This window comes from Rhizobium sp. SRDI943 (assembly GCF_057653695.1).
In genome coordinates this window covers 343,731-391,209 of the sequence record NZ_JBYGKN010000003.1, presented here as the reverse complement: position 1 = coordinate 391,209, position 47,479 = coordinate 343,731, and the positions used below count along the sequence as shown (strand labels likewise).

Genomic DNA, 47,479 nt, shown 5'->3' with positions numbered 1-47,479 from the left:
TGTGCCGTGGGACCATTCTGTCGATAAAATCACCAAAACCGGAGATATGTCGTCATTATCTCCGATTCTCTGAGTCTCACAAGGGAAATAGCGTTAACAGGAAGTTAACGCACAGCAGAACTGCAGGTCATAGCGATTCTCTCTTAAAGGGAAGGTCGTGATCTCCTTATTCACAGATCATGTTGACTGCCGTCAAAACGGTGGATTTTGATAACAAACGCAATAGCTTAAGAGTTCAATCCCTTGAGGTCCCAGTTGGCGACGTCCAATTTCGTGTCGCGACGGCAATTTCGGAGAGGACGCCGACAACCGCCCGATCGCCTGGCGCCAAGTCGGAGACCTGGCGGATCGGGAGGGCTCGCATAACTTCTCGCAAGCGGAAGAACTCTTAGTCCATCTGAAGCACCATAACCGCGTCTGGCCGTACTGATGGACATCGACCACACCGCGGAAAGGAATGCCGACGGGTTGCTTGAGAAGCGACGAGGCGAGCGTCCGACATCTATAATGGTGGTTTCTCCGGCTCGCGTTCGAAGGGCTGGGCGGATGGACTGGGCAAGCACGCCATCAATCCACAGCAACGGTTGCCTATACGACGGGAAAGAACGCCTCCGATATCGCGCTGGTGATCGATGCGATGGACCTGTTGCACAATGCCCCTTTTGACGGTTTCTGCCCGATCTCGTCGGAGATCGATTTCACCCGACTACCCGCCCGGGCCCGAGAGTAGGGCGTCGATGTTTTCACCTGCAACGAGCAGAAGACCGGCCGAAAGGCCCGCCTAGCCTGCCAGTGGTTCATCTACACCGAGAACGGGCGAAACGATAGACGAGCAGAGCCCCGCTCCTGCCGACAAGCCGGGAGCGGCCGAGGCGGAAGGTGGGGCAGGACAGGAGAGCGATGCGGTCCGAGCACTCTCAAAGATCCGTCCGGCGGAGTTCAGCTTCAACGGACCGCCATGCCCGTGCCTGGGATCCTCTTGGCGCTTGATCGGATCCCAAAGGTGATGAGCCCCGAATTTTGGGGAGTAACGGCTCCGGCACCTGGCAGGGGAGGGGAGGGGGAGAGCGCTTGAAAAAGGGGGCACGAGGCTTCAGGTAGGCGAGATCGGAGGCGAGTGCCTTTAGTTGGCCGGCGAGATGCTTGTGCCTTGCGACCTGCGACGGATGTGCCGAGCTCAATCTGTTTGGAAGGCCGTGTTCGTCGTAGAGATCGTCATGGACGGAGGTCGGCCTGGACGGCGCCATGCGCCGGTCGGGTCGCGGGATCCCCGATCGTGTCGATCGGATGGCGGTCCTTCCGCTGCCCTAGTTCGATGCCATAACCCTCAAGCGCTTGCTCAAGGAGCTTTTCAACCAGCCTCTTGGTGCGCCGTGGGGCGAATGAGCCAGTTCCTTGGCCCTGGCGCAGAGGACGGAGAGCCGTTCGGAGATCGGTTTGCGCTCAGCGCTACAGGTCGAAGATTTACATCTGAGCGTAAGTGGCTCATTACCGATGCTTGCCCTATGGGTGGAAGAAGTAATAAGCCATATCGCTTCTAGTTAACGCGGGATTTACCATACTTTCAATGTGTTATGATGTTGATATGTAACCAAACGAGGCTATGGCGCCCGATTTCCGACGCCGGCGCGGCATTGCCGATCCGCGGCATTCGCTGGTTCGCATCGTCGAGACCGAGAGCTTGAAGGAAGTTCGTGCGATCCTAGTCGAAGGCAAGCCCTTTGGCGCCTCGCATTGACGCTATGGCCTTGGTCCGGAAGCATTTGTTAGCTCCGGACCGAGCTCGTTCCATGGGGAGACGGCGATGCAGCATACCCTCGCTGACGACCTGATGCTCGCAAAAGCCAGAGCCTGGTGCTCTCGATTCACGCCGGAAACAAAAGTTCAACGACGGTTCCCTTGCCCGGCAGCGAGGCAATGCGAGCGTCTCCACCGCTTTGGCGTACGAAGCCATAGACCACTGCAAGGCCAAGACCCGCGCCTCCTTCCGCGTCGCGCGTGGTGAAATAGGGCTCGAACGCCTTGTCGACGGCCTCGGGCGACATGCCGATGCCGTCATCCGTCACGCTGACGCTGACGCCAGCCTCGCTGCGGGAGCAACGAATAAGGATTGTTCCACCCGCTGGCATGGCCGCAGCGGCGTTGAGACAAAGATTGAGGATCGATTGCTCGAAGAGCGCCGTGTCGATGAAGACGATAGGCAGGTCGACGGCAATTTCGAAGGCAAGCCGGCAATTTTCGCCGATCGCGATTTCCAGCACGTCGGCCATGCCGCGCAGCACGGCGCCAATCTCCACCGCGCCGGGATGGATCGGCTGCTGGCTGCCGATGGAAAGCATGCTCCCGGCCAGCGACCTGCCACGGTCGGCAGCTTTACGGATGCGGGCGAGGTGCCGTTTTTGCCGGTCATTGAAGCCGGTTTCGCGCTCCAGCAGGCCGAGGCTACCGGTGATGATGCCGATCATGTTGCCTACTTCGTGGCTCACCTGGTGGGTCATGCGCATGATGCCGTCGAGGCGTTGGATCTTTGCTGCCTCCGCCTCCTGCCGGTCTATGTCGGTAATATCGCGCGCCAGCAGCACGATTCCGCCATCGGGCTGGCGCGACAGCGACACTTCCGTCACCCGCCCCATGTCGGAGCGGTGGCGCAGCACCGACCGGTCGGAGAGCAGACCGGCATCGTTTTCGGCCGGCAGGAGGGTCGGCTCGATCTCCGTTAGCGGCGCCACGAAACTGCGGAGCGGCAGTTTCCTGGCCGAACCAGACCAGCCGACCAGCTCGATGACACGCCGGTTCATGGTGATCGGCCGGCCGCGCGGATCAAACAACGCAATGCCCTCGTTCATGCTGCGGAAGGTGGAGCGGATGGTGCGTGCGGCGGCCTCTGCCGTGCGCCGCAGCTGCGTCACGCGCTCGACGCTCTCCCGGAACGCGCGGAAGGCTTCGAGCAGACGCACGAGCTCGGTTTCCGTGCCGTCATAGCGCGGCGTATCAACATCCTTGCGACCTTCTGCCAGCGCGTTCATGCCGTTCGAAAGGGAGACGATGCCGCGTGAGACGCGCATGACCGATCGGATCGAGACGACGGCCATTGCCAGCACCAGCAGCGAGGCGACGGCGACGATGACGAGGATGCGGCTCAAGGCATCGGAGGTCGAGACGAGGTCATCACTGAGGCTGCGGGCGACGGCCTCGCTTTGGGTTTCAGTCGCATGCGACAGATCGCGTGAGACGTTGTGCAGGCGCGAGACGGCGGCGCGGATGGCGAACATTTCGAGGAGATATCGCGTCTGTGCCTCGAAGACCCGTTCGTAAGGCGCAAGCTCGGCGGCGGCAATCCGGGTGTCAGGCGCAGCGCGTTCGAGGCGCGGCGCGGTTTCCGACACGTAGCGCCGGCGCAATTCGCCGAGCTGAAAGAGGCTGTCCGAGTTGGAGGCGGATTGCACGATGGCATTCAACCGACTGCGGAAACCGGCATCTGCAATGCCGCTGCCGGTCGCGATCTCGCCGAGCGCTGCCGCAGCCTCCGCCTTGTGCTGCTGGGCCGATTCCGCGTCGCCCGCAAGCGTCGTCGTTTGCGTGCGGATCGTTTCCAGCAGCTCGATGATGCGGCTACTTGCAAAACCCTGCACGACAGCCCCGTCGTTTTCAGGTTGCATGGCGCGCAAAAGCGCGTCGACCTGCACGACGACCGAGCGGCTTTCGCTGGAGACCCGGTAGGGTGAGGTCGCATTCATCAGGAAGGGCGCACTGGAGACGAGATCGGAAACCTGCCGCGAGACCAGCGAGGCCTTGGCGAGACTTGAAAACGCCTGCAGGCCATAGGAGGCCATCTCTTGGCGCGCCCGCTGCAGGCCGTAGACGGCAATGGTCGAAAGGCTGAAGACGAGCACGCAGATGAAGGCGATGGCGAAGGGCAGGCGAAAGGCGATGGAGGAGAGGAAGGGGCGGCTGATCACGGTGCGATCTCGCCATCGTCTGTGTCGAGAACATAGCCCTTGCCGCGGCGCGTCTTGATATGGCGCGGCAGGTCCGGATTGCGCTCGATCTTGCGACGCAGACGCAGCACGAGCACGTCGACATTGCGGTCGATATAGCGCTCGCTTTCCGCGCCCAATCGATCGAGGATATGCGCGCGGCTAACGGGTGTGTTGGGTGTTTCGGCGAGGATTTCGAGCAGCGCGAATTCGGCGCTCGTGAGCGACTTGGCGGGGTCGGTGCGGCAGATGGCGCGGCGGCCTTTGAGATCCACCGACCATTCGCCGAGCTTCAGGGATGTGGGTTCATGCTCCCGCTCACTTTCCCGCTCCGGCTTCAGCGAGGGGATCGTCCGGCGCAGCACGGCCTTGATACGGGCAGTCAACTCGATGGGCTCGAAGGGTTTGACGACATAGTCGTCTGCCGCGGTTTCGAGACCGAGCACCCGGTCCACGGCGCTACCGGCAGCCGTCACCATGACAATGCCGATATTGGCCTGTGCGCGCAGGCGCTGCGCGAAGGTGCGGCCGGAGGTGCCGGGCAGGTTATGGTCGACGAGCACGAGATGCACGGTTTCGCGCGAAAGCACGATCGTGGCCTCTTCCGCCGACGGCGCGGTGAGCGCTGTCCATCCTTCCGCCTCAACCAGGTCGGAGATAAGCTCCGCCATGTCCGGATCGTCCTCGACGATCAGAATGGTTATCCTCTCATTCAACACATGCACGTCCTCCCGCGCCTATTATAGGCAGAGCCGTCACGATCTTCAAAGCGAGCTCTTGTTATGCGGTTTGTCACATTTGTAACCTTTGTCATGTTTTCGACGATGAAGCCGCTCCCGCTGTAAGAACCGTAACCATTCTTCGATTGCGCAGGGAAACAGATGTGACATCCTGACTGCGGAGATTGGGACGCAAGGTCCAATGGGAGGAAAATTGTGAGAGGCATCACCGCTTTCAGCGCGGTAGCAGCTTTGTGGCTGGCGAGCGCCAGCACCGGCATGGCAGCCCCGTCGCTCACCGTTCTGTGCGGTGTGGACGAGATGTGGTGTGCCGCGATGAAGACGGCCTATGAGGCAAAGACCGGGCTTGAAATTTCGGTGACGCGCAAGAGCACCGGCGATATCCTCAATCAGATCCGCGCGGAGAAAGCGGCGCCTACCGTCGATGTCTGGTGGGGCGGCACCGGCGATACCCATCTGCAGGCCGGTTCTGAAAATCTTCTCGAACCGTACCAGCCTGCCCATGAGCGCGACATGCTGCCGTGGGCGCAGAACTTCTTTGCCATGTCCGGCGGCCGCTCAGCCGGCATTTATGCGGGCGCGCTCGGCTTTGCCTACAATGCCGATCTGCTGCGCGAGCTGAAGCTGCCCGCGCCGACCTGCTGGAAGGACCTCACGGACGTCGCCTATCGCGGCCGCATCCAGAGCGGCAATCCGAATTCGTCCGGCACCGCCTTCACGGCGCTTGCGACGTTGGTGCAGCTCTTCGGCGAGGACGAGGCTTTCCGTTATCTGGCTGCGCTCAACCGAAATATCGAGCGTTACACCCCCTCGGGGGCTGCGCCCGTCAAGGCGGCGGCGCGCGGAGAAACGCTCATCGGCATTTCCTTCATGCATGACGCCGTCACGCAGAAGCAAGTCGGCTTTCCCCTCGTCATCGTCGCACCCTGCGAGGGCACCGGCTACGAGATCGGCGCCGTGAGCATCGTCAAAGGCGCAAGAAATATCGAAGAAGCAAAGCGCTTCGTCGATTTCGCGCTGAGCCCGGAAGGGCAGGGTACGGGCGCGGCGTCCGGCCAAAACCAAGTGCCATCCAACGCGAAGTCCAGCCTGCCGCTTGCAGCCCCGGATATCTCGATGATCAAGATGGTGGACTATGACTTTGCCACCTTCGGCTCGCCGGGTGAACGAAGTCGACTGCTCCGCAGATTCGATGCGGAAATCGCCGTGACAAACTGATCAAGGTCTTTCGACAAACCACAATCCGAAAACATGCACACGCCGCCGCGGGCAGGCCGATGGCTCCGCTGTGTCTTGTTCGTGCGAGAATCAACCCAGGCAACAGGAGGATGCCCCAATGAAAATGAAGACCCTTTCCCTCATGCTCTTCGCCGGCACGGCGCTCGGTGCGCTACCGGCGCAGGCGGCCGGCGAACTCAACCTCATCTGCTCGGCGGACGTCGTGATCTGCGAGCAGATGAAGGGCGATTTCGAGAAGTCGCATAGCGACATCAAGGTGAACATGGTTCGCCTCTCGTCGGGCGAGACCTATGCTAAGGTGCGCGCCGAGTCTCGTAACCCGAAGACCGACATCTGGTGGGCTGGCACAGGCGATCCGCATCTCCAGGCGGCATCGGAAAATTTGACGCTGGAATACAAGTCGTCGAAACTCGACGAACTCAACGACTGGGCGAAGAAGCAGGCAGAAAGCTCCGGTTACAAGACCGTCGGCGTTTATGCCGGCGCGCTCGGCTGGGGCTACAACACGGAAATCTTCAAGACCAAGGGCTACAAGGAGCCAGTCTGCTGGGCCGACCTTTTGGCACCGGAACTGAAGGGTGAAATTCAAATCGCGAACCCGAATTCGTCCGGCACCGCTTACACGGCGCTCGCCTCTCTCGTGCAGATCATGGGCGAGGACCAGGCTTTCGACTACCTGAAGAAGCTGAACGGCAACATATCGCAATATACCAAGTCCGGATCGGCACCCGTCAAGGCCGCAGCACGCGGCGAGACGGCGCTCGGCATCGTCTTCGTGCACGATGCGGTGGCGCAGACGGCTGAAGGCTTCCCGGTCAAGTCGATCACGCCTTGCGAAGGTACCGGCTACGAGATCGGCTCCATGTCGATCATCAAGGGCGCCCGCAACCTCGAAAATGCGAAGGTCTGGTACGACTGGGCGCTGACGGCGGAAGTCCAGTCGCGCATGAAGGATGCCAAGTCTTTCCAGCTGCCTTCCAACAAGAGCGCCGTAATCCCGAAGGAGGCGCCGCGCTTCGAGGACATCAAGCTGATCGACTACGACTTCAAGACCTATGGCGACCCAGCAAAGCGCAAGGCACTGCTGGAACGCTGGGATCGGGAAATCGGCGCCGCCGCCAACTGATGCCCTGACCGGCGGCGCCCGTCTCCCCGGGCGCCGCCTCCTCACACTCAAAGACAGCGAGGTCAGCCATGAGACATGGCAATCGTAGGCTGGACATCGTCCTTGTCCTCGGCGCGGTCGCATTGACCCTATTGCCCTGGTATCGGATCGAGAACGGCTTCTTCGGACTCGGTTGGCTGGCCGCTTTCCCCCTTTCTCCGGAGGCGGCCCCCGGTATCGTGCAGATTTTCGCGCATGGCCGGCTGTGGCTTGCCGGGGCGCTCGTGCTCTTTCTTCTGGCGATCGTGGCCCGCGGCATGGCAGACCCGATGCGCCGCGGCGCCGCGCTCGCCTGGACCGGCGCGATCGGTGTTCTCTTCCTGTCGCTCCAGGGCCTCGCCATCGGCTTGTCCGGCTGGACCTGGACGGTGAGCGAAACGCTCTTCGGCACACTCTCGAACGGCCAGGCTTCCATGGGGGCGGGTGCGGTGCTCTCTGCTATCACCTTCATGCTGCTCTTCGCCTTCGGCCTTGCCGAGCGCGGTGTCATGAAGGGCGACGCCTTTGTCGTCAGCGCGATTGCGCTGCTCGTCTTCCTCGTCGCAGTCTTCGTCTTCTACCCGATCGGCAGCATGTTCGTCGGCTCTGTGCAGGATTTCGATGGGTCTTTCAATGCGGATAACTTCATCCGCAACGTGCAGGATCCAAGCATCTGGAGCCTCAATTGCCTGATCGGCGCCGGTCGCTGCGGCGTCGCCTGGCGTACGCTCTGGCTCGCCATCATGAGCGGCCTCGGCTCGACCCTGCTCGGCCTCGCCTTCGCGCTCGTCGCCACCCGCACGCGCTTTCCCTTCAAGAAGGGCCTTCGGCTGCTGACGATCCTGCCGATCATCACTCCACCCTTCGTCATCGGTCTGGCGCTCACCCTGCTCTTCGGTCGCGCCGGTGTCGTCACGCAGGGGCTGTCGCAACTGTTCGGCTTCGAGCCCGGGCGCTGGCTCTACGGCCTCACCGGCATCTGGATCGCGCAGGTGCTGTCCTTCACGCCGATCTCCTTCCTCGTGCTGATCGGGGTCGTCGAGGGCGTCAGCCCGTCGATGGAGGAGGCGTCCACGACGCTGCGCGCCGACCGTTGGCGCACGTTCTGGCGGGTCTCGCTGCCGCTGATGAAGCCCGGTCTCGCCAACGCCTTCCTCATCGGCTTCATCGAAAGCATGGCCGACTTCGGCAATCCGCTGGTGCTCGGCGGCAGCAATGGCGTGCTCTCGACGGAAATCTTCTTTGCCGTGGTCGGGTCGCAGAACGATCCGTCGCGCGCCGCCGTGCTCGCCACGGTGCTGTTGCTCTTCACGCTCTCCGCCTTCCTCGCCCAGCGCGTCTGGCTGTCGGGCAAGAACTACGCCACCGTCACCGGCAAGGGCGATAGCGGATCGCATATTGCTCTGCCGCGCGGGCTGTCGATCGGCGTTCACGCCGTCGTCATCCCGTGGATTCTCTTCACGCTCGTCATCTACGGCATGATCCTGATCGGCGGTTTCGTGAAGACCTGGGGTCTCGACAACTCGTTGACGCTCGACCACTACGCCAAAGCCTTCTCGATCAGCTTCGAAAATGGGATTGCCTGGACGGGCGTCGCCTGGAACTCGTTCTGGACAACGATAGAAATCGCGTTGGTGTCTGCCCCGCTGACCGCCGCCGTCGGCCTGCTGACGGCTTATATTATCGTGCGTCAAAAATTCGTCGGCAAGAATGCCTTCGAGTTCGCCCTGATGATGAGCTTTGCCATTCCAGGCACAGTCATCGGCGTCAGCTACATCATGGCCTTCAATCTGCCGCCCTTGGAAATGACCGGCTCGGCCCTCATCTTGATCGCCTGCTTCGTCTTCCGCAACATGCCGGTCGGCGTGCGCGGCGGCATCGCGGCGATGAGCCAGCTCGACAAGAGCCTGGATGAGGCCTCCCTGACGCTCCGGGCCAACAGCTTCCGTACGATCCGTAAGGTCATCCTGCCGCTCTTACGCCCGGCCATCACCGCCGCGCTCGTCTATTCCTTCGTGCGCGCGATCACCTCCATCAGCGCCGTCATCTTCCTCGTCAGCGCCGAGTACAACATGGCGACCTCCTACATCGTCGGCCTCGTCGAGAACGGGGAATACGGTGTGGCCATCGCCTATTCCACCATGCTGATCGTCGTGATGATCACCGTCATCGCCGGCTTCCAGCTCATCGTCGGCGAACGGCGCCTGCGCCGTGAAAACCGCGTCGCCGGCCTCGCCACATCCGCTTCCTCTCGCCAGGAGAAAATCGCATGATCAACCCCAAAGCCGGTTCCGTCGTCTTCCAGAACGTGCGCAAAACGTTTGGAGCCTTCACCGCCATTCCGGACCTCTCGCTCACCATCGAGCGCGGCACGCTCGTCACCCTGCTTGGCCCTTCCGGCTGCGGCAAGACGACGACGCTGCGCATGCTTGCAGGCCTCGAACATCCTTCGGCCGGAAAAGTCCTGATCGGCGGCAAGGACGTCACCATGCTGCCGGCCAATGAGCGCGATGTTTCGATGGTCTTCCAGTCCTATGCGCTCTTTCCGCACATGAATGCGCGCGACAACGTCGCCTATGGCCTGGAATCCTCCGGCTTCAACCGCAAGGAAGCGCGCGAGAAGGCAGAGGAGGGGCTGGCGCTGGTCGGCCTTGCCGGCATGGGCCATCGCCTGCCCGCCGAACTCTCCGGCGGCCAGCAGCAGCGCGTCGCCGTCGCCCGCGCGCTGGTGCTGGAGCCGCAGGTGCTGCTGCTCGACGAGCCGCTTTCCAACCTCGATGCGCGCCTGCGCCGCAAGGTACGCACAGATATCCGCGAACTCCAGCAGCGTCTCGGCTTCACCGCCGTCTATGTCACGCACGATCAGGACGAGGCGCTTGCCGTGTCCGACCGCATCATTATCATGAAGGATGGCGAAGTTGCCCAGTCCGGCGCCCCGCGCGACCTCTATGAATCGCCGGCTTCCGCCTTCATCGCTGATTTCATGGGAGAGGCGAATGTCATCCCATGCGAGGTGGTTGGCATCGATGGCGCAGATGCTGACATCCGCATTGGCGGTTTCAAACATCGTGTGCCGGCGGGTAGGGCGACGCCGGGCGCGGCGAGCCTTGCCGTTCGTCCCGGCGCGATCGCGCTCTCCGAGGGAGGGGGGCACGGGCTTGCCGGCCGCATCCTCCATTCGGCCTATCTCGGAGATCATGTCGAGTACGAGGTCGAAACCGACGTCGGCACGCTCTTCATCGTCGACCACGCCGTCGACCGTATCCTACCGGTCGCCTCCGACGCCACGCTCGGCTTCCGAAGTCGCGGCATCGCCCTTATCAGCACGTGAGAGCCTCTGACACGAGGCCCTGGGCCGAGCCGCGTTCGATGCCCGTCGACCAGGACGATTACGCCTGAATGGAGCCTCGCGTCAAACCGATGTTCGCCCGCCGGAAGGATGAGGTATGATTGATATTCTATCGCTGGAAAATGATTTCGAGGCCGTGATTTTTGATTGCGACGGCACACTTGTTCACACGCCCCCTGTCTATGCGGACGCATGGGCGGCCGGCTTTGCCCTTTCCGGCAAACCGATGAGTGAGGCTTGGTATTTGATGCGGGCCGGAATGTCTGAAGTGGTTCTTATGGACGCCTTTGAGCGAGAATTCGACGTTGTGCTCGATCGCGCATCCGTCATCGCCACCATGCGATCGCACTTTCTCCAGAATGTCCACAATGTGCGCGAAGTTCGCGCGGTTGCTGCAACCGTTCGCCGGTTGGCCGGCTTGCGTCCCATGGCTGTTGCATCCGGCGGTTCGCGAGAAATTGTCACAGCGACCCTACAAGGAACGGGCCTGCGGGAGTATTTCGACCAGGTGGTCACGATCGATGACGTGCCAAATCCAAAGCCGGCGCCGGACCTGTTTCTGCAGGCGGCCGCTTTGTTGGGAATAGAACCAGCCCGGTGTGTCGTGTTTGAAGATAGCGAACAAGGTCTTGAAGCAGCTCGACGGGCGGGTATGAGCGCCATTGATGTGAATCGACTTGATCTCCATGAGCAGCAACAGCTTGCAGATGAATGCCTGAGCATTCGGTCGGTGCAGGCGCATTAATCCTGCGGCAGGTTTTGTCCTAAAGAACCGCCGGGGCCGGCTCTTGCACGCAATTGCAATTTGTGCACAGTCCGGGCAAAGGGAGTTGCCGGTGGTCATGAAGGATTTTGTCAGCGCGCAGGAGGTTGCTGAGAAAGCGGGCGTTTCGCGCTCGGCGGTATCGCGTGCCTTTACCCCGGGTGCCAGTGTATCGGCGAAGACGCGCAGACGCGTGATGGATGCGGCCGAGGCGCTTGGCTACCACGTCAATCATCTGGCCCGGGGGCTGATGACGAATGAAAGCGGCATCGTTTGTCTTATCGTGTCGGAACTCGGAACGCCCTTTCGCTCATCTCTGATCCGGGCGATCACGCAGCAGCTTCAGAATAGTGGAAAGATTGCCATGCTCATTAACACCGACCGTTCCGACGGCAGTGTGGATCGGGCGCTGCGCCAGGCAATTCACTACCGGGCCGATGCGTCGATCATCCTATCCGGACTGCCGGACAAGTCGATCACACAGCTCTGCCTGAGGAATGGTCAACGCCTTGTCCTCATCAACCGTGATGACGACCAGCCGGGGCCGCTGCGCATCAACATCGACGACCAGGAGGCCGCTAGCCGCATCCTCACCGCCTTCATGCGTGCAGGCTGCCAACAACTGGCATTCGCCAATTCCGAGGTCGGCACACCGAGCCTGATGGCGCGCGAGCGCGGTTTCGTTGCGGCGGCTGCGGCCCTCGGCATCGAGGTTGCGGTCGAGCGTCATGGCTCGACTGGCTACGAGGCTGGAAAGGTGGTTGCCCAGAGGCTGCTGACGCGCACGAAACGGCCCGACGCGATCTTCTGCGCCAACGATCTGCTCGCCTGCGGCGTCATGGATGCCGCGCGCCATCAGTTCAAGATCTCTGTTCCTGACCAGCTTTGCATTGCAGGTTTCGACGATATCGAGCAGGCGTCTTGGTCTTCCTACGATCTGACGACCTTCGCACAGCCGGTTGAGATGGTGGCGCGCGAAGCGGTCGCGTTTCTAGCTGCTCCTACCCTTCCGGAAGATGCCGGTGAGGTTAGGTCTCTGAAACTTCATGCCGAACTGGTCTGGCGCGGCTCGATCCGCGGCGGGTAACATATTCTCCCGCCAAACCCTCGCGCGAGTAACCTGGAAAGGCTTCATATCCGTCCTCGGGAAACACATGAAGAACGACGATAAACGCCAGAAAAACAAGGCCGCGGGTTTGCTGCAACAACTGGCGCTCGCGCCCGAGACCTTGTTCAAGGGAGCCTTTCTGCAGCAATATGGCGCGGTCTGCTTTCGCTATCTCGGCGACGAGGACAAGGTCGAGATCCTGTTGGTCACGTCGCGTCAAAGTCGTCGATGGGTCATCCCCAAGGGCTGGCCGATCAGGAGAAAGAAGCCATTCGAAACGGCTGCCACCGAAGCCTGGGAGGAAGCAGGTGTTCAAGGGAGCGTGCGCAAGAAGCCGATTGGCCGATACACCTATCTCAAGGAACTTGGTCCTGACGTGGTTTCGCCATGCATGGTCGATCTGTTTCAGATCGAGGTCAAACGCCTGACGGACGACTTCAAGGAGCGTGGCGAGCGGGTTCTCGTCTGGGTCTCTCCCGATGAGGCAGCCCGGCGCGTGCGTGAACTTGAACTCAAATCGCTCCTCGTGTCGTTTCGACCACATCGACCGAGAGCAAAGATCAAAAACAGGTAGTGAGGGCCGTCCTCGGGCCTTCTGACTGTTCAGACATCCCTTTTCCCAGCACGAAGCAGGCGCCGACATTCAAACAGTCTTTCGAAACAGATAGAGCTTGGCTTCATATATTTGGCCCGGCATTTCCAGCCATGAACAGGAACCGATACGGCCATGGATCCATCTTCAATCATGAAAACGTCAGAGCAAGGCGCGGGACCGGACATCATCACAGTCGATTCGCGGGAGGTCTATGCCAACCGGTGGATGACGGTCCGCGAGGACAAGATCCTGCGCCGTGACGGGTCGCCTGGGCACTACGGCTATGTCGACAAACCCGACTTCGTGATGATCCTGCCCTTCGACCAGGGTCTCGTTCACGTCGTTCAACAATTCCGATATCCGATCAAGTCGCGCCAATGGGAATTTCCTCAGGGAAGCTGGGAGGAGAAACCGGACGCCGATCCCGGCGAACTCGCCCGCGGCGAATTGCAGGAGGAAACCGGGTTGATTGCGGGCTCATTGATCAGGATCGGCACTATCTACCCCCTTTATGGAACGGTGACCCAGAGATGCCATGTCTTCTTCGCGACGGATCTCACGCCAGGGGAAAACAAGCTCGAGCATGAAGAACAGGACCTCGTTCGCGCCACCGTTTCGGTTGATGAGCTGCAACGGATGATCCTCGACGGCGATCTCCAGGATGCGGGCACGATTGCCGCTTTCGGGCTTGCCAGGCTGCGGAAGCTTCTGTGACAGCCTCGTCACGATATGTGACGACGGGAGAGCTTTTGCACGTAATCCGCGCAGGCTATGCATGTGCTTCTAAAGATCGCGAGCGGGTATGAAACGGATTGTATTATTCTCGGGCGGCAGCGCCTGTCGATCGATCAATGTGGCGCTGTGCCAACGTGGAGCCGACGTTACCCGCGTCGTGCCTGCTTGGGATAGCGGCGGCAGCTCGAAAGTTATTCGCGAGCGGCTCTCCATCCTCTCAGTGGGAGACATCCGCCAGGCTCTGATGACGATGGCACATGGAGAAGGCTGCGCCGGTGACGTAGTCAAGATCTGCAACGCCCGGGTATCGGCCAATCTTGGCTTTGACGATGCCCGCAAGGAATTCCTCTTCTACGCCGAAGGCCGTCATCCGTTGCTCGAGAGAATGGAGCCGGGCCTGCGCGGTGCAATCCTGAATTATCTGAACACATTCGCCACTTCTGTCGGTCGAGATTTCGACTTCAGGCACGGCAGCGTCGGGAACTTCATTCTGACGGGCGCCTGCGTGGCGCATAATGGAGACGTCAACACGGCGATCTTCGTGTTCAGAAAGCTGTGCGGCATCGTCGGAAACGTATGGCCTTCGTCCTGTGACAACGACTTGGTTCTCTCCGCAACTCTGAGGGATGGTCGGAGGCTTGCGCCGCAGGACGTCATCACATCGATGGGGGCAGGGGATGCAAAGGTTGGGATCGCAGAGGTCGAGCTGGCTGGCGCCGATCAGGCCCTGCCGGTTGCCAACTCGGCTGTGCTGGACGCCGTTGCCCGGGCGGACCTGATTGCCATCGGTCCGGGCAGTCTCTACACAAGTATCCTTCCTCATCTTCTGGTGACGGGCCTCGTTTCAGCTATCGAGAAGGCCAACTGCCCGAAAGTCTTCATCGGCAACATCCTGCAATGCCGGGAGACCATGGGACTAACGCTCGAAGACGTCCTGGCGGCCGCGGATCTGCATGCGCGCAAGGGCGGCGGAACCTCGAATCTGTTCACCTTCGTTCTCGCAAACAGGATGCTGTTTCCCTTCGAGAAGACGGTCGGAACGTTTCCCTATCTCAGAGAGAAACCGCAGGAAAAGAACGGGCGTCACATCATCAAGGGCGAATTCGAAGATGCCTGGAGCCGCGGTCAGCATGACGGTGATGCAACCGCTGCAGCCTTGCTGAAAATCGCATCCGGAGACGCTTCAGATGCATGAGATAATAAGTAGGGTCGACGAGGTCAGGCGCCTCAAGGGTTTCCTGACCATTGCGCAAACGCTGCAGCTTGCAGATTTGGGCGTCACGGTCATCGATCCGTTTTCGACCTTGATTTCCTCTCGCGCCAGCCTGGGGTCTGGCGTCTTCCTCTGGCCTAATGTGACAATCGAGGTCGGCCCGGAGGGATCGGTCAGCATTGGCGCGTCGACCGTGCTTCACAGCGGCGTGCGGATCGAGGCCGGCGCCGGTTCGATTGCCATAGGCGCAAACGGCGATCTCGGTCGGGAGGGGGGCTTTACCCTTGTGGTTGGCGCACAGAGTGACAAAATCGATGTCGGAAACGATGTCCGGTTGAATGGCGGCGGTTCGATTACCCAGAGCGCAACGCTTGGCAACGGCGCGCAGGTTCTTGGTCCGATCCGCATCCAGAATTGCCAGCTTGGCGGCGGCGGCTCCTTTCGCGAGCGTGATCCGGACAAGCGAGGAGCAGTCCTGAAAGGCAGCGGGGTTGCCAGAAACATCGATCTCCCGGCGGGCATGGTCATTCAGGCATTTGGGCTGTTTTCCGAGGCGCCGAAGCGGTGGCAGAGCTATTTTCATCCCCAGAAAGACGAGCGATCCTAAGCCGCTGTGGAAGAGGGGCGACATCGATTGGGCTTCAACATTCCAGAGGCCGGCAGATGGTCGGGCGCGCTTGCAACCATCAAGGAAAACGGACGAACAGAACCAAGTGATCACCAGCGATCGCAGGACTTGACCCGATTGCACGCGCGTGCAAATATGAGCGCGCGTGCAAAACACCTGAGGGGAATCATATGCATTCAGTATCCGATGCAGCCTTGGCCGAAACCCGCGCGGATTATTGCCGCGCCGTCATCCGCACTGCCGGGGATCTGGTTCTCAAAGGCTTTCATGCCGGAGTGGCAACCGGTCTGTCGATGAAGGGGCCACAAGATTACCTGACGGAAACGGATGCCGCGTCCGAGGCCTTGATCCGCGACAGCATCCTGGCTCGCTTTCCGGGCGACAGCTTCTTTGGAGAAGAAGGCGGCGGCGCAATCGGTGAGCGCGTTTGGGTCGTCGACCCGGTCGACGGTACAGCCAATTTCGCGCGCGGTATTCCGCATTTCTGCATCTCGATCGCCTACGTAGAAAAGGGTGTGACGGAATTTGGCGCCATCTATAACCCCGCGCTCGATGAGTTGTATTTCGCAGAACGCGGCCGCGGCGCCAGTTTGAACGGCAAGACGATTCGGGTCGCTGCGACACACCGTTACGATGCCACTACCATCGAAATGGGGTGGTCGACGCGCGTTGCGAACGAGACCTACCTCGAGGTCGTGAAAGGATTGCTTGATCTCGGCACAAACGTCCGAAGGGCGGGCTCGGGTGCATTGGCTCTGGCCTATGTGGCCGACGGCCGCTCCGACGGATATGTCGAACTGCACATGAATTCCTGGGACTGCCTGGCCGGCCTTCTCCTCGTCAGCGAGGCGGGGGGCGATGTCTGCCCCTTCCTCGATATCGGCAGCCTGGAAAAGGGTGGTCCCGTCCTTGCCGCCGCTCCAGCCATTGCCGCAGGGATCAGCAAGGTCGCCAAAATCCCGCTTTCGACGGCAGGCAATTCGCCTGAGAAAGCACACTTGGGTGGCCCCGGGGCTCTCGCAGGAGCTTGAGAACAAGCTCAATCCGCCGGTAGCGGCGACAGGCGCACGCGGCGCGAAGGAGGACTTGACATGGACGGACCCGTTTACGCTCGCCCGGCGATCAGCCTGATCGCGGAAGGGCTAGGCCCTTTCGGGGCGGCTCTTTTCATTGGCGGGAGCACCGGTGCAAGCGACATTGGTCTCCTGCGCCAGCACCAGATCACGACTGTGGTGAACTGCGCCGTCAATCTCGATATCAACTACGTGCAGGCAGACCAGGGAACGGCTGACCTGCGGGCGTCAGGCTACGGAGATATTCGCTACTACAAAATTGGCCTCATCGACGGGGAGGGCAGCCCTGATACGATGATGCTCGGCGCCTATTACATTCTCGACGGCGCTCTGCGCCAGACCATGCCGAAGCGGCAGACCTACCCCTTTCCCGACGGCGGCAATGTGCTCGTCAATTGTCGAAGCGGGCGCAGCCGCTCTGTTTCGCTGGTTGCGCTTTTTCTGCACAAGCAGCAGCCGCATCTCTATCCAAGCCTGGATGACGCCCTCGCCGTCATCCGCGAGCGGCGCGAGCTGCGTCCCGACGAGTGGTTCGAAACGCCAAAGCCGATGCTCTACGCAGCAGCCCAGCGGGCGTCGGAGTGGATCGACATGATCGAAGAACGCAGGCAACGCAATTCATGATGCCCCGATCCTATCCCGAGATTGCCGTCATCGCGGATGCACATTTTCACGACGTCGATGCCGATTTCGGCTTTTCCGGTGTCAGGATCGGCGGTCGCGCCATGACGATGCGCAGTTGGTCGGACACACGCCAGTCAACGCGAGTCTTCAACGAGAGTGCCGGCGCACTCCTTGCGGCGCTTGAACACGTACAGAAACGTGGCATCCGACATGTCGTGCTGCTTGGCGACTACAGTGACGATGGCCAGCGGGCAACGACGGAAAAGCTCGCCGACATTTTGCAACAGCACAGCCGGGAGCATGGAACGGCCTTCTATGCGCTGCCGGGAAATCACGACATATTCGGCCCGCGCGGCCGTCATCACACCAAGCAGTTCCTGACGGAAGGTGGTCAGGCGATCCTCGTCTCGAGCGATGCCGGACTTGCACGCGAGGGTGCAGTCTTCAGCGACAGGATGTATTGCGAAGGATATCCGGATGGGCTTCGCGCGATGGCGAATTTCGGCTATTTCCGCCGGCCGGAATACATCCATTGGGAAAGCCCTTTTGGATTATCAGATGCTCAGGAGGATAGGGTCTACGAGGTGACGTCGCCGGACGGCGTCAATCGCTATCGGCTCATGGACGCATCCTATCTCGTCGAACCAGAGCCTGGCCTCTGGCTGCTGATGATCGACGCAAATGTGTTCGAGCCCCTCGATGGAGCCTTCGCCGATGGTGAGGAGGCAGCCTTCACCGACAGCACCGCCGGCGGCTGGAATGCCATGCTGCGTGCTAAGCCTTTCATCTTTTCATGGGTCAGCGACGTTACGCGCCGGGCACGTCTTCTCGACAAGACCGTGCTCGCCTTTTCTCACTATCCGGCGCTCGATCCCTTCGACGGCGCTTCCGATGCGGAAAAAACGCTCTTCGGTGAGACCAACGTCGTGCGCCGCACGCCCCGGCGGGAAGTCGAAGAGGCGATCCTTTCGGCAGGCTTGCAGGTCCACTTCAGCGGCCATCTGCACGTTGAAGGCGTCACCACGCGAGGTTACGATAGCAGCCATGTGACCAATATTGCTGTCCCGTCGCTCGTCGCATTCCCCCCAGCATTCAAGGTCATACGACCAACTCGACACCATTTGGCCGTCGATACGGTCGGGCTTTCGGCAATCGCTGTCGACCGTGATCTCCTCTCAGGCTATCGGCTTGAAACCAACGGTCGCCATGAGCGCGGCGCCGATGCGCTGTCTGCTGACAGCTACGGCGCCTTTCTCCAGGCCCACAAGCGGGCGCTGGTCGTCCATCGTTACCTGCCGAAGGAATGGCCAGGCGCGTTCGCGGCAGCGATCCTGGAGATGAATGTCGCGCAGGCAGCACAATGCGTAGCAGGGGGCGCCGCAGGGGAAAGTGACTGTCTCGAACTGTCGAGTTCGGCCCAGGCAGAAGATCTTCCGATGATCGATCTGATCGCCGACTGGTATTGCCTGAGACAAGGCGGGCATCTGTCAATCGAGCATATAGAACCCGAACGACTGGCACTCTACCGGTCGCTGACAAATCAGTTCGGTCGCGCGCCCGACGCCTATGATGGATCGCTTCCTAGCTTTCTTGGCGTTTTCCTCGGAGCACTTGGCCTATTCCTGGACCGCGCGGCAAAGGGCAGACCTAACATCGTTGTCCCGCTCGAAAGGGTTCAGCAGGATGTCCCGGCATAGCAGCGCGACATCGAACGACGATAATGTGAGTTGGAATAAAATAGGGGTCTGACGACGCGTTTGGTCGCCATGAATGCCGGAACGCGAAGCCGGCAGAATGCAGCAGGTGTGATATGGAATCGGCTATCGTCAGCATCAATCTTTTCGGCGCGGTCGCTCTGCTTCTGTTTGGTCTAGCCCAGGTCAAGGGCGGCATGACGCGCGCCTTCGGTACGAAACTTCGTGCGGGCCTTGCCAGGAGTACCAGAAGCGGCACCAGATCCCTTTGCGCTGGCTTCATTGCCACTGTTGCTCTGCAAAGTTCTACGGCCACCGCCTTGATGGTTGCCTCCTTCGTCGAGAAAGACCTGATCGTGCCGGCCATGGCACAGATCGTGCTCCTCGGAGCGAACGTCGGCACCGCTGCGACCGCTTGGATCGTCGCCCTCGGCCTCGGCTGGCTCTCGCCATTGTTAATCCTTGCCGGCGCCATCCTGTTACGGGGCCGCTCCACAGCCCGCCAAGGCACGGGTACGGCACTGGTGGGGATCGGCCTCATGCTGCTGTCTTTGCATCTGCTCTCGGGAGCGACCGATCCCATCCGACAATCGCCGGCGCTCAGCCTGTTCATAACTATGCTCGGAAACGCGTGGCCGGTTGCCTTGATCTTTTCGGCCGTTCTGGCGATCCTGGCATCTTCCAGCCTTGCGATTGTCGTTCTTATTCTTTCACTCGCCGCCGGTGGTGGCATCGACACGGGGCTCGTGATCGTGCTTGTCCTTGGCGCCAATCTCGGAGGGGCGGTTCCGCCCGTTCTTGCCACCCTTCGGGCGCCGGCGAGTGCCCGAAGGGTTACACTCGGGAACCTCATCGTACGGGCGATCGGCGTTTGCATCGCCCTTCCTCTTGCAGGCTATGGCGCAGACCTTCTGGAACTATCGCCGCTGCCGCATCAGAATTTCGCAGTCGACGCACATCTCGCCTTCAATGTGCTCGTCGCTCTCGTTGCCTGGCCTTTGTCGCCATACGTCCTGTCACTGATGTCTCGTCTCCTGCCGGAGGAAGAGAAAAATCTTGAGAACAGCTATTTGGACAGCAATGATCTCGCACGTCCGCTCTCCGCACTCGCCGGGGCAAGCCGCGAGGTCATGGTGGTCGGCGATCTAGTCGAACAAATGCTGTCGCAGGCGGCTGAGGCGATAAACCGAAACGATTCCTCCACTCTTGCCGGAATCGCAATGCTGGAAGGCAGGGTCGATCGGATTCAACACGCGATCAAGGTCTATATATCCAAGCTTGGTCATGATGGCTTGAGCGCAGAAGAACATCGTCGCTCCATGGGCATCGTTGAATATGCCATCAATCTGGAACACATCGGCGACATTATCGAAAAAGGGATACTCCCGGAAATTGCCAAGAAAATCGAACGTGGCCTGCAATTTTCGCCGGATGGGAAAGAAGAAATCTCCGGCCTGTTCGCTGTTACGTTCGACAGCTTAAGGATGGCGCAGACGGTTTTTGCAACACAGAACGCCACACTGGCGCGCCGGCTCGTCGAAATCAAGGAAGACGTGCGCCGGCTCGAAAAGCAATCGGCCCAACGGCACCTGCAGCGCCTGCGCGAAGAGCGGCCCGAAAGCATTCAGACGAGCTCGCTGCACCTCGATATTCTGCGCGACCTGAAACGCATTCATGCCCATATCGCGGCCGTCGCCCATCCGATCCTCAATCAAAGCGGTCTTTTGATTGAAAGCCGAATCCGCCAGGCCAACTAGCGGGCTGTTGTCCTCTCCACCATGAACACCGACACGACTTGAAGCCGGGTCTCTGTCTCGTCGCTGTCGAGCGCCGTCAGAACTTTGTCTGTCAGGTCGTCAAGCGGTTGGGCAACCGTGGTCAACTGGTAGCTCTTCCAGCTCGCCTGAGGTATGTCATCGAAACCGACGACCGACAGATCTTCAGGCACGCGGCGGCCCACTTCCAGGCGGGCTGCATCCAGAAATCCGAGAGCCATGAGGTCGGTGACGCAGAATGCGCCATCAATAGTCTTGTCCGAAAGCAGTTCGCAGGCGGCCTTATAACCGCTGTCATAGGACGTCGGACCACCCGACCAAGCCACGACCTCTATGCCTTCTATCCCCATGCGCTGGCTGAAAGCGTTCGCCCGACGAACTTGTGACGGGGTCTGGCTGCTGCTCGAGACGACGACGACCTTTTTGCAATCGGCTTTGACAAGTCGCATGGCGGCGAGCTCGGCACCGTGGGAATCGTCGCTTAACACCATGCTCGTATCGGTTCTGTCGAGGCGCTGGTTGATCAGGATGAGGCGAACACCGTTGGCGATGCACTCGTCGATGATCGAGGTTGGAGGCTCCCCCGAAAGAACGATGATTGCTTGAGCCCGGAACTCGAACAGAAGTTCGATGAGGGGTGCAATATCCTTGCGTGCATCTGCTGCGTTGAGGAGCAGGCATTGCAGGCCCCGCCGCAACAGACCGATGCTGAGAAGATCAAGCTGCCTGGAAATGAATGGCGAACTGAGATTGGCGCCAACCACACCGATGAGATTGGAGCGCTCGCTCATCAGACCCTGAGCCAGACGGTTGACGCGATAGCCGAGTTCACCGGCGGCTTTGAGGACCTTGCGTCGCACCGATTTCGATACACTTCCGCCATTGAAAGTGCGCGACACGGCCGAGCGCGAAACTCCCGCGCGCTTCGCCACTTCTTCTGCCGTCACAAATGTTTGTGCCATCAATATTTCCACTCGAACCAGGGTCTTTATCAGTGGCCATAAAGTCCCGGTTTTTCCAATCGAATATTTTCAATCGCCTGCCAGTCACGCTTAGCGGCAGCTGACCAATCAGCATCGCCGGCTGCGCAGGATGAGACCTCACAACATATCGCGGCTGGCCGCCATGCATACCTGTTCGAAAGTACATTTTAAATTGATAAAAATATTTAATGAAAACAACTAGATAACATATTGACCGCGCGTGCATTTTCTCGTTGACAAAGGGCACGTTTCAATGGATCATGCGTTCTATAGAAGAGCATAAATGGAATGCTTATTCCGTTGAGGATGCCTTTGACGCGCGCGCCGGGAGGAGCCGGCTCGCTCGCCGGTGCGCGGGCCTTAGAGGCCTGTGGAAAATTGAATTCTTGCTCGCGCTTTTTGCGCGCAGGGGCATCCCGTTCGCGGGAGCCTTCTGTGCATGCCTTCGCTTGGACGACGTCATGCGAGCAAGGAGATGACGATACGGGAGGTACGATGGCTCTTTTTAGCGAGACGATGAAGGCAAAAGCGCCCGCCACGGGTGTTGGTGCAAAGCCATCCGGATGGCAGGTGTGGCGCTATCGGTTCAAGGTCGCGCTGCGCGAGCCAACGACGCTGATCGGTGTCTTGACGGCCCTGCTGTTCACCTACCTGATTGTGGTTCCGATCATCTCGATCGTTCTGGACGCCATACGCGTCCAGTTTGGCAATGAGCGACGGCTCGGCAAACAGGTCGGCGACCTCACCTTCTATTATCTCGATCGGACATTCTTCTCTCCTGTTGCGACCGACCTGTTCTGGCACCCGCTCGTCAATACCTTGACCGTTGCATTTGGTGCCATAGCCCTTTCTCTGGTGATCGGCACCATCCTGGCCTGGTTGATTAGTCGGACTGACATGTTCGGGCGACGCTGGTTTGCGACCGCGTTGATCGTTCCGTACATGCTGCCTGCGTGGACCTTCGCGCTCGCATGGATGACGCTGTTTAAGAACCGGACGATCGGCGGTCAGCCGGGTTGGTTCGAGGCAATGGGCATGACGCCACCGGATTGGGTCGCCTATGGTCGCTTTCCGATCACAATCATACTTGCCTTGCACTATACGCCCTTCGTCATCCTCCTTTTTGGTTCTGCGCTCCGTCGCTTCGATTCCCAGCTTGAGGATTCCGCCCGTATCCTGGGCGCCCAGCGTTACCAGGTTGCCTTGCAGGTCATTCTGCCTCTGATGCGGCCGGCTCTCCTGTCAGCAATGGTTTTGATCTTCGCCAAGTGCCTGGGCGAGTTCGGCGTTCCCTACGTCCTTGGCCTGCCCATCAAGTTCGAGGTGCTTTCGACCTCGCTGTTTCGTAGTATCGCCTCGCGCCAGACTGGCGTGGCAGGTGTCGTCGCAGCCTCGATCATGGTGATCGGCATCATAACGCTGATGATCGACGCACGGTTGGTGCGCGAGGCCCGCCGCTTCGTCACAATCGGTTCGAAGGGGTCTATGAACCGCCAAAGCCGCCTGGGTAAAATGCGGCTTCCGGCGACGGGGTTCGCCGCAGCGATCTTCCTTCTCGGTGTCGGACTGCCGCTGCTGACGCTCGCATTGTCTACCGTCATGAAAATTCCGGCGCAGTTCACACTCGACAACTTCACGCTCGACTACTGGATCGGCACCAATCTCGATACGGTCGCGCTGCAGACGGGCATTCTCTTCAGTCCAGATCTCTGGGCAGCGGCCGGAAACACATTGATGATCGTCGGCCTAGCATCCCTGACCTCGGGTATTCTCGGTCTCTTCGTCGGGTATGTCGTCATCCGTACACCGGTCCGCGCGCTGTCGGTCTACCTCCGTCAAGTGACGTTCCTGCCTTATCTCGTGCCGGGTATCGCGTTTGCCGCGGCCTATCTCTCCTTGTTTGCCGTTCCGCGCGGGCCGATGCCGGCGCTTTATGGGACCGTGACCATCCTCGTGCTTGCCCTTATCGCCGATCAGATGCCCTACGCTTCCCGCGCTGGCATCTCCGCAATGACGCAGCTCGGCAAGGATCCGGAAGAGGCCGCCCAGATCGCCGGTGCAGGGTGGTTGCGGCGCATGATCTCGATCGTGATCCCGATCCAGAAGGGCTCCCTGGTGACCGGCGTGCTTCTTCCGTTCATTTCCGGGATCAAGGGCCTCAGCCTCTTCGTGATCCTCGCCGTCCCGAGCACCGACGTTCTGACCACCTATTCGCTCCGGCTTGTCGATTATCACTACACCCAGGCGGCGAATGCCGTCGTCCTGATCATCGCCGGCATTGCCTATTTCGGCACGCTGCTGGCCCAGAAACTCACCCGCACAAATCTTGCAGAAGGACTTGGAAGCTGATGCCTACGATCAACCTGCGCGGTGCGCAAAAAAACTACGGCGTGAATGCAGCAAACGCGGTCTCGGACCTCGATCTCGAAATTCGCGATGGTGAGTTCATGTGCCTTCTCGGCCCCTCCGGCTGCGGCAAGACGACGACCTTGAGGATGATCGCCGGGCTGGAGAACCTGTCTGGAGGTGAAATTCGCGTCGGAGACAGACTGATCGATTCCGTTGCCGAGGGCGTTTTCGTTCCTCCCGAAAAGCGCGAGATGGGTCTCGTCTTTCAGAGCTACGCGCTGTGGCCGCATCTAACGATCGAGCGGAATACCGATTTCGGCCTGCGGCTGCGCAAACTGCCGAAAGCCGAGCGTGAGGCCCGCGTGGAAAAGGTCATGCAGGCGCTCGACATCGCCAAATATCGCGATCGCTATCCCTCGCAGCTTTCCGGCGGCCAGCAGCAGCGCGTTGCGCTTGCGCGCATGCTCGCGGTCAATCCGGGCGTGCTGCTTCTCGATGAGCCTCTGTCCAATCTCGACGCTCGGCTTCGGCTGGAGATGCGCGCCGAACTCAAGCGGCTACACAAGGAGTTCAAGACGACCATCGTTTTCGTGACCCATGACCAATGGGAGGCAATGACGCTTGCGACCACGATCGCCGTCATGAACGAGGGCACGCTCCAACAGATGGGGACGCCCAATGACATCTATGACCGGCCGGCCAATCGTTTCGTCGCGGAGTTCGTCGGCAGCCCGCCGATCAATATCCTGACATTCGGACAGCCGGGTGTCTCCGATATCGCCGACAAGGCTGAAGCCTATTTCTCGGCGCGGTATCCTGCACTCTCCGGCATCGGCTCGGTCGGCATCCGGCCGGAGGCGATCGGGTATGTCTTGAAGCTCGAGGACATACCGCAAGGTGATTTTTTCGGCGAGATGACCGTCACTGGCGTCCTGCCGACCGGTGGCAGTTGGATCCTCGAATTGCGGAGCGACAACCATACGCTGTTTCTCACGACCCACGCGCTGCCGCGTATCGACGCCGGGGAGCGCGTGTTTTTCCACGCACCATCTGAGGCCCTGCATGTTTTCGATGCACGCGGAGAGCGAATTACGGAGTCAGATACGCTGCTGAGGAGCGGCGTCTACAACTGACACCCGCGCAACCAAGAATAGCTTACTGAAGGAGGAGCAGTAATGAAGAGAAACCTGTTCGGCGGCATGGGCCGCGTGTTGTGTGCGACTGCCGTTGCGATGGCTTTGGGAGGTGCGGCAAGCGCCGAGGAGTCGTTCGACCTTGATGCGTTGATCGCGGCTGCCAAGAAGGAAAAGCCGATTACGGTCTATGACAGCACCGGCAAGATCGTCGAAATGGCGAAGAATTTTGCCGCGAAATATGGCCTGTCGGCAGAAGGCTCCAAGGTCAAGGCGTCGGCGCAGCTGGAGATGATCATCCGCGAGGCCCGCGCAAACAACATACAGGGCGACGTGTCGATCGTCAGCGACGCTCCGGCTGCCATGGCCCAGCTGATCCCGCAGGGCTTTGCCGAAAGCTGGCTGCCGCCGGACCTGGCCAAGAGCATCCCTGCCGAATATCAGGATCCACTGACGGTCGTCACGAGCGCGAACGTGTGGTCCTATAATACGGCGCTGTTCGACAAATGCCCTGTCGACAACATTTGGGAACTGACCGAGCCGAAATGGAAAGGCAAGGTTGCGATGCAGGATCCGCTCGGAAAAGCGTCCTATGTCGACTGGTTCAACCAGATGGCAGAACATGGCGACGACAAGGTTGCTGCGGCCTACAAGGAGCGATACGGCAAGGATCTTCAGACGGATGAGGCAAGCGCCACCGCAGCATGGGTCAAGGCGCTGGCCGCCAATGCGCCGCTCCTGACCGATGCGGACGCCGCCGCTGCGGACGCCGTCGGCGCCCCCGGGCAGTCTCAGCCCTTCATGGGGCTCATCAGCTCGGCCAAGTTTCGCGATAACGCCGATAGCGGCATGAAGCTCGGCCTTTGCAAGGACCTCAAGCCATGGCTCGGCTGGCTTTATCCCGGCGTAGGCCTGATCACGAAGGGTACCGACAGCCCGAATGCCGCTAGGCTTTTCATCCACTACGTCATGACCGCCGAGGGCATCGCACCGCAGGCTATCGACGGCAAGATGTCGACGAACAAGGATGTCAGCCTTCCCGCCGATGAGCCATCCGGGATCGGCGCGGCTCTAGACCAGTTGCTGCCATACCAGATGGCGACCAGTCTTGACGACTGGGATGCCCGCGAAACGTGGCAGGACTTCTGGCGGATGAACTATCAGAAATAACGAGCCGACCAGGGAGGCATATCATGGCCCATTCGAACCAGACAAGATCGGCATGGCGAGGCTTGCTCGCCGGGACTGCGGTGCTCGTCTTCGCGTCCGCCCTTTCGGCCGCGGCCTATGCCGAAGACACGTTCGATCTTAACGCGCTGATAGACGCTGCAAAAAAAGAACCACCCATCACGGTTTATGCAGTCACCGGCAAGATCGTCGATACCGCCCAGGCCTTCACGAAGAAATATGGCGTGCAGGCGAGCGGCAAGAAGGTCAATGAGGCGACGCAGGTCGAATTGTTGATCCGCGAGCGGCAGGCAGGAAATGTCGTCGGCGACGTCAGTGTGGCAACCGACGTCGCCGCGGCAGTGGGCGAGCTTCTGCCGGAAGGCGTGGTGACAAGCTGGGCGCCGCCGGATCTTCAACAGGATATTCCAGAAAGGCTGCGCAACCCCTTGGTCGTCGCCTCGGATGCGCATGTCTGGACCTACAATACCGAGAAATACGACAAATGCCCGGTGACCAACATCTGGCAACTGACCGAGCCGCAATGGAAGGGCAAGCTCGCCATGCTCGATCTGTTCGACAAGCCGCTCTATGCGGATTGGTTCAACCAGATCGAGATGCATCACGACGTGGATGTCGCCAAGGCCTATGAAGCGCTCTACGGCAAGAAGCTCGACACGAGCAGCCAGAGCGCGACAGCGGCCTGGGTCAAGGCGTTTGCCCAGAACGGACCGCTTCTGTCGGACTCCACCACTGTTGCCGATGCCGCCGGGGCGCCTGGCCAGTCCGACCCTTTCTTCGTGATCACATCGACGGCGAAGTATCGCGACAATGAGGCCAAGGGCCTGAAACTCGGCCTATGCACCGGGGTCCAGCCTTTTTCGGGTTTCCTCTATCCTGGCTTCGGTTTGATCGCCACGCAGACCAAGAGCCCCAACGCGGCAAAGCTCTTTGTCCGTTATCTGATGACCGAAGAGGGAATTGCCCCGCAGACGGTGGATGGAAAGATCTCCGGGAATTCGGCGATTAGCTTGCCGTCCGATGAGCCGTCGGGCATTGCCGCCCATCTCGATGAGCTCATGGCATTCGATGCGTCCACCGCAGCCGCGGATCTCGACAAGCGCGAGGGGTGGCAGGACTTCTGGCGCATGAACTACAAGAAATAAGCCGTAGCAGCCTTTGGCGATCTCCTGGGAGGGAACGATGAATAGAAATGCCAAGATTTCAGTCGCGGCGATCGCCGCCATGGCGACAGCGGTTTTTGCTGTTCCGGCAGTCGCTGGCGATACGGCCGATATCAAAGCTTTGGTCAATGCGGCCAAAGGCGAAAAGCCGATCAATGTCTATGACAGCACCGGCAAGATCGTTGAGATGGCCGAAAACTTCAGCGCCAAATACGGTTTGAAGGCGACGGGCATGAAGGTTTCGGCCAACAGCCAGCTCGAGATGATCATACGAGAAAGTCAATCCAACAACGTTCAGGGCGACGTGGTGTTGATCACCGATGCTCCGGCGGCGTTGGCACAGTTGCTGCCGCAAAAGTTCGTCGAAAACTACCTCCCTGCGGACATGCAGAATCCTCTGGCGATCTCGACCAATGCAAACGTATGGGCCTACAACACCGAGGCCTATGACAAATGCCCCGTGGCCAACATCTGGGAGCTGACGGAGCCGAAGTGGAAAGGCAAGGTTGCAATCATCGACCCCCTGACGAAGGGCAATTACACGGACTGGTTCAATCAACTCGATGCCCACGGCAGCGATGCGGTTGCTGCCGCCTATAAGGCGCATTTCGGCAACGAGCTGCAGACTGATGAAAAGAGCGCTGCTGCCGCCTGGATCAGGGCCCTGGCTCAGAATGCCCCGCTGGCAACAGATAGCGACGACCGGATATCGGAAGCCGTGGGCGCACCAGGTCAGAAGGAACCGTTCTTCGGCCTGTTGAGCTCTGCGAAATTCCGTGACAACGAAGACAAGGGTTACAAGCTCGGCATCTGCACCACGCTCGATCCCTGGGTCGGCTGGAACTATATCAAACTCGGCCTGATCGCCGCCAAGTCGCAAAGCCCGAATACGGCAAAGCTCTTCATCCATTATATCCTGACCGAGGAGGGCATCGCGCCGCAGATGAAGGACGGCAAACTGCCGACCAATAGCGACGTCAGGATGCCGGACGACGAGCCTTCCGGCCTGATGAAGGTCGCCGACAAGCTGCAGGCCTATGACACGTCCACCGGTCTGGATGATTTCGACCGGCGCGAGGAATGGCAGGATTTCTGGCGGGTAAACTACACGAAGTAAGCAATTCCGACGTGAAGCGCGGGAACCTGTTCCCATATGACAGACTGGACATGCCGATGCAAAACCCCACTCGCGTCAACCCGAGCCCCGACAATGAAGACGCGCTTAAGCGATCCCGCAGGTTGATGGAAATCGCCAAAGGCGCGGCGGTAGCCGTACGCGAGCCTCTGCTGCAAGCCTTCCGATCCAATATAGACGTTGACTACAAGGTCGATCTCCACGATGTCGTCACCATCCACGATAAGCGTGCCGAGGCGACGATCCGGGCTTATATTCTCGAGCATGAGCCCAATTCGGCGATCATGGGAGAGGAGGGCGGACAGACGGGCAGTGGGGGTATTCAGTGGTATGTCGATCCAATCGACGGAACGGCGAACTTTGCCCGTGGCCTGGCATTCTGGTGTGTATCGATCGCCGCCGTCATCGGTGGGGAGGTTGTTGCCGGCGCGATCTTCGATCCAGTTTCCGGAATGATGTTCACGGCAGATCTTGCGGGCGCCGATCTGAACGATCGTCCGCTGCGGTCGCGTGCGGTTGCAGAGGAAGCGCATGCGACGCTGATCACCGGCTATCCGGTGGCGCGGGATTTCCGGCTCGACGGTCGCGAGATCGCACTCGCCAATATGGGTGAACTGGTCGAGACCTTTTCGACGTTGCGTCGTCCTGGAAGCGCCGCTCTCAGCATAGCGCATGTCGCCGCCGGATGGGTGGATGCTGCCGCCGGATTTGGCGTCAACGCGTGGGACGTTGCCGCAGCCACGCTGATCCTGAAGAATGCAGGCGGACGATACGAACCGTTGACCCTCGGCAAGGTTCCCGTAGGGGCGGCCGATTTCCTTTGTCCTGGTTACGTCGCTACAGGCGAGGGCGCGCACTACCCGACATTGGAGCGGGTGGCACGGTCCATCTGCGAAAACAGGGCAGCCAGGGCGGCTGCCTAGCAGGATCACCGGCGGCGACGCATCAGTCGATGCGCAGCCTGCCATCAACCATCACTTTTTGAACGCCGCCTGCCTCAGGGGTAGCTGCCGTGGAGACGACACATGCAGAAATCTGAAGCCGCGATTGGACAGGCCGAGAGACACCTGCCCAAACTGAGCCGCATCTATCAATCGCACCCGTTTTACGGCGTCGATATTTTCATATCGGGAAAGGAGGGGGCAAGCGACCTCGGCCTTCTGCGCCGAAACGGCATCACGACGGTAGTCAACTGCGCCGTCAACCTCGACTTCAATTTCGTGCAGCAGGACAAGATCGTCTCGGATCATGAGGGCAGCGTCTATGGGCCGGGGGAGATTCGCTATTACAAGGTGGGCCTCATAGACGGCGCCGGAAATCCGGATACCCAGATGGTTGCCGCCCACTATATCCTTCGTGCAGCGCTTGAACAGATCCTGCCTGACAAACCGTCCTATCCGCTTCGCGAACGTGGCAGCGTTCTCGTCAATTGTCGTGGTGGCCGTTCTCGTTCAGTCGCAGTCGTAGCGCTCTTCCTGCATCTCACGTTGCCAAATGAGTTTCCAACACTGGACGACGCGATCGATTTCGTTCGTCGAAAGCGAGAGTTGCCTGTCGATGAATATTATAAAGCGCCGAAGCCAGTTCTCGCAGAAGCCGCACGGCGGGCGGCTGGGTGGATACGGACGATTGATGCCGCAAAATAGGCTTCGTCTGGCAAGGCTAATGGTTCCAATGCGGTATCGAGCGATATGATAACGAAACGTCAAACTTCCAACAGCCAACCCAAGAACTTGCGCGATCTGAAAAACATGATCGCGGCACGGGTGGTCGTGTTCAACGGGCAGTCGGAACGCGTCATTCGTATCGCGCTCGAAAAACCGGAGTTGATTGCCTTCGGGACATTACAGTCAATCGCCACCGAATGTTCGGTTGCCCCGACGACTATAGTCAGAGTTGCCCGCCTCGCCGGGTTTGCAAACTTCGCGGATTTCAAGGCAATGTATCGGCTACACCTCAGGGGGATTGGGCCCGGGGCAGAGAGCCCGCGCCCCGGTCCTACCGCGCTATTCTAATCCGGACGGCTTGCCGCGCTCAGTCGACATGCTTTTCGCGTAATGTTCAACAGCAAGCCGGTGGATTAGTCTTAACTTCGCTACTGATGTGGTGCGGTCATCGGAGCAGATCTCTTCTAGACCTTCGATGGCAATTCGCGGATCAAGGGTTCGGTCCGATCAAGGCGGTTAATTTTGCATCCGTCAAGCAAAGGCCGTCTTCCCCATGGGAGTTTCAAGCTGAGCGGCGGCGACGCTGCGAATTCTCCGGATGCTGCTCACTCACCGCCGGTTCAAGAAAAAGTTCAAGAATTTCGCGGCCGCCTCGCGATCTTTCGAACCCGAGATTTACCCGTTGCCTTCATATCCTTTGGAACCGATGGCCGCATCCCGGCCGGGTTTGAGGGGATGCGCTCGATTTCGTTGCTCTGCGTCTTAATAGCTGGTTGAGCGAGAACATCGATGACCTAATCTGCTCGCCTGCGGCGTCATGCGAGCGTCTCTCGCCGCGAATTCCCGCAGGATAAAAGACGCTCCGTGGCAGGCAGGTGGGTCGATGGCGCCTCTCGTCGACCATCATGTAAAGGTTGTTCGCCCCTTCGCCACGTCAGACTTTACTCCGCCTGGCAAGCTGATAGAACGAGCGCCCGCGGAAATCGCCCGGACCCGGGCAGTGCGTTGGAACTATGAAACTGTTTTGTACGTTTTTCGGCCGCCAAAAGGAGTTTTAACGACATGAACATGGTCTCGAAGATTGTGAAATCCCCTGTTGCTCTGTCCGTCGGCGGCTTGCTCGCGGAAGCTCGCGCGGCTCGCGGCTATTCCCTGGATGACGTTGCAGAAACCACCGGTCTGACTGTGGCCGAAGTGACAGCTCTGGAGAACGACACGGATTTCGACACGTCAAGGATACGAAGGACCGCGGCCGCTCTAGGGATTTTAGACAAGATTTGAAACGCGCGTCGCGCACCACACACAGCTTTTTCACGGCAGCGTCTTATCTATTGACCCGCAGAGACTGTGTCTCCGATTTAGCAGAACCCGTTCAACTTGAGGATTTTATGCGCGTCGATTGCCGCCTGGAGCTCAGCTTCCGAGTTTCGATCTCCTCGGTTGGCGTCTGGATGATGTAGCTTGAGCATCTGCTTATAGCGGCGCCTGATCTCCTCGGGCGTCGCGTCCTGCGAAAGGCCGAGCGTTTCGAAGGCTTTCGCTTCCATTACCTTGAGCTTACGTCGCTGGAGATCAGCTTTCGTTGCTTGATGTTGTGCAGCACTCTTGCGCGCGTTCAGAGTTTTTGCCGTGCCTGAGCGGACGGTCGAAGGAAGCGGCATCTCTGTCGCATGATCAACGCGGGTCCCCCACGTCTTACGGGCGCCACTTGCTGCCTCACTCTGATAGCGGGCGGTCACCGGATCAGACAGATTGCTCGCGAAATTATATCCCTTATTGTATTCTCTCGCATGTTGCGGGCAGAACAGCAGGTACAAACCCTCCGCATCTCGCCCAACGGGCGCACGATTGGTGCCGCCGCTTTCGCAACCGTCCCACTGGCATTTCGACTGGGAAGGCTCGGGGGGAAGAGCTGATTTTTTGCTTGTTGGCCTCAGGCCGACAAAAATTTTCGAATCAAACGTCATCGCGCGTTATATGGTGGTCTTCATCGAAGCGGCAAGCTGCCACGAAGCCTGTCGGCCCGATGCCCGCTCATTGGCCGCACGCAAAAGAGCATCCCGAAGCTCAACGCTATCGATCCATTCGCCTACCTGACCGGCTCGCTCACCGCTATCGTCAGCGGCCCCAAACATTCTCGGATTGCCGAGTTGTTGTCATGGACAAATCAAAACGACGCCATTGCTTGATGCCACACGTCCGCGGTTCACTCGCTCTCGACGAACATGAGATGGAACTACAGAGGCTGAACTGTGACGAGACAACATTCCGATACAGTTCCGAGGGGGAGCGATGTGGATCAATGCGCCACGACAGTGAGAGCTGTTATGCCTGCCTCTTCGGCCGCGCGCAAAAGCGCTTCGCGAAATTGTTCCGGAGGAATCTGCCCACTGATTGCATCGACACAAGCTTTCACGGCGGCGACATATTCCTCGCCGTCATCGGATGGCCAGTCCCTGATCAGGATATCCGCGGCATCGCCGAGCGTCCGGACGATCTTATGCGTGGCCGGGCCGCGCAGAGCTAGTCCGACCGGCTTGAATGCCGACGATGTGTTCCAGCACATTGTCCTCGACCCCTCAAGGTTATGGATACTGCAGTCCCCCCACTGCAGCATACGCGCCTATTCTAAAATTAGGAATTCAAGACTGAATGATCGGTGACTGCGTTGACTCATGGGTGCCGCAAGCAGGGAGTTCCAAGATCTCGGCAGTTCTTGATCACCCGCTGAACGATCGGATGCCCTTCGCGAAGGCGGTTTTCGATTTCCACCATCCCCAAATTGAGCCTTCGATGAGTGCCGCAACTGTCGAGTATCGTCGATGGTCATGCCCGCACGTTCGCGGAACAGGCCGACAGCAATCGTCGGGCCTGGCGTTCGTCGCGTCTGTCCTCTTCCACAATAACGAGTCCTATCGCGTCATCATGGCTCACCCCTCGATGGCACTCAAATATCTTGTCATCGACTGGTCCACGATACGAGACCCTTCTCGTTCGATCGTTCGGCCCGAAAATCCACCATAGACCGCCTCGAACCGATATGGGCGTACCGCTTCCCCGATACGTCTCACCGCCTCTGGGCCGAGCGGAATGAGGTTGGGATAGCTGCGCATGAAACTCACATATTTGCGGTCGAGTGTAACCTGCATCGTGTCGCCGGCGAATAAGGCGCCCTGGCCGTCCGCCAGCCAGGGACAGTACATGACTGAACTACCGGGGAAATGGCCGCCGCATCGGATCAGGGTCGACCGACCGAGTTGCACGCTTTCACCCTTCCATTGATTGAGCGCTCCGCCAGACCTTTGTACCCATTCGCCATCGTCGGAATGAATGTAGATCGGCACATCGCCCAGAGCGGAACTCCATTCCATCATCGAGGTGTAGAAATGCGGGTGCGAAATGGCGATGGCGCTCAGACCTCCCAATGCACCAATTCGGTTTATGCTCGCCTCGTCAATGAGACTGAGGCAGTCCCAAAGAATGTTGCCGTCGGGGCTCTCGATCAGGAAGGCGCGCTGGCCGATCGCGAAATCAGGCGAAACCTGAAGGCTGTGGATGCCTCCGGCTTCCTGACGCCAGGTCACATCATGGGTGCGACCAAGTGCTGCGATGTCCGTCCACGCCTGCCCCGATGCAGGGACAAACTGACGATCGTCTTCGCAGATGGGGCACGCGGGCGGCGGCTTTAAGCGCTCGTCGAACTGAGTGCCGCAAGCGGTGCAGATATGAAACCCCATGGTTATGTCCTTCCCCTGCTTTTCCAGCTTTCAAAACAATATGGACAATCCGACACTTGCGTTGCCGGCCGTGAAAAATAACGGGCAACGACCCGATGGCGTGGCCTGCGCGGCTCCGTACAATAGCGTCAGAGCCTGCCCTTTATCGCAGCGCGCAATATCATTGATGCAATCCTGCCAGCCGGAACCGTCTTCCTGCAAGTAGGCGAGCATGTCGCTGTCGATTTTGATCGAAACAAGCTTTGGTCGGCAGCACCGTTCGCTCGATGCCCGTTCCCCAGTTTCTTTGCCGCCTCGAACATGCTTCGGCGGCATCCATCGGATCGACCGCGCTGCGGGGCCGGTTTGCCATGGTTACCGTCGGGGACACTCCGGATCGGGCGCCATTCAGACGCTCCGGCCCAGCCGATGCTGGCGGTCTAAAGCGCAAGCCGCAACTGCGGCGTCGTGTCAGACCTCTGCCGTTCCAGTGAGGACAGCGTGACGCCGAGCAGACGTATCCCTTTTCGCGGCGGGAAGATTGGCGCGAGAAGTAGGTCGACCACCTCCTCAAGATCGGTGATCGCCGGCAGGGGAGCCAGAACGGTTTTGCTGCGGGTGATCTGGCCGAAGTCGGCATATTTGACCTTGAGCGTCACCGTCTTGGCGCCGATCTCATTGGCCTCGCAGTAGCTCCAGACTTTCGAAATCAGCGGCTGAAGCCCTTCGCGCGCGGGCTCAAAGGAATGGATGTCCTGCGAAAACGTGTCTTCCGCTCCGATGGATTTCCGCACCCGATCCGGCTTGACCTGGCGATTGTCGATACCGCGGGCGATGCCATAAAAATACGGACCTGACTTCCCGAAATGTTCGACGAGGAAGTCGAGCGTTCTCTCCTTGAGGTCCGCGCCTGTTTCGATCCCGAGCCGATGCATCTTCTCGGCTGTTGCCGGCCCGACGCCATGAAACTTCTTGACGGGCAGGCGCTCGACGAAGGCCGGACCGTTCTTCGGCGTGATGACGAACTGGCCGTCCGGCTTGTTCTGGTCGGATGCCATCTTGGCGAGGAACTTGTTGTAGGAAATGCCGGCCGAGGCGGTGAGCCCGGTGGTTGCTTTGATTTTGGCGCGGATTTCCGCAGCTATCTCGGTGGCGATCTCCATGCCTTTGAGATTTTCAGTGACGTCGAGATAGGCCTCGTCGAGCGACAACGGCTCGATCATCGGCGTGTACTCGGCAAAGACCGTCCTTATCTGCAGCGAGACGGCCTTATAGACATCGAAGCGCGGCTTGACGAAGATGAGGTCCGGGCATTTCCGCTGCGCAGTCACCGAAGGCATGGCGGAATGCACACCGAACTTTCTGGCCTCATAGCTGGCGGCCGCCACCACGCCGCGGGCAGCAGGACTGCCGACGGCAACCGGCAAGCCTCGCAGCTCCGGATTGTCACGCTGCTCGACCGATGCGTAGAAGGCATCCATGTCGACATGCACGATCTTGCGCGGCCGCACTCGGCTTTCTTCACCCGTCATCCCCTAGCTTCCATCAGCTAGACCACTACCCAAACATGGGAAATGTGCCCCACACTTGTCACCCCCGGGCGTCTGCATGCGCTCGCAGCCCATGGCCATGCGTCGGCGGATTTCCGCGAAGCTGACACTTGCGCCAAACGCTTTCACCAACAGCCTGCGCTCATGCGCGCAATGGCGGTCGCACAGACGGCAGAGGAGTTCAACCACCGGGACCTTGTGATCTTTCAGTCTAGGGATCGCATCGTCCACAAGCCGCGTTCGGCGCATCCGAAAATAACCTTCCTTGCCATCCGCTTGAATCCGATGGCGATTATTCTGCCTTGCACTCGCGGTCAACTTCAGCGGTCATATGCGCATTGACTCATTTACGCGTTAAGAACAAATATAGAACATATAGCTCCTACTCAAGCTGAAAACGGGTTGCCGTTGAAGGTAGATCATGAACTCCGCCGCCCAAAGGCCGTCCTTGACAGTTTGTGCGAGCAGATCGCGCACCTGGAAAGCGCTTGGCCTACGGGCGCTGCACGAGTGCGCTGGCGGCGGGGTCGGCACCGTCGACGTGGCGGCAGCCACCCTGTTCGTGGCCGGGATTGCCGCGCGTACCAAAGGCAAGGTCGTCTGGTGCCTGACGCGTCGCGACCTGTTCTTTCCTGCTCGGAAATCTCCGAACTGCCTACGAACGCGATCCCCGATCCTACGGAAGAATTCCAGGAGCAGAGGCTGAAGAGCCGTCCAACGATTGGTCGGGAGCTTTGCCCTGACCGGCAGGCAATAAAAAAGGCCGGGGCGAAACCGCACCGACCTTTCAAACATCGCTCTTCACACCAGTGCCAGTACATCCGTGGTCAAAAGCAGATAAGCGACTTCGGCAGTCGCGAACACTCTCGTGGAGCGCTCACCAGCAACGCCGATGACCTGAAGATAGTCGAGCACAGCGTCCGTTTCAAGGCCTGCCATACGAAGCGGCCCGGAGATTACCTTGCTTTAGAACCGCTGGGACCCGCAATAGGCCTCCTTAGCGAAGCAATCCGTCGCGTCCGAACTCCTCCCAGCCTGCCAGTTCCGTGCGAGGTGCCTCGTCGGATCCGGCGACGGTATCCCCCTTGACGGTCTTGCCCTTCTTCAGCGACCGCGTCAACTTCGCCTTATATGCCGCCCGCCGTCGGTTCTCCACCGCCGCCGCCGCATCCTCCTCGCGCCATTCTTCGACGACGCCTCGATCGAGCAGGTCTTCCACGACGCGCGGGTCGAAGACGTGGAACGTGATCTTCCGCGCGCGACCGCGCAGTTTCACCGTGCGCGTTCCAGCACTCGGTAGGCGGCCGTCCTTGAGCCAGCGATGACGCTCATTCGTCTTGATCGAAAGGATATCCTGGATCTCGCGCGGGATTACCGGCAGGCTTTCGATGTCTTTCAGCGCACTGGCGACAACAGACGCCGCTGCATGGAATTCTGTCTTGACACTTGCAGGCATCGACAGCGTGAGTTCTCCTTGCTCGATATCGAGCGACTTCTTCGAAGCGACCGGGAGCCGTGCACGGAGTTCGAGCAGAATTCCCTTCGCGCGGATCGACGATCCGAGGGTCGCTGCTGGCGGCAGCACCCACGTCTTGACCAGCTCGACATCGTTCTTTTCGTGTTTCGGCATGGCGCCTAGATGGGATCACCAGCGTTCCTCGTCAACGAGCGCGATATTCGCAGGATGAGCCAGGCGCGACCGATCGCTCGTCGCTGCTCACCCAAGTTCCTGGGCAAGCCCGATAAGAAGACCTTCGGGTCCGCGAATGTAGCAGAGCTTGTAGGCGTCCTCATACCGGACGACATCGCCGACAAGCTGGGCGCCGCGCGTGCGCAGCCTCTCAACGGTCTCTTCGACGTCGTCGACCGTGAACATGGCTCGCAGATAACCAAGGGCGTTGACCGGGGCGTTCCGATGATCCGCGACGACATCCGGTCTGAGGAAGCGCGACAGCTCCAGCCGGCTGTGCCCGTCCGGCGTGCGCATCATGGCGATCTCGACGTGCTGATCGCCAAGACCCGTGACACGACCGGCCCATTCGCCTTCGATCGTCGCGCGGCCTTCGAGTTCGAGGCCTAACTCCTGAAAAAAGTCTATTGCCACTGCAAGGTCTTCGACGACAATCCCGATGTTGTCCATTCGCTTAAGCGCCATGCTCTCCATCCTCCGGTTTTCGTTTCGATTTCCTTCTAGGACGTGGATGGGCCATCGGTCCCGACATCGCTATCGAAATCTTTAGGCAAAACATCGGATGGTGTGACAACGGCGCCCAGTTCAGGATCGTTAGCATCCGAATTTCCGAGCCCGACGATGTCGAGGTGATCGTTGGCGGCAGTTGCTGCCTAATCCCGCACGTCTGAAGTTTTGGCCGGAAGTGGTCCGCCACGCTCGTCCGGCACAATTCACCTGGCGGCCCACCCGCACCTGCGAGGAATTGCGGCCATTAGCTCGACAGTGGGCGTCGTGCTCACATCTTTTTCTGGCATGCCCGTGCCAAATAGTCGTCAGACGTGTGTCACGTTGATTTCACGCGATTTCCAAAGTGGGCTCTATTAGATTTTTTCGTAATCTCGCCGGGACGCAGAGCGCTTGTCGTTGGATCGCATTTCTGACAGCGCCGATCATCGAAGAGGCAATGAGTTCTCGTGCCGATCAACCCTTCTCCTCGGCGGCGGTCGGTTCATCTTGGTCATGCTGTAGTGCAGGGAGGTAGCTTAATATGCAATTTCTGATCCATTCAAAGACGATCGCGGAACTTGAATACGACGACAAGGCTTGCCTCTTGCGGGTCGTCTACAAAGACGGACGAGTTCGGTCTGTTCCTGATGTCGCTCCCACACTCGTAATGAAAATCGTAGCGCAGGTTCCCGTCGAGCAATCTCCCTACCTCATGCAGGCCGCAATCTGAAGGTTCCGCGAGCGGAGACGCGGCACTTTCATCTTCCTCACCGACGATCAGGGACCGTGGGCTTGGCTTCCCAAGGCAGAGGGCGCCTACGATCGCTTTGATAGATTCGGTCCAATCGCGGCCATGTCATCTGACGCGAGGATCTGGGAAATGCGCCGCGAGCCACAGGAGCTTCTCCATTCGAGGCTCATGTGCTGGGTGGCGGTCGATCGGGGAATTCGCCTCGACGATCGCAATAAGCAGGAATGGCGCCCGTAAAATCGACTGGACGCATTCGGCGTCTGATTGAGGTAACCGAAACCGATCGGCCGCTTCCATTATTATCCAAGCCGTTTGTAGCATCGACCTCACCTCCGTGGCGCAAGCCACGGAGGTGAGGTCCCACTTGCTATTCGTCCGCGGTTTGAAAAGGGAGTCTTTGCGCAAAAAAGAAGCACATCATGCGCTCACCGCATAGCTGAGATGAGAGATTGTGGCTGTTTTAAACCGATTGAAGCGCCTATATCTCCATCATCGAAACGGCGCCGGAACCAACCAAGGTTGCTGACGTCAGACAGCCCTCATGAAAGGGGATCATCATGAACGTAGCACGCTCTTTCAACAACTGGCGCAAGTTCCGTCAGACGGTCACCGAACTCGGACGCATGTCCAGCCGCGAACTGCAGGACCTCGGCATCGATCGAGCAGACATTCGCAGCGTTGCCCGCGCCTCGATCGCGCGCTAACCGCCCAGCACGACTTGAATCCACATTAGTTGATGCCCGCTCCTAAGGCGGGCATTTTTGCGTCGAGGCCGTGCCCCGGCGGCGTATGGAGCTCCAGTCGTATTGGATTCTTGCGGGTTGCGCCTTACGCATGGCTGCAGTGCAACATAAGACATTTGCATCGTCCGGGGTCTGTGTATGATCGTATCTGTCGAAGCAATGCACCTCCTCCCGCAAAGCTTCGCTTTCAGCCGGCCCACTTCTCCTCCCATGGGGCGTCTGTAAAAACAGCGGCACTCCTCCTCCCAGTCGCTGTTCGATCTTCAAAAAGCCTGCCGCACCTCCTCCCGCGGCAGGCTTTTTTGTATCAAGCCTCTTCCCGATGCAGATTAAGATCAAGTGCAGCCGTTCCCAACCTCATCACTCAGCCCACCGGACTCGGCTGCCCCTGGCACCGGGCCGGCAGTTCGCTCGAGAGCGATATCCCGCACAGCAACTGCTCTATCGATTGTCGGCCTCGCAGGAGACGCTGATCCAATACCGGCGCCGATGAAGAGGCTGTCAGTCATCGCATCATAAGGAGGTGCCGATCGCTATGAGCCTTCGCCCGCCTCAACGGCTTTAATGAACTCATCGAATGTCCGTCCAAGCACGCGGACCTCTTCCGACCACGCGCCGGCAAAGACAAACGGAACGGAGATGTAACTTCCGCCGATTATCCCATAAGCGGTCGGGCCGCCATTCAAACCAATCAAGAACCGGTCGACCTGAAACTCGAAGAGTTCATAACCGTCGGCCTTGGCAAGCTCCGCGACACTCCACAGAACGAGATATCCTTGACCGACTTCATCGTTGAATCCATTCGAGATGCGCAAGAACGCCTTATAGTCTTCCGGCAAGATGATCGAGAGCGAAGCCTCACATGCCTCGATCTCCGACAGACTGGCGCCAGGTAATTGATATCCATGCCGCAACTTTCCGAGCATGCGAGACACTCCGGTTCGAAATGCGATAGGCGTTGACGAGCGCAGAATAGGGCATCCCACTCCGCACGCAACCGCGCCTGCGATACGAACCCGCCGGCCGATTCGAAGGCAAGGAATATAAGGTTAGTCTCGACGAGGCTTACGTTACGAGCGTTTAGCCGCCCTGAAATCCGTTGGGCTCGAGCCGATCAGTTGCCGGAACTGTGTCGAAAAATGGAACGCCGAGTGAAAACCCAGGAGACCGGCGATCTCCTTGATCGATTTGTCGGTGTTCACCAGAAGGTCGATGGCCCGCTGGATGCGCACCCTCATCTGATATTGCTTGGCCGACATGCCAGTCTGCTCGCGAAAAAGACGCCGGAAATAGGGATAGCTGACGCCAAGTTCGTCGGCGAGCTGTTCGACAGACAGAGGCTGGCCGCAGCGCTCCATCAGAATCATCCGTGCACGATCGACGAGCCTATCGGCAGCATTGCTATTGAGATCGGCGGGGCGGCATAAAAGGGCCAGCAGTTGAAGGCCGAGGGTCGACAGCAGCGGCTGATTGCGCAGGCAATCGTCCTGCGCCAGCGCGTGAATCGACGCGAAAACACCAGAAATCTCGGAGCTGCTGGCATGGGCCGGCAGCTCGGGGCGCAACAGGCCTGCATCGCGCGCAAAATCGAAGGCGCTTCCCCGGCATTCGATCCAATGTTCGACCCATCCAGTCCGGCGGTCCGGAGCAAAACGGTGCCAGACGCCGGGAAAGAGCAGGAAAATAGAGCCTTCGGCGATGGTAACCTGCCGACGTTCTGGTCCGAACTCCAGCCTGCCGCTGCCCGCGCTGATGTGGACGATCTGATAGGCGCTCAGGATACGGCCACGCGACCAGCTGAAATGGTGGTCGTTGGGATGACGGCTCGGTGGGTAGTCGGAATTCGGTCCGATCTCTGTGTACCCAGTGGAGATGGCCGTACAGCCCCAGGCGGCGCAGAGGCGGTTGTCGGGCATGTAGACGAAGTAGCTCTGCATGATAGCGGCCAAGTCTGAGGATCATATTTTGCATGCAAAAGATCACTTTTGCGGAAATTGCCGACGTGTCAACGAAAATTCCTAGTGTTAACGTCACTATGCAAGGTCAGTTTTAGAATGACGCTGCAAAATATTTGCTGAGATCATCAGCGGGCCGCCGCTGCCGGGGAGGGCAGTGGCCGGGAGGAGAAAGACATGAAACATCAAGCCACACTGGTGGTGGTTGCCGCGTGCCTTGCGGCTTCCGCTTCTTATGCCGAGGACTTTCACGGGTTCGATCCGGCGAAGTTCGACGGCAAAATGCTATCGACCGAAAATCTGAAGGCGATGGTGGTCGATGCGACCAAGGCAACGCCGCCGAGAAACGGAAAGAGCTACAGTATTGGTTTCGCCAATCTGCAGCGCGATATCGCCTTCGGCGTGCTCGTCGAAAAGGGGATCCAGGAAAATGCCGATGCTGCCGGCGTCGAACTTGTGATTGCGGATAACCGCCTCGACGGGCCGACTGCGCTCGCCAATGCCAAATCCTTTGCAGAGCGCAAGGTTGACTACGTCATCGAATTTCAGACGGACGCCAATTTCGGGCAGACGGTGATGGATGTGTTCAAACCGGATGGCACGAAGGTGACAGCGATCGACATCCCGATGCCGGGCGCGAGCTTCTTCGGGGTCAATAACCCGAAATCTGGCTTCATGGGTGGGTCCTATCTCGCAACGGCGGCCGCAAAGAAATTCGGCGCCGATGTCGTAAAGACCGGTTATCTGGTCGTCGGCGCTTTACCGCAGTCGGGCGTCATCCCGCGCATGCGCACGGATGGCCAGCGGGCCGGCTTTATGGCGCTGACCAAGGATTTCCCCGCCGATCATATCATCGAGATCGATACCAAGAACACGCTGCAGGAATCTTTTGCGCAGATGAACAATGTCATCGGTCGCATTCCGCCCGGTGCGCCCATCCTCATCATTGCCATCAACGATCAGGCGACGATGGGGATGCTGCAGGCCGTGCGGGCTGCCGGTCGCGTCGATCAGGCAATTGCGGTCGGCAACGGGGCAGATGAGGCTGAGGCGCTCGCCACCGATCCGAACCTGGTTGCTGCCACTGGTTCATTCCCCGGCAGCTACGGCAACTATCTGATTCCGATCGCGCTCTCCGCTCTTGCCGGAAAGCCGGTTCCGGAGGCGACCTTCGTGACGCACCAAATGGTCACCAAGGCCAATATCTGCAAGTTCTACAAGGAGTTTCCCTGTGCCGGCGAGGCGGATGGATACGTGTTTCCGGAAGCGGAATTTTCAACCTACCTTGCAGACCTGAAGAAGCAGGATTGGCTGAAGGGCTATGAGGCCATTCTCCCTCAGCAATGAGCGAGACAGCGTCAGGGAGCGTGACATGACCGTCCAGAGCACCGAAGGGAGCCGCAATCGGCGGCTCCAGATCGCCAATGTCAGCAAAGCATTTGCCGGCGTGACGGTACTGAAGAACGTGTCGCTTTCTGCCGATGCGGGCGAGATCGTGGCGCTTCTTGGCGCCAATGGCGCGGGTAAGTCTACGCTCATGAAAATCCTCTCCGGTGTCTACACTCTGGACAGCGGACAGATTAGAATTGACGACACGGCCAGGAATATCTCCACGCCTCGGGATGCCGTTGCGGCCGGCATCCGGCTGATGCCGCAGGAGCTTTCCGTACATCCGGACCTTTCGGTCGCCGAAAACATCGCGCTTGGCTCCATGCCGAAGCGCCGCTTTTTGGGTATTCCGATGATCGATCAGTTGGCCGTCGACGCACAGGCGCGGGCGCTCCTGAAGCGATTGCGGCTCGACCATATCGAGCCCGGCCGGCGCATGGGCTCGCTGCCATTGTCCGAACAGCGCATTGTCGAAATCGCCCGCGCGCTGGCCGGCAAGGCGCGGATCCTGATCATGGACGAGCCGACGGCGTCGCTGAGTGAGGCAGATGCCGACAATCTGTTCGAGGTCATCGAGGCCCTGAAAGCCCAAGGCGTCACCATCATCTATATTTCGCATTATCTTGACGAGGTCTTCCGGCTAAGCGACCGTATCGTTGTCTTGCGTGACGGCGAGGTCCGAGGTCAGTTCGAAACCCGCGACACCAATCGCGACGAAGTTCTGACGGCGATGCTCGGCAGCGAACTCGGCGACCTCTACCCCGTAAAATCGAAAGTGCTTCAGGACGCAAAGACCGTCCTGTCGGTCGATGGACTGTCACTTCCCGGATGGCTCGACGGCGTGGCATTGACCGTGCGACGCGGCGAGGTTTTCGGCGTCTTCGGCCTTATCGGCTCCGGCGCCGAGAAAATAGGCCGGGCAATCTATGGCGCCGAGCCTGCCGCCCATGCCGAGGCCATTCTGCTGAACGATGTGGACATTGGTCTCTCTGGGCCGCGAAAGAGAGTGCATAGCGGCATCGGGTTCGTGGCCGCAGAGCGAAAGCGCCAGGGCCTGATTGGCAATTTGTCGGTGCGAACCAACACGACACTGCCCTATCTCAGCCTGTTCACGCAATCCGGCGTTGTCGACCAAAAGCGGGAAGACGACAGCACCCGTGAATGGATCAAAACCCTGCGGGTCAAGACCTCAGGTCCGGACCAAGAGATCCGCCTTCTGTCCGGCGGCAATCAGCAGAAGATCTGCCTTGCGCGTTGGCTGCTCGGAAACCCGAATGTTCTGATCCTCGAAGAGCCGACACGCGGGGTCGATCTTGGTGCCCGCCGCGAGATCTACATGGAAATCCGTCGGCTGGCGGAGGCGGGGCTGGCGATCCTGATCGTCTCCTCAGACGCGGAAGAGGTGGCGGGGCTCGCAGATCGCAGCCTCGTACTCGAGGATGGCAAGGTCGTCGCCGAGCTTGGGCAGGACGCAACAGCGACGGATCTGATGCAGGCAGCCGAGCCACGGGCAGCCCTCCGCGATAGGAATGAACTGGAGAAAACATGACCAACTCATCTTCCATTCCCGCAGCGTCGGAATCGTCGAAGAGGTCGGCAAAATCACGCAGCGACCTTCTTGGCCGCTCGGCCGCCGGCATCGCTCTCTTGCTGGTGTTCTACGTCCTGCTGCTGATCGCCTTTTCGGTTTTCTCCCCCTATTTCCTGACGCCGAGCAACCTGTCCAACATCGGCACCAACATGGCCTTCATCGGGCTGATGGCAGCCGCGGGCACCCCGCTGATCATCGGCGGAGGGCTCGATCTGTCCGTCGCCGCCGTCGCCGGTCTTGCCGGCGTCATTGTGGCGCTGATGCATGCCAAGGGAATCAACATCTGGGCGGGCTGCGGCACCGCTCTCCTCATCGGCTGCGCGGTCGGCGTCCTGAACGGCTTCATCGTCACCCGACTGAAGCTCAACCCGCTCATCGCCACGCTCGGCACAATGAGCATCTTTTCCGGCCTCTCAATGGTGCTGACCGGCGGCCTTTCGAAGCCGCTCTTCATTCCGGCTTTCAACTGGCTCGGGTCAGGGCGCCTCTTTGGAATCCCGTTTCCGATCATCCTGATGCTGTTGGTCTTCATCGCACTTTGGCTGATCCTGTCGAAGACACCGTTCGGACGCTTCGTCTATGCGAGCGGCGGCAATCCGGAAGCAAGCAGCCTGCTCGGCGTGCCCGTCGAGCGGACCCAGATGGTGCTCTATGTCGTCTCCGGCCTTTCGGGGGCGGCAGCTGGCATCATCCTTGCAGCGATGCTCGGCGCCGCAGCACCCAACGCCGCGGGCCAGCACCTGCTCACCATCATCGCCGCCATCATCCTTGGTGGCACCAGCCTCTTTGGTGGCCGCGGCAGCGTCTGGGGCACGCTGATTGCCGTTTTGATCCTCGGCACGCTGAACAACGGCCTGACGCTGATGAACGTGTCCTCCTTCTGGCAGGACGTGACCCGAGGCGTCGTCCTTCTAATGGCCGTCGGCCCCGATCAGCTTCGAGTGCGCCTGCAGAGCTGACGTCATTCTCACCCCATCGGAGAAACAGAAATGTCTGAACGCCCCTTGAAGGCCGGCCTTTTCGGTATCGGTCTGGAGGCCTATTGGTCGCAATTCAACGGTCTGGAAGCGCGGTTGCGTGGCTATGTCGATACCGTCGAGGCAAAGCTTGCGCGCCCAGGAGTCGAGGTCGTCAACCTCGGGCTGATCGACACGCCCGAAAAGGCGATCGAGGCCGGTCACCAGTTTCGCCAGACCGATGTCGATATCATCTTTCTCTACATCACCACCTATGCGTTGTCGTCGACGGTTCTTCCAGTGGTCCGTCGCGCCAAGGTTCCGGTGATCATCCTCAATCTGCAGCCGACCGCAGCCATCGACTATGCCACTTTCAACGCCCTCGGCGATCGGACAGCGATGACCGGTGACTGGCTGGCGCATTGCTCTGCCTGCCCGGTCCCCGAAATCGCCAATGTCTTCCGTCGAGCGGGCATCAGCTTTCACCAGGTGACCGGCGTTCTCACCGGCGATCCCGTCGTCGAAAACGAGATCGACGGCTGGATCGAGGCCGCCCGCGTCGCACATGTGATGGCGCATAACCGGCTCGGCGTCATGGGCCGCTACTACAACGGCATGCTCGATATCTATTCAGATCTCACCGCGCAGGCAGCGGCCTTCGGCACCCATATCGAGGTGCTGGAAATCGACGAACTGGCGCAGTTGCGGCGTGATTTGAGCGAGGAAGACGTCTCCACCTGCTTGGCGACGATCATCGCCGAATTCGATGTCCAGCCGGATTGCGACCCCAAAGAACTGGCACGTGCGGCAAAGACCGCCGTGGCGCTTCGCAAGCTGGTCGATAAGAAATCGCTCGGCTCACTTGCCTATTACTACGAATCCCAGCCCGGCCACGAATATGAGGATATCATCACCTCGGTCATCGTCGGCTGTTCGATGTTAACGGCCAGCGGCGTGCCGGTTGCTGGCGAATATGAGATCAAGAACGCCCAGGCGATGAAAATCATGGACAGCTTCGGTGCGGGCGGCTCATTCACCGAGTATTATGCCATGGATTTCGCCGCAGATGTCGTGCTGATGGGGCATGACGGGCCGGGGCATACGAAAATTGCCCAGGGGCGTACGAAGATCCGGCCCCTCAACGTTTTTCACGGCAAGGTCGGCTCTGGCGTCAGCGTTGAAATGTCGGTTCAGCACGGGCCGGTGACGCTGCTCTCTATCGTCGAAGACGCCGGCAACATCAGGCTGCTTTGCGCCGAAGGCGCCTCTGTGGCGGGCCCGATCCTCGAAATCGGCAACACCAACAGCCGTTATCGATTTCCACTTGGAGCCCGGCGCTTTGTTGAGACGTGGAACGCGCAGGGACCTGCCCACCATTGCGCAGTTGGCGTCGGACACATTGCCGGGCGCATCGAGAAGCTTGGAAAACTCCTGGATCTGGACGTCGTAAAAGTCTGCTGACAAGATGGGAAGCGCGCCACAGTGAGCAACCTTCATCGTGCGAAAGCCCTCGCAAGATGCGTTCGGGCCATTGCGGCAAAGCACCTGCCAGTCAGCATCCGTTTCAAGTCCCGCGTGCCGGGTAAAGAACCGTCGTGGGCGCTTTCCGGGGAGGCAAACGCCACAAGCCTGGCCAGCGGCCAGCTCCTTGACCTCTTCCCCACTCATCTGCGTAACTGTTGCTTCGGCTGTTTCGGGCATCTGGGTGTCCTTGCGGCTTCCTCTGCCCACGCGTGCTCCAAAGCGGAGACAACTTGGTTCTCTTGAACGAAGACGCGCGTGACAGGACTGCGCCGCCTTTCAGATCTCAGAACCCGGCCCGTGCGAAGCCTCGCGATATTGTTCCTTATGCCAAGTGGGCCCCTTTTCTGGAAGCGCCACCGATTGCCCGTCTGGGTCGATCAGCCGCAACTCGCCAAATGACGCGAGCCTGAGCTCTATGCGAGTATCACCTCGGTGTGCCTGATTACTCTCCGAGTGGAAGAGTGATATCCGCTACGGAGGCTCCCAATGTTACGCCGCGACTTTCCGCCTGCGCCATCGCCTTCACCAATGCGATGACCGTTTCGCGGATATTGCTGTCGGCGATCTTTAGAAAAGCGCGATTGAGCACCAATCCCTCTTTCGTTCGCAGGAATTCAGCGACCGGGTCCATATTCGCGGATAGATCCAGCCCTTGCAGCGTCAACGGCTCGGAATTCTCCTGCTCGAAGAAGAAGCTTGGCGACGTCTGAAGCACCTCGGCGATCCGCTGCAGCCGGCTGGCGCCGATGCGGTTGATGCCCTTCTCGTACTTCTGAACCTGCTGAAAGGTCACACCGATCTGCTCGCCAAGCCGTTCCTGGCTCATCCCGAGCAACTGCCGGCGCATTCT

Annotated in this window: 43 protein-coding genes and 2 pseudogenes (1 of these 45 running past the window's edge); 31 read left to right on the top strand and 14 right to left on the bottom strand. The window is 59.5% G+C overall.

The features are described from left to right. Nucleotides 1-429 precede the first annotated feature (429 nt). Nucleotides 430-814: pseudogene (locus tag AC245Y_RS33035) on the top strand (NYN domain-containing protein); the annotation flags it as partial. 789 nt (nucleotides 815-1,603) lie between these two features. Continuing rightward, on the top strand, nucleotides 1,604-1,738 hold the full coding sequence (locus tag AC245Y_RS33030; protein ID WP_017997286.1) for a hypothetical protein: 135 nt from the start codon (nucleotides 1,604-1,606) through the stop codon (nucleotides 1,736-1,738). Nucleotides 1,739-1,865: 127 nt separating this feature from the next. Here AC245Y_RS33030 and AC245Y_RS33025 read toward each other — a convergent pair whose 3' ends face one another. Continuing rightward, complete coding sequence (locus tag AC245Y_RS33025) at nucleotides 1,866-3,959, bottom strand: ATP-binding protein (RefSeq protein WP_017997285.1); 2,094 nt, start codon at nucleotides 3,957-3,959, stop codon at nucleotides 1,866-1,868. Beyond that, on the bottom strand, nucleotides 3,956-4,648 hold the full coding sequence (locus AC245Y_RS33020; RefSeq protein WP_487762879.1) for a winged helix-turn-helix domain-containing protein: 693 nt from the start codon (nucleotides 4,646-4,648) through the stop codon (nucleotides 3,956-3,958). Before AC245Y_RS33020 ends, AC245Y_RS33025 begins: the two co-directional genes overlap by 4 nt. Before the next feature lie 264 nt (nucleotides 4,649-4,912). Here AC245Y_RS33020 and AC245Y_RS33015 point away from each other — a divergent pair, with 264 nt between their 5' ends. The 14 genes from AC245Y_RS33015 (at nucleotide 4,913) to AC245Y_RS32950 (ending at nucleotide 20,639) form a co-directional block, all read left to right on the top strand. Continuing rightward, nucleotides 4,913-5,935 (top strand): ABC transporter substrate-binding protein, encoded by a 1,023-nt coding sequence (locus AC245Y_RS33015; RefSeq protein ID WP_017997283.1) that lies wholly within the window; start codon nucleotides 4,913-4,915, stop codon nucleotides 5,933-5,935. A 118-nt stretch (nucleotides 5,936-6,053) separates the two neighbouring features. Then, complete coding sequence (locus AC245Y_RS33010; RefSeq protein WP_012759966.1) at nucleotides 6,054-7,082, top strand: ABC transporter substrate-binding protein; 1,029 nt, start codon at nucleotides 6,054-6,056, stop codon at nucleotides 7,080-7,082. Nucleotides 7,083-7,150: 68 nt separating this feature from the next. Next, a complete protein-coding gene (locus AC245Y_RS33005; protein ID WP_012759967.1) occupies nucleotides 7,151-9,373 on the top strand; it encodes an ABC transporter permease in 2,223 nt (740 codons plus the stop codon). Then, the gene (locus AC245Y_RS33000) at nucleotides 9,370-10,431 is read left to right on the top strand and encodes an ABC transporter ATP-binding protein (RefSeq protein WP_012759968.1); all 1,062 of its coding nucleotides are present in this window, start codon (nucleotides 9,370-9,372) and stop codon (nucleotides 10,429-10,431) included. Before AC245Y_RS33005 ends, AC245Y_RS33000 begins: the two co-directional genes overlap by 4 nt. Nucleotides 10,432-10,546: 115 nt before the next feature. Continuing rightward, complete coding sequence (locus tag AC245Y_RS32995; protein WP_017997282.1) at nucleotides 10,547-11,194, top strand: HAD family hydrolase; 648 nt, start codon at nucleotides 10,547-10,549, stop codon at nucleotides 11,192-11,194. Between the two features lie 97 nt (nucleotides 11,195-11,291). Continuing rightward, on the top strand, nucleotides 11,292-12,299 hold the full coding sequence (locus AC245Y_RS32990) for a LacI family DNA-binding transcriptional regulator (RefSeq protein WP_020487157.1): 1,008 nt from the start codon (nucleotides 11,292-11,294) through the stop codon (nucleotides 12,297-12,299). Nucleotides 12,300-12,366: 67 nt separating this feature from the next. After that, complete coding sequence (locus tag AC245Y_RS32985; protein ID WP_017997280.1) at nucleotides 12,367-12,894, top strand: NUDIX hydrolase; 528 nt, start codon at nucleotides 12,367-12,369, stop codon at nucleotides 12,892-12,894. A gap of 153 nt (nucleotides 12,895-13,047) precedes the next feature. Then, entirely contained in the window at nucleotides 13,048-13,629 is a 582-nt protein-coding gene (locus tag AC245Y_RS32980) for an NUDIX hydrolase (protein WP_020487156.1), read from the top strand. Between the two features lie 88 nt (nucleotides 13,630-13,717). Beyond that, a complete protein-coding gene (locus AC245Y_RS32975; protein ID WP_026157705.1) occupies nucleotides 13,718-14,845 on the top strand; it encodes a gluconeogenesis factor YvcK family protein in 1,128 nt (375 codons plus the stop codon). A gap of 76 nt (nucleotides 14,846-14,921) precedes the next feature. Further along, nucleotides 14,922-15,470 (top strand): hypothetical protein, encoded by a 549-nt coding sequence (locus AC245Y_RS32970; RefSeq protein WP_245274069.1) that lies wholly within the window; start codon nucleotides 14,922-14,924, stop codon nucleotides 15,468-15,470. A gap of 191 nt (nucleotides 15,471-15,661) precedes the next feature. After that, nucleotides 15,662-16,522, top strand: coding sequence for an inositol monophosphatase family protein (locus AC245Y_RS32965; RefSeq protein ID WP_017997276.1), 861 nt, complete (start codon nucleotides 15,662-15,664; stop codon nucleotides 16,520-16,522). Nucleotides 16,523-16,582: 60 nt separating this feature from the next. Further along, nucleotides 16,583-17,188 carry a dual specificity protein phosphatase family protein gene (locus AC245Y_RS32960; protein WP_017997275.1) on the top strand — a complete coding sequence of 202 codons (606 nt, stop codon included), beginning with the start codon at nucleotides 16,583-16,585 and terminating at the stop codon, nucleotides 17,186-17,188. Beyond that, nucleotides 17,185-18,885 carry a metallophosphoesterase family protein gene (locus tag AC245Y_RS32955; RefSeq protein WP_017997274.1) on the top strand — a complete coding sequence of 567 codons (1,701 nt, stop codon included), beginning with the start codon at nucleotides 17,185-17,187 and terminating at the stop codon, nucleotides 18,883-18,885. Before AC245Y_RS32960 ends, AC245Y_RS32955 begins: the two co-directional genes overlap by 4 nt. Nucleotides 18,886-18,998: 113 nt before the next feature. Then, a complete protein-coding gene (locus AC245Y_RS32950; protein WP_017997273.1) occupies nucleotides 18,999-20,639 on the top strand; it encodes a Na/Pi cotransporter family protein in 1,641 nt (546 codons plus the stop codon). On the opposite strand, the gene AC245Y_RS32945 is transcribed toward AC245Y_RS32950, so the two are convergent. Then, complete coding sequence (locus AC245Y_RS32945) at nucleotides 20,636-21,619, bottom strand: LacI family DNA-binding transcriptional regulator (RefSeq protein ID WP_017997272.1); 984 nt, start codon at nucleotides 21,617-21,619, stop codon at nucleotides 20,636-20,638. The genes AC245Y_RS32950 and AC245Y_RS32945 overlap by 4 nt on opposite strands. 516 nt (nucleotides 21,620-22,135) lie before the next feature. Between AC245Y_RS32945 and AC245Y_RS32940 the strand changes: the two genes are divergently transcribed. The 8 genes from AC245Y_RS32940 (at nucleotide 22,136) to AC245Y_RS32905 (ending at nucleotide 31,556) form a co-directional block, all read left to right on the top strand. Next, the gene (locus AC245Y_RS32940; RefSeq protein ID WP_017997271.1) at nucleotides 22,136-23,989 is read left to right on the top strand and encodes an ABC transporter permease; all 1,854 of its coding nucleotides are present in this window, start codon (nucleotides 22,136-22,138) and stop codon (nucleotides 23,987-23,989) included. Continuing rightward, nucleotides 23,989-25,122, top strand: a complete 1,134-nt coding sequence (locus tag AC245Y_RS32935; RefSeq protein WP_017997270.1) for an ABC transporter ATP-binding protein — start codon at nucleotides 23,989-23,991, stop codon at nucleotides 25,120-25,122. The genes AC245Y_RS32940 and AC245Y_RS32935 overlap by 1 nt, the downstream gene beginning before the upstream one ends. A 42-nt stretch (nucleotides 25,123-25,164) precedes the next feature. Further along, entirely contained in the window at nucleotides 25,165-26,292 is a 1,128-nt protein-coding gene (locus tag AC245Y_RS32930; protein ID WP_017997269.1) for an ABC transporter substrate-binding protein, read from the top strand. A 23-nt stretch (nucleotides 26,293-26,315) separates the two neighbouring features. Further along, nucleotides 26,316-27,455 carry an ABC transporter substrate-binding protein gene (locus AC245Y_RS32925; RefSeq protein WP_017997268.1) on the top strand — a complete coding sequence of 380 codons (1,140 nt, stop codon included), beginning with the start codon at nucleotides 26,316-26,318 and terminating at the stop codon, nucleotides 27,453-27,455. A 79-nt stretch (nucleotides 27,456-27,534) separates the two neighbouring features. After that, a complete protein-coding gene (locus tag AC245Y_RS32920) occupies nucleotides 27,535-28,590 on the top strand; it encodes an ABC transporter substrate-binding protein (protein WP_487762878.1) in 1,056 nt (351 codons plus the stop codon). A gap of 56 nt (nucleotides 28,591-28,646) precedes the next feature. Then, nucleotides 28,647-29,531, top strand: coding sequence for an inositol monophosphatase family protein (locus tag AC245Y_RS32915; protein ID WP_026157704.1), 885 nt, complete (start codon nucleotides 28,647-28,649; stop codon nucleotides 29,529-29,531). A gap of 102 nt (nucleotides 29,532-29,633) precedes the next feature. After that, nucleotides 29,634-30,254: a dual specificity protein phosphatase family protein gene (locus tag AC245Y_RS32910; protein WP_017997265.1), complete on the top strand. Its 621-nt coding sequence runs from the start codon at nucleotides 29,634-29,636 to the stop codon at nucleotides 30,252-30,254. 1,083 nt (nucleotides 30,255-31,337) lie between these two features. Further along, complete coding sequence (locus AC245Y_RS32905; RefSeq protein WP_017997263.1) at nucleotides 31,338-31,556, top strand: helix-turn-helix domain-containing protein; 219 nt, start codon at nucleotides 31,338-31,340, stop codon at nucleotides 31,554-31,556. 77 nt (nucleotides 31,557-31,633) lie between these two features. On the opposite strand, the gene AC245Y_RS32900 is transcribed toward AC245Y_RS32905, so the two are convergent. Next, nucleotides 31,634-32,242 (bottom strand): J domain-containing protein, encoded by a 609-nt coding sequence (locus AC245Y_RS32900; RefSeq protein WP_017997262.1) that lies wholly within the window; start codon nucleotides 32,240-32,242, stop codon nucleotides 31,634-31,636. Nucleotides 32,243-32,338: 96 nt separating this feature from the next. Here AC245Y_RS32900 and AC245Y_RS32895 point away from each other — a divergent pair. Beyond that, a pseudogene (locus tag AC245Y_RS32895) lies at nucleotides 32,339-32,464 on the top strand (transposase domain-containing protein); the annotation flags it as partial. A 110-nt stretch (nucleotides 32,465-32,574) separates the two neighbouring features. On the opposite strand, the gene AC245Y_RS32890 reads toward AC245Y_RS32895, so the two are convergent. From AC245Y_RS32890 to AC245Y_RS32860, 7 genes are all read right to left on the bottom strand, one after another. Beyond that, the gene (locus tag AC245Y_RS32890) at nucleotides 32,575-32,841 is read right to left on the bottom strand and encodes a DUF982 domain-containing protein (protein WP_012759978.1); all 267 of its coding nucleotides are present in this window, start codon (nucleotides 32,839-32,841) and stop codon (nucleotides 32,575-32,577) included. A gap of 364 nt (nucleotides 32,842-33,205) precedes the next feature. Beyond that, nucleotides 33,206-34,012 carry a hypothetical protein gene (locus AC245Y_RS32885; protein ID WP_017997260.1) on the bottom strand — a complete coding sequence of 269 codons (807 nt, stop codon included), beginning with the start codon at nucleotides 34,010-34,012 and terminating at the stop codon, nucleotides 33,206-33,208. Nucleotides 34,013-34,042: 30 nt separating this feature from the next. After that, a complete protein-coding gene (locus AC245Y_RS32880) occupies nucleotides 34,043-34,327 on the bottom strand; it encodes a BrnA antitoxin family protein (RefSeq protein WP_409565781.1) in 285 nt (94 codons plus the stop codon). Nucleotides 34,328-34,431: 104 nt separating this feature from the next. Continuing rightward, a complete protein-coding gene (dinB, locus tag AC245Y_RS32875; RefSeq protein ID WP_017997259.1) occupies nucleotides 34,432-35,523 on the bottom strand; it encodes a DNA polymerase IV in 1,092 nt (363 codons plus the stop codon). A gap of 3 nt (nucleotides 35,524-35,526) precedes the next feature. Next, entirely contained in the window at nucleotides 35,527-35,790 is a 264-nt protein-coding gene (locus AC245Y_RS32870) for a hypothetical protein (protein ID WP_017997258.1), read from the bottom strand. 748 nt (nucleotides 35,791-36,538) lie between these two features. After that, on the bottom strand, nucleotides 36,539-37,171 hold the full coding sequence (locus AC245Y_RS32865) for a hypothetical protein (protein ID WP_017997255.1): 633 nt from the start codon (nucleotides 37,169-37,171) through the stop codon (nucleotides 36,539-36,541). A gap of 87 nt (nucleotides 37,172-37,258) precedes the next feature. After that, nucleotides 37,259-37,696: a VOC family protein gene (locus AC245Y_RS32860; RefSeq protein WP_012759983.1), complete on the bottom strand. Its 438-nt coding sequence runs from the start codon at nucleotides 37,694-37,696 to the stop codon at nucleotides 37,259-37,261. A gap of 565 nt (nucleotides 37,697-38,261) precedes the next feature. Here AC245Y_RS32860 and AC245Y_RS32855 point away from each other — a divergent pair. Then, the gene (locus AC245Y_RS32855) at nucleotides 38,262-38,450 is read left to right on the top strand and encodes a hypothetical protein (RefSeq protein ID WP_017997253.1); all 189 of its coding nucleotides are present in this window, start codon (nucleotides 38,262-38,264) and stop codon (nucleotides 38,448-38,450) included. Between the two features lie 578 nt (nucleotides 38,451-39,028). Further along, nucleotides 39,029-39,175: a DUF1127 domain-containing protein gene (locus tag AC245Y_RS32850; RefSeq protein ID WP_003552150.1), complete on the top strand. Its 147-nt coding sequence runs from the start codon at nucleotides 39,029-39,031 to the stop codon at nucleotides 39,173-39,175. 572 nt (nucleotides 39,176-39,747) lie between these two features. On the opposite strand, the gene AC245Y_RS32845 is transcribed toward AC245Y_RS32850, so the two are convergent. Both AC245Y_RS32845 and AC245Y_RS32840 read right to left on the bottom strand, forming a co-directional pair. Next, nucleotides 39,748-40,140, bottom strand: coding sequence for an SMI1/KNR4 family protein (locus AC245Y_RS32845; RefSeq protein WP_017997251.1), 393 nt, complete (start codon nucleotides 40,138-40,140; stop codon nucleotides 39,748-39,750). Between the two features lie 144 nt (nucleotides 40,141-40,284). After that, nucleotides 40,285-41,151, bottom strand: a complete 867-nt coding sequence (locus AC245Y_RS32840; RefSeq protein ID WP_032997060.1) for a helix-turn-helix domain-containing protein — start codon at nucleotides 41,149-41,151, stop codon at nucleotides 40,285-40,287. Between the two features lie 195 nt (nucleotides 41,152-41,346). On the opposite strand from AC245Y_RS32840, the gene AC245Y_RS32835 reads away from it, so the two are divergent. From AC245Y_RS32835 to AC245Y_RS32820, 4 genes are read left to right on the top strand one after another with little or no spacing between them, the layout of a single operon-like run. Then, nucleotides 41,347-42,516 carry a sugar ABC transporter substrate-binding protein gene (locus tag AC245Y_RS32835; protein ID WP_017997250.1) on the top strand — a complete coding sequence of 390 codons (1,170 nt, stop codon included), beginning with the start codon at nucleotides 41,347-41,349 and terminating at the stop codon, nucleotides 42,514-42,516. Nucleotides 42,517-42,541: 25 nt separating this feature from the next. Beyond that, on the top strand, nucleotides 42,542-44,107 hold the full coding sequence (locus AC245Y_RS32830) for a sugar ABC transporter ATP-binding protein (protein WP_017997249.1): 1,566 nt from the start codon (nucleotides 42,542-42,544) through the stop codon (nucleotides 44,105-44,107). After that, on the top strand, nucleotides 44,104-45,108 hold the full coding sequence (locus tag AC245Y_RS32825; protein WP_017997248.1) for an ABC transporter permease: 1,005 nt from the start codon (nucleotides 44,104-44,106) through the stop codon (nucleotides 45,106-45,108). The genes AC245Y_RS32830 and AC245Y_RS32825 overlap by 4 nt, the downstream gene beginning before the upstream one ends. A gap of 30 nt (nucleotides 45,109-45,138) precedes the next feature. After that, entirely contained in the window at nucleotides 45,139-46,566 is a 1,428-nt protein-coding gene (locus tag AC245Y_RS32820) for an arabinose isomerase (protein WP_017997247.1), read from the top strand. A 505-nt stretch (nucleotides 46,567-47,071) separates the two neighbouring features. On the opposite strand, the gene AC245Y_RS32815 is transcribed toward AC245Y_RS32820, so the two are convergent. Then, nucleotides 47,072-47,479, bottom strand: the 3' portion of a protein-coding gene (locus AC245Y_RS32815) for a helix-turn-helix domain-containing protein (protein ID WP_017997246.1). Its footprint extends 51 nt past the window's final position; only the last 408 of its 459 coding nucleotides appear in the window; the start codon falls outside the window, past its right edge; the stop codon is at nucleotides 47,072-47,074.

What these genes read in the sequence shown, in the direction of transcription:
- AC245Y_RS32990 (WP_020487157.1), top strand. Translation starts at nt 11,292, where the DNA reads ATGAAGGATTTTGTCAGCGCGCAGGAGGTTGCTGAGAAAGCGGGCGTT.
- AC245Y_RS32985 (WP_017997280.1), top strand. Translation starts at nt 12,367, where the DNA reads ATGAAGAACGACGATAAACGCCAGAAAAACAAGGCCGCGGGTTTGCTG.
- AC245Y_RS33010 (WP_012759966.1), top strand. Translation starts at nt 6,054, where the DNA reads ATGAAAATGAAGACCCTTTCCCTCATGCTCTTCGCCGGCACGGCGCTC.
- AC245Y_RS32910 (WP_017997265.1), top strand. Translation starts at nt 29,634, where the DNA reads ATGCAGAAATCTGAAGCCGCGATTGGACAGGCCGAGAGACACCTGCCC.
- AC245Y_RS32980 (WP_020487156.1), top strand. Translation starts at nt 13,048, where the DNA reads ATGGATCCATCTTCAATCATGAAAACGTCAGAGCAAGGCGCGGGACCG.
- AC245Y_RS32945 (WP_017997272.1), bottom strand. Translation starts at nt 21,619, where the DNA reads ATGGCACAAACATTTGTGACGGCAGAAGAAGTGGCGAAGCGCGCGGGA.
- AC245Y_RS32860 (WP_012759983.1), bottom strand. Translation starts at nt 37,696, where the DNA reads ATGGCGCTTAAGCGAATGGACAACATCGGGATTGTCGTCGAAGACCTT.
- AC245Y_RS33000 (WP_012759968.1), top strand. Translation starts at nt 9,370, where the DNA reads ATGATCAACCCCAAAGCCGGTTCCGTCGTCTTCCAGAACGTGCGCAAA.
- AC245Y_RS32935 (WP_017997270.1), top strand. Translation starts at nt 23,989, where the DNA reads ATGCCTACGATCAACCTGCGCGGTGCGCAAAAAAACTACGGCGTGAAT.
- AC245Y_RS32855 (WP_017997253.1), top strand. Translation starts at nt 38,262, where the DNA reads ATGCAATTTCTGATCCATTCAAAGACGATCGCGGAACTTGAATACGAC.
- AC245Y_RS32850 (WP_003552150.1), top strand. Translation starts at nt 39,029, where the DNA reads ATGAACGTAGCACGCTCTTTCAACAACTGGCGCAAGTTCCGTCAGACG.
- AC245Y_RS32955 (WP_017997274.1), top strand. Translation starts at nt 17,185, where the DNA reads ATGATGCCCCGATCCTATCCCGAGATTGCCGTCATCGCGGATGCACAT.
- AC245Y_RS32845 (WP_017997251.1), bottom strand. Translation starts at nt 40,140, where the DNA reads ATGCTCGGAAAGTTGCGGCATGGATATCAATTACCTGGCGCCAGTCTG.
- AC245Y_RS32835 (WP_017997250.1), top strand. Translation starts at nt 41,347, where the DNA reads ATGAAACATCAAGCCACACTGGTGGTGGTTGCCGCGTGCCTTGCGGCT.
- AC245Y_RS32930 (WP_017997269.1), top strand. Translation starts at nt 25,165, where the DNA reads ATGAAGAGAAACCTGTTCGGCGGCATGGGCCGCGTGTTGTGTGCGACT.
- AC245Y_RS32995 (WP_017997282.1), top strand. Translation starts at nt 10,547, where the DNA reads ATGATTGATATTCTATCGCTGGAAAATGATTTCGAGGCCGTGATTTTT.
- dinB (WP_017997259.1), bottom strand. Translation starts at nt 35,523, where the DNA reads ATGACGGGTGAAGAAAGCCGAGTGCGGCCGCGCAAGATCGTGCATGTC.
- AC245Y_RS32865 (WP_017997255.1), bottom strand. Translation starts at nt 37,171, where the DNA reads ATGCCGAAACACGAAAAGAACGATGTCGAGCTGGTCAAGACGTGGGTG.
- AC245Y_RS32890 (WP_012759978.1), bottom strand. Translation starts at nt 32,841, where the DNA reads ATGTGCTGGAACACATCGTCGGCATTCAAGCCGGTCGGACTAGCTCTG.
- AC245Y_RS32880 (WP_409565781.1), bottom strand. Translation starts at nt 34,327, where the DNA reads ATGCCGCCGAAGCATGTTCGAGGCGGCAAAGAAACTGGGGAACGGGCA.
- AC245Y_RS32905 (WP_017997263.1), top strand. Translation starts at nt 31,338, where the DNA reads ATGAACATGGTCTCGAAGATTGTGAAATCCCCTGTTGCTCTGTCCGTC.
- AC245Y_RS32925 (WP_017997268.1), top strand. Translation starts at nt 26,316, where the DNA reads ATGGCCCATTCGAACCAGACAAGATCGGCATGGCGAGGCTTGCTCGCC.
- AC245Y_RS33020 (WP_487762879.1), bottom strand. Translation starts at nt 4,648, where the DNA reads ATGGCGGAGCTTATCTCCGACCTGGTTGAGGCGGAAGGATGGACAGCG.
- AC245Y_RS32885 (WP_017997260.1), bottom strand. Translation starts at nt 34,012, where the DNA reads ATGGGGTTTCATATCTGCACCGCTTGCGGCACTCAGTTCGACGAGCGC.
- AC245Y_RS32960 (WP_017997275.1), top strand. Translation starts at nt 16,583, where the DNA reads ATGGACGGACCCGTTTACGCTCGCCCGGCGATCAGCCTGATCGCGGAA.
- AC245Y_RS32900 (WP_017997262.1), bottom strand. Translation starts at nt 32,242, where the DNA reads ATGACGTTTGATTCGAAAATTTTTGTCGGCCTGAGGCCAACAAGCAAA.
- AC245Y_RS32820 (WP_017997247.1), top strand. Translation starts at nt 45,139, where the DNA reads ATGTCTGAACGCCCCTTGAAGGCCGGCCTTTTCGGTATCGGTCTGGAG.
- AC245Y_RS32870 (WP_017997258.1), bottom strand. Translation starts at nt 35,790, where the DNA reads ATGCGCCGAACGCGGCTTGTGGACGATGCGATCCCTAGACTGAAAGAT.
- AC245Y_RS33005 (WP_012759967.1), top strand. Translation starts at nt 7,151, where the DNA reads ATGAGACATGGCAATCGTAGGCTGGACATCGTCCTTGTCCTCGGCGCG.
- AC245Y_RS32915 (WP_026157704.1), top strand. Translation starts at nt 28,647, where the DNA reads ATGCAAAACCCCACTCGCGTCAACCCGAGCCCCGACAATGAAGACGCG.
- AC245Y_RS33030 (WP_017997286.1), top strand. Translation starts at nt 1,604, where the DNA reads ATGGCGCCCGATTTCCGACGCCGGCGCGGCATTGCCGATCCGCGGCAT.
- AC245Y_RS32975 (WP_026157705.1), top strand. Translation starts at nt 13,718, where the DNA reads ATGAAACGGATTGTATTATTCTCGGGCGGCAGCGCCTGTCGATCGATC.
- AC245Y_RS32940 (WP_017997271.1), top strand. Translation starts at nt 22,136, where the DNA reads ATGGCTCTTTTTAGCGAGACGATGAAGGCAAAAGCGCCCGCCACGGGT.
- AC245Y_RS32920 (WP_487762878.1), top strand. Translation starts at nt 27,535, where the DNA reads ATGGCGACAGCGGTTTTTGCTGTTCCGGCAGTCGCTGGCGATACGGCC.
- AC245Y_RS32825 (WP_017997248.1), top strand. Translation starts at nt 44,104, where the DNA reads ATGACCAACTCATCTTCCATTCCCGCAGCGTCGGAATCGTCGAAGAGG.
- AC245Y_RS32840 (WP_032997060.1), bottom strand. Translation starts at nt 41,151, where the DNA reads ATGCAGAGCTACTTCGTCTACATGCCCGACAACCGCCTCTGCGCCGCC.
- AC245Y_RS32965 (WP_017997276.1), top strand. Translation starts at nt 15,662, where the DNA reads ATGCATTCAGTATCCGATGCAGCCTTGGCCGAAACCCGCGCGGATTAT.
- AC245Y_RS32830 (WP_017997249.1), top strand. Translation starts at nt 42,542, where the DNA reads ATGACCGTCCAGAGCACCGAAGGGAGCCGCAATCGGCGGCTCCAGATC.
- AC245Y_RS32950 (WP_017997273.1), top strand. Translation starts at nt 18,999, where the DNA reads ATGGAATCGGCTATCGTCAGCATCAATCTTTTCGGCGCGGTCGCTCTG.